The sequence below is a fragment of the Streptomyces sp. NPDC006430 genome, assembly GCF_040612395.1.
Classification (GTDB): Bacteria; Actinomycetota; Actinomycetes; order Streptomycetales; family Streptomycetaceae; genus Streptomyces.
In genome coordinates this window covers 1-56,729 of sequence record NZ_JBEXQA010000015.1, presented here as the reverse complement: position 1 = coordinate 56,729, position 56,729 = coordinate 1, and the positions used below count along the sequence as shown (strand labels likewise).

Here is a 56,729-nt window from a genome sequence, read left to right as displayed (position 1 = left end):
GATCGCCCACGGGACGATCCTGGCCGCCCGCAGGGTCCTCACGGAGCACACCAGGTCGGTGGCGCACGAGCTGACGGCACTGTTCCGGGACGAGGTGTGGGGGCCGTTCACACGGGGCGAGAGCGACCCGGAGCGGGTGGAGTCGATGAAGGCCCTGTCGGCGCACATGCAGCCGATGCTGGTGCAGGCGCTGGTCACGGCCTTCCAGCGGTCCCTGAAGGAGGAGCTACGGGCGGCGTTCGCCCCGGAAGCGCGGTGAACGGCGCCGGCGGCCAGCGGCCCCCAGAAGCCGTGACCGCCGTGACCGCCGCGCCCCGCTCGGCCACGGGGACGCGGACCAGCCGCCCTCCGCGAGGGCGGCCGGTCCGGCGCAGCCGCCCGACTAGTCGGCGTACGTCTCGCCGCGTTCGGCCTTCTCGACCAGCGAGGCGGGCGGGTTGAAGCGCTCGCCGTACTTCTCGGCCAGCTCGCGCGCGCGGGCCACGAAGCCCGGCAGGCCGCCCTCGTAGCCGTTGATGTACTGGATCACGCCACCGGTCCAGGCCGGGAAGCCGATGCCCATGATGGAGCCGATGTTGGCGTCGGCGATCGAGGTCAGCACGCCCTCGTCGAGGCAGCGGACGGTGTCCAGGGCCTCGGAGAAGAGCATCCGCTCCTTCATGTCCTCGAAGGGGACGTCGGCGTCCGGCTTGGTGAAGTGCTCGCGCAGGCCCGGCCAGATGCCGGCGCGCTTACCCGCCTCGTCGTACGCGTAGAAGCCGGCCCCGCCGCTGCGCCCGGGGCGGCCGAACTCGTCCACCATGCGGTCGATGACGGTGTCCGCGGGGTGCGCGGTCCACGTCCGGCCCTCGGCCTCGAAGGCCTTGCGCGTCTCGTTGCGGATCTTGCGCGGGAGGGTCAGGGTGAGCTCGTCCATCAGGGAGAGCACCTTGGCCGGGTAGCCGGCCTGGGCCGCGGCCTGCTCGATCGAGGCGGGCTCGACCCCCTCGCCGACCATCGCCACGCCCTCGTTGATGAACTGGCCGATGACGCGCGAGGTGAAGAAGCCGCGCGAGTCGTTGACCACGATCGGGGTCTTGTTGATCTGCCGTACGAGGTCGAAGGCGCGGGCGATGGCCTCGTCGCCGGTCCGCTCGCCCTTGATGATCTCCACCAGCGGCATCTTGTCGACGGGCGAGAAGAAGTGCAGGCCGATGAAGTCCTGGGGGCGCGACACCCCTTCGGCGAGGCCCGTGATGGGCAGCGTGGAGGTGTTGGAGCAGAGCAGCGCGTCGGGAGCGATGACGTCCTGGACCTCCTGGAACACCTTGTGCTTGAGGGAGGTGTCCTCGAAGACGGCCTCGATGACGGCGTCGCAGCCGGCGAGGTCGGCGGCCTCGGCCGTCGGGGTGATCCGGGCGAGCAGCTCGGCACGCTGGGCCTCGGTCGTACGGCCTCGGGAGAGCGCCTTGTCGAGCAGCTTCTCGGAGTACGCCTTGCCCTTCGCGGCGGCCTCGGGGGTGATGTCCTTGAGGACCACCTCGATGCCCGCGCGGGCGCAGGAGTAGGCGATGCCGGCGCCCATCATGCCGGCGCCGAGGACGGCGACCTTGGTGACCTTGCGCGGCGCGATGCCCTGCGGGCGGCTGCGGCCGGCGTTGACGGCCTGGAGGTCGAAGAAGAACGCCTGGATCATGTTCTTGGCGGTCTGTCCGGTGACGAGCTCGGTGAAGTACCGGGCCTCGATGGTCAGCGCGGTCTCGAAGTCCACCTGGGCGCCTTCGACCGCGCAGGCCAGGATGTTGCGGGGGGCCGGGTACGGGGCCCCGTTCAGCTGCTTCTTGAGGTTGGCGGGGAACGCCGGGAGGTTGGCGGCGAACCGCGGGTTGGACGGCGTGCCGCCGGGGATCTTGTAGCCGGGCACGTCCCACGGCTGCTTCGACTCCGGGTTCGCGTCGATGAAGGCGCGGGCCTTGGCCAGCATCTCCTCGGGGGTGGCGGCCAGTTCGTGGACGAGGCCGTTGTCCAGCGCGCGCTGCGGGTTGTACTGGGTGCCCTGGAGCAGGACCTTGAGCAGCGCGTCGGCGATGCCCATCAGGCGCACGGTACGGGTCACGCCGCCGCCGGCCGGGAGCAGGCCGAGGGTGACCTCGGGCAGCCCGATCTTGGAGCCGGGCGCGTCGAGCGCGATCCGGTGGTGGGAGGCGAGGCAGATCTCGTAACCGCCGCCGAGGGCAGCGCCGTTGATGGCGGCGACGACCGGCTTGCCGAGGGACTCGATCCGGCGCAACGAGCGCTTGATCGCGGTGCCGGTGTCGAAGGCGAGCTGCGCGTGTTCGGGGCGCAGGCCGATCATGTCCTTGAGGTCGCCGCCCGCGAAGAAGGTCTTCTTGGCGGAGGTGTAGATGATGCCGCGGATGGAGTCCTTCTCGGCCTCGGCGCGGTCGGCGATCGCCGCGATGGAGTCCTTGAAGGCCTGGTTCATCGTGTTGGCGGACTGGTCGGGGTCGTCGAGGACCAGGGTGACGACGCCGGTCTCGTCCTGTTCCCAGCGGATCGTGGTGGACTCGCTCATGTTCGCTACTTCCGTGTCAGACGTGTCAGAGGCGGGATCAGGCCCCCGGAGGGTCCGGGGGATCAGGACGATTCAGAGGCGCTCGACGATGGTCGCGACGCCCATGCCGCCGCCGACGCAGAGCGTGACGAGGCCGTAGTGCTTGTCCTGGCGTTCCAGTTCGTCGATGACGGTGCCGAGGATCATCGCGCCGGTGGCGCCGAGCGGGTGGCCGAGCGCGATGGCACCGCCGTTGACGTTGACCTTGTCGAGGGAGACGCCCATGTCCTTGACGAAGCGCAGGACGACGCCGGCGAAGGCCTCGTTGATCTCGATCAGGTCGATGTCGTCGATGGTCAGTCCGGCCTTGGCGAGGGCCTTGCGGGTGGCCGGGGCGGGGCCGGTGAGCATGATGGTGGGCTCGGAGCCGGACACGGCGGCGGAGACGATCCGGGCGCGGGGCGTGAGGCCGCCCCGCTCGCCGGCCTCGCGCGAGCCGATGGCGACGAGCGAGGCGCCGTCGACGATGCCGGAGGAGTTGCCCGCGTGGTGGACGTGGTCGATCTTCTCGACCCAGTGGTACTTCTGCAGCGCGACGGCATCGAAGCCGCCGAGGTCGCCGATGTCCGCGAAGGACGGCTTGAGCTTGGCGAGGGTGTCGGCGGTGGTACCGGGGCGGACGAACTCGTCGTGGTCCAGGACGACCAGGCCGTTGCGGTCGGTGACCGGGACGACGGACCTCGCGAACCGGCCGTCCTTGATGGCCGCGGTGGCCCGCTCCTGGGAGAGGGCGGCGTACTCGTCCACGTCGCGGCGGGAGAAGCCCTCGATGGTGGCGATCAGGTCGGCGCCGATGCCCTGCGGGACGAAGTTGACGTCCCAGTTGGTCATCGGGTCGTTGAACCAGGCGCCGCCGTCGGAGGCCATGGGGACGCGGGACATGGATTCGACGCCACCGGCGAGGACCAGGTCCTCCCAGCCGGAGCGGACCTTGGCCGCGGCCAGGTTGACGGCCTCCAGGCCCGAGGCACAGAAGCGGTTCTCCTGTACGCCGGCGACCGTGTCCGGGAGCCCGGCGGCGATGGCCGCGATCCGGGCGATGTCGGAGCCCTGGTCGCCGACCGGGCCGACGACGCCGAGGACGATGTCGTCGATGGTGGCCGGGTCCAGGCCGGGGTTGCGCTCGCGCAGGGCGTGGATGAGGCCGACGACCAGGTCGATCGGCTTGGTGCCGTGCAGGGCGCCGTTGGCCTTGCCGCGGCCGCGCGGGGTGCGGATCGCGTCGTATACGTAAGCTTCGGTGCTCACTGGTCAAGCCTTTCGAGGGAGGTTAGCCGAGCAGGGAACGCCCGATGATCTCTTTCATGATCTCGGTCGTGCCGCCGTAGATGGTCTGGATGCGGCCGTCGGTGAAGGCCCGTGCGACCCGGTATTCGGTCATGTATCCGTATCCGCCGTGCAGTTGCAGGCAGCGGTCGGCGACCCGCTTCTGGAGCTCGGTCGCCCACCACTTGGCCATCGAGGCGTGGACGTGGTCCAGTTCGCCATTGGAGTGGTCGACGATGCACCGGTCCAGGAAGGTGCGGGTGACGGCGCACTCGGTGGCCATCTCCGCGATCTCGAAGCGGATGTGCTGGAGCTTGGAGAGCGGTCGCCCGAAGGCCTCGCGTTCCTTGACGTACTGGGTGGTGATCTCCAGTAGGTACTCCGCGGCGGTGATACCGGCCATCGCGATGCCCATCCGCTCCTGCGCGAGATTGGTCATCAGGTGGACGAAGGCGCCGTTCGGTTCGCCGAGCAGGTTCTCCTTGGGGACCCGGACGTCGTGGAAGAACAGCTCCGCGGTGTCCTGCGCCTTCTGGCCGATCTTGTCGAGGTTGCGACCGCGCTCGAAGCCCTCGGTGCCTCGCTCGACCACCAGCAGCGACAGGCCGTGCGCGCCGCCCTCGGGAGTGGTCCTGGCGACCACGATCACCAGGTCGGCCAGGATGCCGTTGGAGATGAAGGTCTTGGAGCCGTTGAGCACCCAGTGGTCGCCCCGGTCCTCCGCGGTGGTCCGGATGCCCTGGAGGTCGGAGCCCGCGCCCGGCTCGGTCATCGCGATGGCGGTGATCGTCTCGCCGGAGCAGAAGCCGGGCAACCAGCGCCGCTTCTGCTCGGGGGTGGCCAGCGAGGTCAGGTACGGTCCGATGATGTCGTTGTGCAGGCCGATCGCGAGACCGGCCGCGCCGGCCCGGGTGAACTCCTCGGCGATCACGGCGGCGTAGCGGAAGTCGGTGTTCCCGCCGCCCCCGTACTCTTCCGGGACGGCCAGGCCCAGCAGGCCCTGCCGTCCGGCGGCCCGCCAGACCTCGCGGCTGACGATGCCGTCCTTCTCCCACTGCTCGTAGTGCGGCAGCACCTCCTTGGTGAGGAAGGTGCGGACGGTTTCGCGGAACGCCTCGTGGTCGGCGTCGAAGATGCGGCGTTGCATCGGGGCCCCCTAGAGCCAGCTCTTGACGGTTTCGATCAGTCGGGCCGGCTCGGCGCCGACGGGCTGGACGTTGAGCATGGTGACGCCCGCCTCCCGGAAGGCCTCGACCCGCTCGCGTACGTAACTCGCCGGGCCGCACAACGTCATGAGCTCGCAGAACTCGTCCGGAACGGCAGCCGCCGCGTCGCGCTTGCGGCCGGAGAGGTAGAGCTCCTGGATCGTGCGGGCCTCCTCTTCGTAGCCGTAGGCCACGGCGAGGTCGTTGTAGAAGTTCTTGCCGACCGCGCCCATCCCGCCGACGTACAGCGCGATCTGCGGGCGCGCGAGGTCCCGTACGGCGGCAGCGTCCTCGCCGATCGCGAGCAGCCCGCCCGCTACGGTCTGGAGCGGGCCGAGCTCCGGGGCGCGCCGGGCCGCGCCCTCGTCGAGGGCGCTCCCCCACACGGCGCGGGCCTTCTCCGGGAGGAACAGCGTGGGCAGCCAGCCGTCGGCGATCTCGGCCGTCATCCGTACGTTCGCCGGTCCCAGCGAGGCGATGTAGACGGGGATGGCGTCGCGGACCGGGCGGGTGAGGATCTTCAGCGGCTTGCCGTGCCGGCCGCCCTTCTCCGGCGGCAGCGGCATGTCGGTGATGCCGTGGTGGTCGATCGTCTCGCGCCGCCAGATCCGGCGGCAGAGCTCGACCGTTTCGCGGGTCCGGCCGAGCGGCCTGTCGTACGGCTTCCCGTGCCACCCCTCCACGACCTGCGGCCCGGACGCGCCGAGCCCCAGCAGCGCCCGGCCGCCCGACACGGCGTCGAGACCTGCCGCCGTCTGGGCGATGAGCGCGGGGGTGCGGGAGTAAACGTTGAGAATGGCCGAGCCGATCTTCATCCGCTCGGTGCGGGCCGCCAGATAGCCCATGATCGTCGCCGAGTCGAAGCCCCAGGCCTCGGCGACCCACACGGCGTCGAGGCCGGCCGTCTCCAGGGCCGCCGCCGCATCGGCAGCCCCGCGCGGGTCTGCGGCGTAGTCGAGCATCATGGACAGTTCCATCAGGCGCCCTTCCCCTTCAGGCCCGGCACGTCCCAGTCACGGGCCACGGATTCGGTGTCCGCCCCGGGCAGGGCGGGGCCGCCGGTGACCGCGACCGGGGTGGCCGAGAAGCGGGGGGCGGGTGCGGGCTGGGTGATCCCGCCGAAGTCGGTGAAGGTGGCACGGGCGGCGAGGTGCGGGTGGTGCGGGGCCTCGCGCAGGGACAGCACGGGCGCCACGCAGGCGTCGGTGCCCTCGAAGACCGCCGTCCACTCCTCGCGCGTACGGGACTTGAAGCGGGCGGCGACGGCCTCGCGGAGCTCGCCCCAGCGGGCCAGGTCCTTGCGGGCGGGGGCGCGGTCCTTGATGCCGAGCAGCTCCACGAAGGTGTCGTAGAACTGCTGCTCCAGCGCCCCGACCGCCATGTACCGGCCGTCGGAGGTCTCGTAGGTGCCGTAGAAGGGGCAGCCGCCGTCGAGGAGGTTGGCCCCGCGCCGGTCCTGCCAGCCGCCGGCGGCCATCATTCCGTGGATCATCGCGGTGAGGTGGGCGGTGCCGTCGACGATGGCCGCGTCCACGACCTGGCCGGTACCCGACGGGGTACGGGCGTGCTGGAGGGCCGCGAGGACGCCGATGACGAGGTAGAGCGAGCCGCCCGCGTAGTCCCCGACGAGGTTGGCGGGGACCGCCGGCGGCTCGCCGGGGCTGCCGATCATGCCGAGGGCGCCGGTGACGGCGATGTACGCGATGTCGTGCCCGGCGGTGTGGGCGAGCGGGCCGTCCTGGCCCCAGCCGGTCATCCGGCCGTACACCAGTTTGGGGTTGCGGGCGTGACACGCGGCGGGGCCGACTCCCAGCCGCTCGGCGACCCCGGGGCGGAAGCCCTCGATCAGCACGTCGGCCCGCTCGACCAGCTCCAGCACCCGGGCGGGCCCGTCGGCGGACTTCAGGTCGACCAGTACGGACCGTTTGTTCCGATTGGTGACGTCGTACGCGGGGTTCACCGCGAGCCCGCCACCGCCGGGGCGGTCCACCCGTACGACGTCCGCGCCCAGGTCGGCGAGGAGCATCGCGGCGAACGGGCCGGGGCCGATGCCCGCCAGCTCGACGACGCGCACGCCCGCGAGCGGGCCTTTGCGGGGGCCGTCGCCGGGCGCGTTCCCTGTCACTGCCATCGAGCCCCCAGCATCCTGGTGTGGAGTGTGTGACACAACTGATGTAACACCAGCGATGCTAGGAACGTGTTCCACTCAGCACAAGAGCAAGCGCTTAGCCGTTTTCCGCCGTGGCTCGTTCCGGACTCCGGGCATCGAGCTCCTTGACCTGCCGCTTGGGCGCAACCGTCCGGTAGCTCTCCTCCACCCACTCGCACAGCACCTCGACGGAAGGCGCCCCCTTCTGGCCGAGCGGAACGGTCACCCAACCGGACCGACCCAGGCCGTATCCGGTCGGCGCCGCCCCGGGTGCGGCCATGGCGTGACCGTGCAGCGCCTCGTCCTTGAGCTTCACGGAGAGGCCGGGCGGCCCGGGGCCGTCGGCGTTGCCCAGGAAGACGAAGATCTTCTTGTTGACCTTCACCACGCAGTCCTCAGGCCCCCAGGGGTACTCCTCCCCCGCCTCCGGCAGCCCGCGCGCGAACTCCCGTACGGCCTCCCACTTGCGCACAGCAGCCTTCATCCACGCCTCCACCCAGTACAGATCCACTTGGCCGTACGAACGGTCGACGGCCAGGCCAGGCCCTGCCGTCGACACCGTCGAACAACCGGACTGTGGACCTCCGGAGGGCGTTAAGAGATACCCCGGAATCCGAGTGATCAATCGCCGCTCGGCTATGTACCCTGAGCGGGCTTCGCATCCCGATCAAGGGATCGGCAGACATTTGGGGGGGCTCGGTGTCATACCGACGCATCGCTGCATCCGCCGCCGTACTCGCGGCCGGCATCTCTCTCGTCCCGGGTCTGGCCCACGCGGCCGACCCGTCCACCGGCAAGGCCCACGGGGTGACCACGCCCGGCCTGAGCAAGGCCGCGGCACCGAAGTTCACCGACTTCAACAGCCCGGCCGTCCAGGGCAAGACCGCTGCCCCGCAGGCGCCGTCCACCGGCGCGAACCCCACCCTCGCGGTGGGTCTGCACGCCGTGACCACCAGCGCGCACGGGCTCAAGCTGGACACCGCCATCACGAGCGCGGACGCGCCACTGACGATCAGCATCGCCTGGGGCGACAACACGACGAGCCAGGAACGCGCCGCCGGCACCCAGACCGTGACGACGCCGCACACCTACGCCCACGTCGGCACCTACACGATCAAGGTCACGGTGGTCGACCAGAACACCCAGGCCGTGGTCTCCAACGAGGTCGTGGTCACGACGGAGGGCTCGGACTACACCCCGTACGGCCCGACCCGTCTGCTGGACACCCGCAACGGGACCGGCGCGGCCCAGGCCAAGGTCGCCCCCTACACCGCCACCCACCTCAAGATAGCCGGGAACGGCAACATCCCGGCCGGGGTGACCGCGGTGGCCCTCAACGTCACCGTCACCAACACCGCCAGCGGCGGCCACATCACCGCCTACGCGGGCGGCGGCCAGCGCCCCTCCACGTCGAACGTCAACTTCGTCCCCGGGCAGACCGTGCCCAACCTGACCATCGTGCCGGTCAGCAAGGACGGGTACGTCGACCTGTACAACGGCGGCTGGGAGTCGGTCGACCTGATCGCCGACGTCACCGGCTACTTCACCCAGTCCGCGTCCAGCGGCTACACCCCGCTGAATCCGGCCCGCATCGTCGACACCCGCTCCGGCCTGGGCACCGCCCAGGGCCAGGTCGCCGGGCAGACCTCGTTCGGCGTGCAGATCAGCGGCCAGGGCGGCGTGAACCCGGGCGCCACCGCGGTGGCGCTCAACGTGACCGTCACCAACCCGCGCCAGGACGGCCACCTGACCGTCTACCCGGGCGGCCAGCAGGCCCCGACGGCCTCCAACGTGAACTTCACCGCCGACCAGACCATCGCCAACTCGGTCATCGTCCCCGTCGGCCCCGACGGCAAGATCAACGTCCGCAACGGCGCCTGGGCGGGCATCGACGTCATCGTCGACGTCGTCGGCTACTACAGCCCCTACAGCGCGAGCGCGTACGTGCCGGTCCGACCCACCCGGCTGCTCGACACCCGCGACAGCGCCGACTGGGCCGACGGTCCGCTCGGCGGTCGCGGCTACATCTACATGCCGCTCGCCTCGGGCTACCCGCACACCAAGGGCTTCGTGCTGAACTCCACGGTGACCAACACCCGGGACAGCGGCTTCCTCGCCGTCACCCCGGACCCGTACACCAAGGAGCAGTACGAGAACGGCACGGCGGGCTGGCCCGCCACGCCCACCTCCTCGACCCTCAACTGGACGACGGGCAAGACCGTCCCGAACCTCGTCCAGGCGGGCGTGGGCTACACCGGCATCATCGACTTCTGGAACCAGAGCGACGGCGACATCGACCTCATCGTCGACCTCTTCGGCGTCTACGAGGACAACTGACCTCGGCCCGCCCCGCTGAACGACAGCGCCCCGGAAACGGCTGATCAGGCCGCCTCCGGGGCGCTTTCATTGCCATGAACGTCACAAGGGTGGGGGCGCCTGAGCGGCCGCTTGGACGGTCTGTACTCTGAGCTCGTTTTCCGTCCTTGATCAAGGCTTCAACGAACTTTGGAGTGCCGGTGTCCTACCGCCGACTCGCAGCGTCCGCCGCCGTTTTTGCGGCCGGCATTTCCCTCATACCGGGCATGGCCCATGCGGCCGACACGACTTCCGGTAGTGCCCACGGCGTCACGAAGCCCGACCTCACCGAGGCCGGTGCGTCGAACCTCTCGAAGTTCACCAGCTCCGCCGACCAGTCGGTCCGACTGGCGGCGCCCACCACCACTACCACCACCAAGAGCAAGCTGGCGGCCCCGCAGACCGTTGCCGCCACGGGCGTCGAGGGCAACCCGACCCTCGCGGTGGGCCTGGAAGCCATCTCCGTCACCGCCCACGGATTCGAGCTGGACAGCTCCATCACGAGCGCCACGACCCCGCTCGACATCAGCGTCGCCTGGGGCGACGGGGCCACGACCACCGCCACGGCCGCCGGCACCGAGGTCGTCGTCTCGCAGCACGCCTACGCGGAGCTCGGCCAGTACACGATCAAGGTCACCGTCACGGACAAGACCGCGGGCACCTCGGTCGTCAACCAGGTCGCGGTCACGACGGAGGGTTCGGACTACACCCCGTACGGCCCGACCCGTCTGCTAGACACCCGCAACGGGACCGGCGCACCCAAGGCCAAGGTGGCCCCCTACACCTCGTCCCGGGTGAAGATCGGCGGAAACGGCTCCATCCCGGCGGGCGTCACCGCGGTGGTCCTCAACGTCACCGTCACCAACACCACCAGCGGCGGCCACATCACGGCCTTCGCCGACGGCGACGAGAAGCCGACCACCTCGAACGTGAACTTCGCCCCCGGCCAGACGGTCCCGAACCTGGTCATCGTGCCGGTCGGTGCGAACGGCTACGTGGACCTCTACAACGGCGGCTGGGAGTCGGTCGACCTGATCGCCGACGTCACCGGCTACTTCACCCAGTCCGCGTCCAGCGGCTACACCCCGCTGGCGCCGGAACGTTTCGTCGACACCCGCATCGGTCTCGGCACCGCCCAGGGCCAGGTCGCCGGGCAGACCTCGTTCGGTGTCCAGATCGCCGGCAAGGGCCAGGTACCGGCGTCCGGCGTCACCGCCGTGGCGCTCAACGTGACCGTCACCAACCCGCGCCAGGACGGCCACCTGACCGTCTACCCGGGCGGCCAGCAGGCCCCGACGGCCTCCAACGTGAACTTCACCGCCGGCCAGACCATCGCCAACTCGGTCATCGTCCCCGTCGGCCCCGACGGCAAGATCAACGTCCGCAACGGCGCCTGGGCGGGCATCGACGTCATCGTCGACGTCGTCGGCTACTACAGCCCCAACAGCAAGGCGGCCTACCTGCCGTTCGCGCCGGAGCGGCTGATCGACACCCGCGACCCCGCCTCCCCGGTGGCCGGCGCGCTGCCCGGCCGCGAGTACATCTACCTGCCCATCGCCCCGGGCGAGCCCGGCATCAAGGGCTTCGTACTGAACTCCACGGCGACCAACACCAAGGGCACGGGCTTCCTCGCCGTCGCGCCGGACCCGAACACGATGGACCAGTACGCGTCCGACACCGCGGGCACCCCGGCCCCGCCCACCTCCTCGACCCTGAACTGGACGACGGGCAAGACCGTCCCCAACCTGGTCCAGGCGAGCACCGGCTCCAACGGCATCATCGACTTCTTCAACCAGAGCGACGCCGACATCGACCTGGTCGTGGACGTCTTCGGCGTCTACGAGGACAACTGAGCCACCAGGACGCGCCGCTGAACGGCAGCGCCCCGCGAACGGCCGAACAGGCCGCTCCCGGGGCGCTGCCGCTTGCGTACGCTACGTGCCTACAGCGATCTACGGGCAGGGAGGTGCCGTGATGGACGAACAGACCCGGCGCGAGGGGGAACCCGCACGCGAACGGCCGTACGACGTCGTGCTCTTCGGCGCGACCGGCTTCGTCGGGGCACTGACCGCCGAGTACCTCGCCGCGCACGCCCCGGCCGGCTGCCGCTGGGCCCTCGCCGGCCGCGACCTCGGGAAACTGGAGCGGCTGCGCGAGCGGCTGACCGTGCTCGATCCGGGGTGCGCGGGGCTGCCGCTCCTTCGGGCGGACGCCGGGGACGCGCAGGGGCTGCGGGAACTGGCCGCCTCCACACGGGTCCTGGCCACGACCGTCGGACCGTACGTCCTGTACGGCGCGGAGTTGGTCGCCGCCTGCGCCGAGGCGGGTACGGACTACGTGGACCTCACCGGTGAGCCGGAGTTCGTGGACCGTACGTACGTCGAGCACGACGCGCGGGCCAGGGAGACCGGGGCCCGGCTCGTGCACGCCTGCGGCTTCGACTCGATCCCGGCCGACCTCGGCACGTACTTCACGGTGGGACACCTGCCCGAAGGGGTCCCGCTCAGGGTGGACAGTTTCATGCGGTCCAACGCGCTCTTCTCCGGCGGGACCCTGGCCTCCGCCCTCACCGCGATGGGCCGCGGGCCGCAGACCCTGGCCGCGGCCCGCGAGCGCCGGCTGCACGAGCCCCGGGTGCCCGGGCGTCGCGTGCGGGGGCCCTTGGGGGCACCGCGGTTCAGCCGGGAGACCGGCACCTGGGCGCTGCCCCTGCCGACCCTGGACCCCCGGATCGTGGCCCGGTCGGCGGCGGCACTGGAGCGGTACGGTCCGGACTTCCGCTATCGGCAGTACGCCTCGGTGAAGCACCTCCCGGTCGCCGTCGGCGGCGCGGCGGCGGTGGGCGCGACGGTGGCCCTGGCGCAGCTCCCGGCGGCGCGGCGGTGGCTCATGAACCGCTGGGAGCCGGGTCAGGGTCCGGACGCGGAGCGGCGGGCGCGCAGCTGGTTCAGCGTCCGTTTCGTGGCCGAAGGCGGTGGGCGCCGCGTGTTCACCGAGGTCTCGGGCGGCGACCCGGGCTACGGGGAGACCGCCAAGATGTTGGCGGAATCCGCGTTGTGCCTCGCGTACGACGCCCTTCCGCAGCGTGCGGGTCAGCTCACCACGGCGGTGGCGATGGGCGACGCACTGTTGGACCGGCTCCAGAAGGCCGGCATCCGCTTCCGGGTGGCCGCCGTGCGCTGAGCGGGGCGGCCACCCGCGGGTCAGGACGCTTCGCGCAGGGCCCGCCGGCACAGGGAGTCGGCGTGCCGGGTGGTTTCGGGGATGCGGAAGCGGGGGCTCAACGCGAGGGCATGGGCGCAGGCGTTGTCGAGCGAGACGCGGTGGCCGACGGAGACGTACACCGGCTTGATCCCGTCCTGGGTGCGCAGGGCCCGTCCGACGACGGCGCCATCGGGTGCGAGCAGCGGGGTGGCGTCGCCGCGCCGGGCGCCCGGTTCGTCGTAGGTGAACGTGAACGGGTTCTTCGCGACGCCCATGCTCGGCAGGCCCGTGACCACTCCGAGGTGGCAGGCGAGGCCGAACCCGCGCGGGTGGGCGAGGCCGTAGCCGTCGCAGACGACTAGGTCCGGGGTCGCGGTGAGGGCGTCGAGCGCGGCGAGGACGGTGGGCAGTTCGCGGAAGGCGAGCAGCCCAGGCACGTACGGGAAGCTGACGCGCCCGACGGCGGTCGCCTCCTCGACGACGTCGAGGGTGGCGGCGTCGAGGACGACGGCCGCTGCGGCGACCAGGTCGCGCTCGTCGTCGTAGGCGACGTCCACTCCTGCGACGAGTCCTCGTGCGGGCGGCGGGCCGGGCTCGTCGAGCACGACCTGATGGCGTAGTTCGTCTTGTATCGCCCGGGCCTCGGCCTCGTCGGCGGGGGTCTTTGCGCTCGTCATGATGGTGCGAGAGTAGCCTGACGATCATGTTTGTCATGGAGCTCACCTACACCGCACCCGTCGAGGCCGTCGAGGAAGAGATGGACGCCCACATCGCGTGGTTGGACGGCTACTACGCATCGGGCGTCTTCCTCGCCTCGGGCCGCAAGGTCCCGCGCGACGGGGGCGTCATCCTGGCGCACGGGGTCTCCCGCGCGGAGATCGAGAAGATCGCGACGGAGGACCCGTTCACGGTGGCCGGCGTCTGCACCTACCGCATCACGGAGTTCATCGCCACGAGGACCTCGTCGGACCTGGCGGCGGCACGGGAGAACCCGGTGCTCTGAGCGGATCCGGCCGGGTGGGTCCGGGTGGGTGGGTCCGGGTGGGTCCGGGCGACAGTCATCGGCCCGCGGCGCCGCCCGGGCCCGCCCGGAGCCGCTGAGCCACCGCACCCCACCGACCGCTCCTGGAGGCCCCGTGTCCCCTGCAACTCCCCTCTCCCTCCTGCCCCGTTCGGCCACGTGCGCCGACGTCCCCGAGCTGGTCCGGCTCCGAGCCGTGGCCCTCGCCTCCCTCGGTGTCGATCCCGGGGCCGAGGACGCCGCCTGGCGGGACGTCGCCCGGGGGTGGTTCCTGGAGCGGATCGACGAACGCCCCGACGTGCACTGCCTGGTCGTCGGCGGAGCGCCCGGCGAACCGCTGCTGGCCACCGGGATGGCCTGGATCACGTACCACCTACCCAGCCCCCGGTGGATCGACGGGCGACGCGGCTACCTCGACGGCATCGTCACCGACGGGCCCGCCCGCGGGCGCGGGCACGGCCGGCAGATCGTCGACGGGCTCATCGCCTGGCTGAACGGCAACGGGATCCACTACGTCCAGCTGCACGCCAGCTCCGACGGTGAGCCCGTGTACCGGGCGGCGGGCTTCGTCACCGGCCGCTACCCGGGCATGGACCTGTTCACCACGCCCTCGACCTGATCCACGGTCAGGGCCGCGCCGAACGCTCCAGTCTCCCCACCCGCCCCTTCTCCCCCGCGGCCCAACAGCCCCCGTCCGAGGCGCAGTCGACGGTGTCGAACGAGCCCGTCGCCAGCGCCCGCCAACTGTGGCCGCCGTCCGTCGTGACGTCCGTGCCCGTCGGACCGACTGCGAGCGCCGTGCCGCGCGCGTGCGGGAACCAGGCCGCGCCCGAGCGGTAGGCGGGCGGCGGGGTCGGGGCCGGGCTCCAGGTGCGGCCCGCGTCCGACGACACGGCCGCGGCCTGCGGGGAGGCCTGGCCGGTGCGGTAGTCGCCGCCGACCGCGAGGCCCGTCGTACGGTCGCGGAAGGCCAGGGCGAAGACGCCCTTGGCCGGGTCGCCCGCCGGGATTCCGGATTCGGCGACCCGCCAGGTGCGACCGCGGTCCGCGGAGTGAAGGACCCGGGCGACCGCGCCACCACCCGTGGCCAGCCAGACGTCGCGCGGCCCGGCGCTCACCAGACACTGGCCGCTCGCCGCGAAGCCCGCCTCGCCCGGCAGGGCGGCGGGCATCCCCGTGCCCGGCAGCACCGCCCAGTTCCGTCCGCCGTCGTCCGTCGACAGGATCCGGAACGCACCGTCCACCGGGTCGCTCACGGCCAGCCCGTGCCGGGAATCGAAGAAGGTCAGGCAATCGTAGAAGGCGCGCGGGTCGGGGTTGCGGAAGGTCTCCGTCCATGTGGCGCCGCCGTCCTCGGTGCGCAGCACCCGGGAGGCCGCGCCCTCCCCGATGGAGAGGGCCACCGCACGGCGCCCGTCGAGGGCCTCGATGTCGCGCAGCTCCAGGCCCTCCGCGACGGCGCCCGGCGGCGAGACGTCCCGCCAGGTGCGGCCCCCGTCGACCGTGCGCAGCACCGTGCCCTTGGAGCCGGCCACCCAGGCCGTGGACCGGCTGACCGCCGCCAGCCCTCGGAAGCGGGAGTCCTTGCCGGTCTCCTTCAGGGCCCAATCCGCGCCCCGTACGTCCTGGCCGTCCCGTGCGTCCGACCCGCCCCACGCGTCCCGCATTCCGGTCTCCGCGTGCGCCGGGGCGGCCAACAGCCCCACCGCCAGGACCGCCGCGCACATGCCAACTCCCAGAAGTCTCATGGCGCCGGAAGCTAATGCACCCCGGATTCGGCGTCCAGGGTGCGTCCGCGCCGCCGCGTTCCTAGGCTGAGGCCATGCCCTCCAAGGAACCCAAGTCCTACGGCGGCAAGCGCATCACCGTCACCTACGACGGCGGGCGGTGCCTGCACGCCGCCGCATGCGTGCGCGGCCTGCCCGAGGTGTTCGACTCCGGGCGGCGCCCGTGGGTCCAACCGGACGGCGCCGCCCCGGAACGGGTCGCCGAGGCGATCCGCCGCTGCCCTTCGGGCGCGCTGCAGTACCGGCTCGCCGACGACGGGCCCACCGAGGAGCCGGACCGGCCGACCACGGTCGCACGGTCGCCCGCCGGCCGGCTCGTGATGCGCGGCGAGCTGCACGTGACGACCGCGGACGGGACCGTCCGCAGGGAGACCCGGGCCGTACTTTGCGCCTGTGGAGTGAGCGGGAATCAGCCGTTCTGCGACGACTCCGGAGCGTGCAGCGGCGACTGAGGGCCTTCGCACACACTCCCCACATCGTCACTCTGTGCGATCAAACAGGCGCATTCCAGCCAATCGGTGACACAGCTCACGTCAGTTCGCGTGCACGGATTTGCCGATTCCGGCGTCTATCCGGTTGCCGGGTTCCACCCCACCCCCGGCAGGAGATCCGCCGCAAGGGAGCGAGCCTTGATCACTGTTATCGAGCAGGCCGTGCAGGCACGTCTGGTCGCCACCGCCCCGAAGGTCGAGACCGTGCCCGTCACGCTCTGCTACGACCGGGCGGATCCCTTCGCCGTGCGCATGGCCTTTCCCGCCCCCGCCACCCTGGAGGGCGTCGAGGTCTCGTGGACCTTCGCGCGCGAGCTCCTCGAATCGGGCCTGGACCGCCCGACGGGCTGCGGTGATGTGCGGGTGCGGCCGTACGACACGGATCGGACCACGATCGAGTTCCACGCGTCCGAGGGGGTGGCGATCGTGCTGATGCTGACGGCCGAACTGCACGGGTTCCTGGAACGGGCCGCGGCGATCGTGCCGCCGGGCCTGGAGCACCTGTACCTCGACATGGACCACGACCTGGCCGAGCTGATGCGCGACCCCCGCTGAGCTTTTCGTTTGACCTCGCCGGTCACCCGACCTGCTGGTCTTGGTTCGTTCCGGGGACAGCAGGACGGCCGGCCGTTCTTCACGCTTCAAGGTGCCGAGCAACGTCGCGTGAAGGAACGGCCGTTGGTGAGGAGCCTCGCCCCTGAACAGTCCGTTGATGCCGCGCTGGGTGTCCTGTCCCACTTTCATGTCCAGTTCTACGACTGCCTTTACAGTCGGACGGATGCGCTCTTCGAGCTCACCGACACGGTCCTGTGCGCCGATGGTCCGGTCACCTCATTGGTCGAGCTGACGTTGACGGCTGAGCGCCGGCGTGGGCACGGGGCGATGTACGACGCGGTCGACCACGGCCGGCTGGAGCCGCGCCGCCTACGCAGACTGCTTGCCTCTACGCCCGCTGCCACGGGCCACGCACGGGCGGATCGTGCACGCGGTGGAGGTGAGCGGCGTGGGCTTGACCTCGGGATCGCCGAGTTTGGCGTGCAGGTCCAGGCGGATCCTCTCCAGCTCCAGCGTCGACCATCCTCAGGGGATCAGTCACGGTGACGCGCCCGTGGGGGCCGCGGCGGACGGACGTGGTGCCAGCGCGGGCCGCTGACGGGCAGGGTGTCCGCTTCGGGGCGCGGAACCGGGTACCGCAGCAGCACGCCCAGAGGTCAAAAGACAAGCTGAGGCGGTCCGTCGAAATACGTTTGCGGGCGGCTCGGGCCACCCGTAGTTTCGTCGCTGTCCCCCGGGCCGCCGCCCGCTGGGCCCCACCACCGCCGTCGAAAACGGAGTAGGACATTGCTCGTCTGAGGTTCGAGACACCGACCGGCCGACCCCACGGCACTCACGCCACCGCGTGACCGTCGTGGCCGCCTCGGCCCTCGTGGCCGTGTCCACCGTCGGCTGTCTCCCCGCGTTGCACGCACCACTCACGCAACCTGGAGGCCTCCATGAGTCACCCCCCTGCTTTCATCACCTGCTCCGACCTGTCCTTCGACTGGCCCGACGGAACCCCCGTCTTCGACGGCTTCCAGCTGGCTGTCGGCCCCGGCCGCACCGGCCTGATCGGGCTCAACGGCTGCGGGAAGTCCACCCTCCTGAAGCTGATCTCGGGCGAACTGACCCCGTCCGATGGCCAGTTGTCCGTGGCAGGTACCCTCGGCCACCTTCCGCAGACCGTCACGCTCGACACTGCTCTGCGCGTGGACGAGGCCCTCGGAATCCACACCGCCCGCGCCGCCCTGCACGCCATCGAGGCGGGTGAGGCCACCGAGGCGAACTTCGCAGCGATCGGCGACGACTGGGACGTCGAGGAGCGGGCGCTGGCCACGCTCGACCAACTCGGCCTCGCCCGGATCGGCCTCGACCGCACGGTCGGCGAACTGTCCGGCGGTGAATGCGTGTTGATCCGACTCGCGGCCCTGCTGCTCGCCCGCCCCGACGTCCTGCTGCTGGACGAGCCGACCAACAACCTGGACCTGCGGGCCCGGCGCCGCCTCTACGCGGCGGTCGAGTCCTGGTCCGGGGTGATGCTCCTGGTCAGCCATGACCGGGAGCTGCTGGAGCGGGTCGATCAGATCGCCGATCTGCACGACGGTGAAGTCCGCTGGTACGGAGGGAACTTCACGGCCTACGAGGAGCAGCTCGCGGCCGAGCAGGCGGCGGCCGAGCGGACGGTCCGGGTCGCGGAGGCCGACGTACAGCGGCAGAAGCGGGAACTGGCGGATGCACACGTCAAATTGGCGCGGCGCAAGCGGTACGGCCAGAAGATGTACGAGTCCAAGCGCGAGCCGAAGATCGTCATGGGCGCCCGCAAGCGCGCGGCGCAGGAGTCGGCCGGCAAACACCGCATCATGCACACCGAGAAGCTGGCACAGGCGAAGGAGCGGCTGGACCGGGCGGCGGAGGCGGTCCGGGACGATGCGGAGATCCGGATCGAGCTGCCCGCCACACAGGTGCCGCCGGGGCGCCGGGTGTTGACGCTGAGCGACGTGCACCTGGCGCACGGGGCCGGGGCGGCGGGCGAGTGGGAGGTGCACGGCCCGGAGCGCATCGCCCTGGTCGGTCGCAACGGCTCGGGCAAGACGACCCTGCTGCGGACGATCGCGGGACTGCTGGCACCGGTGTCCGGGGAAGCCGTGGCCCACGTGCCCGCGCGGTTCCTGCCGCAACGGCTGGACGTGCTCGACGAGAGCCGTTCGGTGGTGGAGAACGTGGCGCGGTTCGCACCGCTTGCCTCGAACAACCTGATCCGGGCGCGGCTCGCGCACTTCCTGTTCCGGGGCGCCCGTGCCGACCGGCCGGCCGGCACGCTCTCGGGCGGCGAGCGGTTCCGGGCGGCGCTGGCGGCGCTGCTGCTGGCGGAGCCGGCTCCCCAGCTGTTGATGCTGGACGAACCCACGAACAACCTGGACCTGGCGAGCGTGCGCCAGCTCACGGAGGCGTTGGAGGCCTACGAGGGCGCGCTGCTGGTGGCGAGCCACGACGTGCCGTTCCTGGAGTCGATCGGGATCACCCGGTGGCTGCTGCTCGACGGGGAGCTGCGGTCGACCACGGCCGAGGAGGTCCGGGAGGGGCTGTGGAGCGCGTGAGGGGCGGGGCGCGCCGCCGCCGCACGCCGGCTTCCGCCGTCAAGGCGGAGGCCGGGTACCACCTGCCGGCGTGACTTTCCCTCCGCCACCGCCTTCCCGCGCCCCTTCAAACTGCACAGATAACGGGATGTAACCAGTCATATGAACGCCTGGGGCTTGGCTGGCCCTCACGCTCCGCTTAACCTACGGAGTCGTAGGCTACGGAACCGTAGGTAATTCGCTTTGTCCCCAGGAGTACCCGTGACGATCACCTCTCCCCACCTCGGCAGCTCGGAGGCGTGGACCGACGCCAAGCTGCTGTACGCGCTGGAAGAGGTGGTCGAAAAGGAACTGAACCGCCACCTGAAGGTCACCAAAGACTGGATGCCCCACGAGTACGTCCCGTGGAGCGACGGCCGGAACTTCCCGGGTTTCTTCGAGGACGGCGAGGCCTGGGACCCGAAGCAGTCCAAGGTCACCGAGATCGGCAGGATCGCGCTGGTCGTGAACCTGCTGACCGAGGACAACCTCCCCAGCTACCACCACGAGATCGCCACGCTCTTCGGCCGTGACGGCGCCTGGGGCACCTGGGTGCACCGCTGGACCGCCGAGGAGGGCCGCCACGGCATCGTGATGCGCGACTACCTGTTGGCCTCGCGCGCCGTGGACCCGGACAAGCTGGAAGTCTTCCGGATGCAGCACATGTCGGAGGGCTTCGAGTCCGACAACCGCCACTCGATGCTGCACTCGGTGGCGTACGTGGCCTTCCAGGAGCTGGCGACCCGCATCTCGCACCGCAACACCGGCCACCAGTCCGGTGACCCGGTCTGCGACCGGATGCTGGCCCGCATCGCGCAGGACGAGAACCTGCACATGATCTTCTACCGCAACCTGCTGGGCGCTGCCTTCGAAATCGCCCCGGACCTGACGATGCAGGCCGTACGGGACGTCGTGGTCAACTTCCGCATGCCCGGACACGGCATGCCCGGCTTCGAGCGGATGGCCGCACAGATGGCGATCGGCGGGGTCTACAACCTGCGGATCCACCACGACGACGTGCTGAGCCCGGTGATCCGCTTCCTGAAGATCATGGACATCGACGGCCTCGGCCCGGAGGGCCAGCAGGCGCAGGACGAGCTCGGCATGTTCATGAATGGCCTGGACTCCGAGGCCCGCAAGTTCGACGAGCGGCTGGCCGCCCGCGCGGCCCGCATCGCGGCCCGCAAGGCCTGACCGCTCCGACCGACCACACCACCCGCACGGGCGGGTGAGGCGGATCGCCCTGGCAGAGCTGATGCTCTGCCAGGGCTTCGTGCGTCATGGCCCCGCTCCGGGTCGGCACCGACCGCACCGGGTCACCGACCGGCCGATGCGGCTGACCGCCGTCGGGGCGGTGCGCGAGGGAGCGGGCCCGATCAGCGGCGCGGGCGCAGGGCGAGGCGTTCCGACTCCGAGAGCCCGCCCCAGACGCCGAAGCGCTCGTCATTGGCCAGGGCGTACTCCAGGCACCCCGCACGGCCCTCGCACGCCCCGCACAGCCGCTTCGCGTCCCGCAGCGACGAGCCGGGCTCCGGGAAGAAGAAGCCCGGCCCCGTCTGGGCGCAGAGGGCGAGGTCGTACCAGGCGGTTGCGGTGGCGGTGGTGGTGTTCATCGACATGCCGGAGATCCTCACCGCTGCCGATGGACGTCCGATCAACGCCTGATCAACACCGCCTCACGACCCTGCCGGCGGGGCGCTGGCTATGATCGCGAACCGCGCGCCGTACGGGTCCGCCAGCTTGGCGAAACGGCCGACCCCCTCCATGAAGACCGGGGACAGCCGTACCTTCCCACCCGATTCCTCGGCGGCGGCAGCCGTCAGGTCGCAGTCGACGACCTCGAAATACGGGGCCCAGTAGGGGTGTTCGGCATCTTCCACCGGATCCGTCGCGATCGGGACCAGACCCCCGAACGCCGCCGCGTCCGTCGCGCCGGCCGGCTTGACCATGGTGTACGACCCGCCCTCGAACGGCATTTCGCTGATCTCCCAGCCGAAGACGGAGCGGTAGAAGGCGCCGGCCTGCGGGACGTCGGCCGTGTACAGCTCGGCCCAGCACAGCGTGCCCACCTCGGTCACCGCGTCCAAGCCCTTGTTCCGCTTCGGCTGCCAGGTCGCGAAGGCCACTCCGGCCGGGTCGGTGAAGAGCGCCATCCGGCCGAATTCCTGCACGTCCGTCGGCTCAAGGACCACCGCCCCGCCCTCTTTGAGCACGGTTGCCGCACAGGCGTCCGCGTCGGTGCTCTGGAAGTACACCGTCCAGGTGGACGGCCCCTGCTCGGCCGTGACGGCCATGCCGCCCGCGACCGTCCTACCGTCGAGGCGGAACATTCCGTACCCGCCGACGTCCTCGCCGCCCGGCCGGTAGTCCCAGCCGAACAGCGTGGCGTAGAACCCGGCGGCACCGTCGGTGTCCGGCGTGCCGAGGTCCACCCAGTTCGGGGAGCCTTCCTTGTAGTCCGTCGTGAGCATGGCCCGTACTCCTTCCGTCCTCCTTCGAGCATGGCACCCCCCACTGACAGGGGCTGCTCCACGAGGGGTGGACGACCGTACGTTCGGCCGGCTCAGCCCTCGTCCTTCGCCCGGCTCGGCTGGACGCGCTTCGGCTCGCCCGGCATCTTCGGGTGGTCCGGCGGGTACGGCATGTCACCGAGACCGTGGTCGTGCTCGTGACGTTCGGCCAGCTCCAGCGCCGCGTCCAGGGTGAAGGCGTGGTCGTCCATGTCCGCGTGCACGTCGCCGAGTTCGGCGTACCGCGCGGGCATGGTGGTGATGTCGAAGTCCCGGGGCTCGGCGGAATCGACCTCGTCCCAGCGCAGCGGCGCCGAGACCGGGGCGAGCGGGCGCGGACGCACGGAGTAGGCGGAGGCGATCGTGCGGTCGCGGGCGGTCTGGTTGTAGTCCACGAAGATGCGCTCGCCGCGTTCCTCCTTCCACCACGCCGTGGTCACCTTGCCGGGCATGCGCTGTTCCAGTTCCCGGCCGATCGCGATCGCGCACCGCCGGACCTCGGTGAAGGTCCAGCGCGGCTCGATCGGGACGAAAACGTGCAGACTCCGCCCGCCCGAGGTCTTGGGCCAGCCGCGCAGACCGAGGTCCTCCAGTACGTCGCGCAGCTCGTGGGCGCAGATCACCGCGTGGTGGTAGTCGGTGCCCGGTTGTGGGTCCAGGTCGATGCGCAGTTCGTCGGGCCGGTCGGTGTCCTCGCGGCGCACCGGCCAGGGATGGAAGGTCAGGCAGCCCAGGTTCGCCGCCCACAGCACGGCGGCGGGCTCGGTCGGGCAGATCTCGTCGGCCGTCCGCCCGCTGGGGAATTCGATGTGGGCGGTCGGGATCCAGTCGGGCAGGTTCTTCGGGGCGCGCTTCTGGAAGAAGGACTCGCCCTCCACCCCGTCGGGGTATCGCTCCAGGGTGGTGGGCCGGTTGCGCAGGGCGCGCGTGATCCCGTCGGCCACCGCCAGGTAGTACTGCGCCACGTCCAGCTTCGTCAGACCGCGGGCCGGGAAGTAGACCTTGTCCGGGCTGGACAGCCGCACCGTACGCCCGCCCGCGTCCAGCTCGATGGCATTAGCGGATGCACCCATGTGCGCCACGGTAGGCGGGCCCGGCGCCATGCGCATACCGGGCGATCCGGGAGGTGTCGCAGCAGAATCTCAGACATGGACCTGCCCGTGATGCCGCCCGTGAAGCCGATGCTCGCCAAGTCCGTGGCCAAGATCCCGCCCGGTATGCAGTACGAGGCCAAATGGGACGGGTTCCGGGCCGTCGTGCACCGCGACGGCGACGAGGTGGAGATCGGCAGCCGCACCGGTAAGACCCTGACCCGGTACTTCCCCGAGCTGGTGGCCGCTCTGAAGGACAACCTCCCCGCCCGCTGCGTGGTGGACGGCGAGATCGTCATCGTGCACGGCGGGCGGCTCGACTTCGACCGGCTGACCGAGCGGATCCATCCCGCGCAGTCCCGTGTCGACCTGCTGGCCGAAACGACGCCCGCCAGTTTCATCGCCTTCGATCTGCTGGCACTGGGCGACCAGGCGCTCCTCGACACCCCGCTCACCGACCGCCGCACCGCCCTCGCCGACGCCCTGTCCACCGCTCGGCCCCCCGTTCACCTCGCGCCCGCGACCACCGACCGCGCACTCGCGCAGCAGTGGTTCGAGCAGTTCGAGGGCGCCGGGCTCGACGGGGTGATCGCCAAACCGCTCGATCTCCCCTACCGGCCCGATACCCGTCTCATGTTCAAGATCAAGCACGAGCGTACGGCCGACGCCGTCATCGCCGGTTTCCGTTTCCACAAGAGCGGTCCGATTGTCGGATCGCTACTCCTGGGCCTCTACGACAGCCACGGCGCGCTGCAGCACGTGGGCGTCTGCGCCGCCTTCCCCATGAAGCGCCGCGCCGAGCTGGTGGACGAGCTCGCCCCGCTGCGGATGGCCGACGCCACCGGGCACCCGTGGGCCGCCTGGGCCGAGGTGTCCGCCCACGAGAGCGCCCGGCTGCCCGGCGCGCAGAGCCGCTGGACCGGCAAGAAGGACCTCTCCTGGGTGCCGCTGCGCCCCGAACGCGTCTGCGAGGTGGCGTACGACCACATGGAGGGCGACCGGTTCCGACACACCGCCCAGTTCCGTCGCTGGCGGCCCGACCGGACCCCGGAGAGCTGCACGTACGCCCAGCTGGAAGAGGTCGTCGGCTACGACCTCGCCGAGGTCCTCGGCCGGCCCCGCTGAGCCGCCTCATCCCGCGGTCAACTTCTCCCACTCCCCGCGGTCCGGGCCCACCGCGTTCGGGGTGTAGTCGGGCCGGGCCGCCAACCAGCGCGCCACCCGGGCTCGGATGCCGGGATCCGCGTACGCCCGCCCCGGTGGTTCGGCCAGGTGCCGCACCCGTGCCCGGGCCCGCATCACCTCGGGGTCCTCCAGTGCGCAGTCGAACAGCGCGGCTGCCTCGCGCGCCGTCCCCGTCCGCCCGGCCCGGGTGGCGAAACGCTCGCCGACGGCGGCGTCGGCCACCACCTGGAAATCGAACCAGGGTTTTAGGGTGCGCACGGCCCACGCGTGGTAGTCGGCGGCGAACCGCACCGATCCCGGCTCCCGGTCCGCCGTACGGGCCACCCGGCGCGCGGCCCACAGCGCGAGCGAGGTGCCCTGCCCGAGCGTCGGGTTGGTGTGCGCGATCGCGTCGCCGACGGGCACCAGCCCGGCCACCACCGGCCCCCGTTCGTCGGCCAGCGGACTCCACCGGTTGTCCAGGCTCGCCGTGGCGAGGACGTCGGAGAGCGACTCGGCGCCCAGGTCCAGCCAGGCCGCACCGGGCGGGAACGCCCGGGCGGCGGCCTCGAAGACGCCGGGGTCGCGCAGTGCGGAGCGGGTGTCGTCCCGGGTGTGGACGATCAGGGTGACGGCGAACACGCGGTTGTCGGCCGGAAGGACGGCGCATCCGGCGAAGGCGCCGCCGGTCACCGTCCAGGGCCGGCGCGGGCCCTGCGCCAGCCCCTCGGGGAGCCGGTACCAGCGGCAGAAGTAGGCCAGCCCCGTGCGGTGCCGCTCCACCCGTGCCGGCCGACAGCCGGCCTCTGCCAACCAGCGCTCGGCGCCACCGCGCCGCCCACCCGCGTCCACCACGAGGTCCCCCGCGGAGGAGCCCGAGTGCGTGGTCACTCCCGTCACCCGGAGCGCGTGGGCCCCGCGCTCCGTCGTCAGACCGGTCACGGGCTCGCCGTGGCGCAGCACCACGCCCGGTTCGGCGCGCAGGGCGGTGGTGAACGCGCTCTCCAGCACGATGCGCCGGGCTTGGAGCATGACGAGGTCCTCGTCGCCGGGCCGTTGTGGCGGGCGCACTTCGAACCAGTCCAGCTCGTGCTGCTCCCGGGCGCCGAGCCGGAGCATCTCCGCGTGGACGTCGGGCAGTTCGTCGCGCAGGACGGCGCGGGCCGCACCGAGCACCACGTGCGGCTGGGTCGCCTGCGGGACCGCGGGCCGGCGCCAGCCGAAGAAGTCCCGGTCGAGCGCGGTGCCGGGCACGCGCGGGTCCCGTTCGAACAGCTCTGCGGTGTGTCCGTGGCGCGCCGCGAGCAGCGCGGTCGCCAGCCCCCCGACCCCTCCACCGATGACCAGCACATGTGCCATGGCGTGCCCCCGTGTCCCTCAGCCGACGAACCGTACGAAGATCGGACCGCTGAGAGCCTGCACGAACGAACCGTGGCCGAAACCCGCACACTTGTCCGATACGTTATGCCCCGCCCTGCTCCCGACCGTCACCGCCGGGCCCCCCGCCCGCACGGTGGGCCGCGAGGGCCCGCCGAGTCTCCGCCTCGATCAGGTCCGTGGTGACGGCGATGGCGGCCCGCACCCCCGCCGCCGCCGCGCCCGCCAACTGCTCCATCGGGTTGGTCACGTTCCCCGCCACCCAGACGCCCGGCAGCGCGGTGGCCCCGGTGGCCGGATCCGCCTCCACGCAGGTGCCGATCACCGCTCCGGCCCGTTCCACGGTGACGACGGGAAGCCCCAGGCCGGCCAGTACCCCGGAGCGGGCGGTGAACCGCGGGGCCACCACCAGGGCCGCGCACGTCACGGCCGTGCCGCCGGTCAGGGTCACCCCTGCGAGCCGGTCGCCGGTGACGTCGAGGGCGGTCACCTCGCCCTCCACCACCGCGACGCCCAGGGCGGACAGCAGTTCCCGGTCCTCGTCGGTGAGCTGCCAGGTGTGGGACAGCAGGGTCACGCGGTCGCTCCAGTTACGCCACAGCTGTGCCTGGTGCACGGCGAACGGGCCGGTCGCCAGCACCGCCACGGGCTGGTCCCGGACCTCCCAGCCGTGGCAGTACGGGCAGTGCAGCACCTCCCGCCCCCAGCGCTCGCGGAGCCCCGGCAGGTCCGGCAGCTCGTCCAGCAGGCCGGTGGCGACGAGCAGCCGGCCGGCCCGGACGGTCGAGCCGTCGGCGCACCGGACCACGAAACCCCCGTCGGGCAGCCGGTCCGCGGCGAGGACGGTCCCGGCCGCCCCGGACCGGATCTCGCCCCCGTACCCGGCCACCTCGGCCCGACCCGAGGCCAGCAGCTCCGCCGGGCCCGCCCCGTCCCGTCCGAGGTAGCCGTGCAGGTGGGCGGCCTGGGCGTTGCGGGGGCTGCCGGAGTCGAGCAGCAGCACCGAGCGGCGGGCCCGGGCCAAGGTCAGCGCCCCGGCGAGGCCTGCGCTCCCGCCGCCCACGACCACCACGTCGAAGGGACCCGTCAGTGTCGTGTCCACTGCCTCGTCCCTCATCTCCACGCTCGTACTGCGGCCCGTACCGTCGCTCGCGTCACCGTTCGTCCGGTCGCTCGTATCGTCCATGTCGGTGAGGGTGGGGGTAGACCCGACCGGTTGACAAATGTTCTTGCCGAACCGGCAAATGGAGGCACGGCCGTCTAGGAGCAGTCCCAGCGCCGGGACGGCGAGGAACCCGCCGGGGCGCTCACGGCCGTCGGCCCGCGGCTCGGGACGGGCCGCCGCCGCCCACACCGGACCTGAGGGCGCACGCGGGCTCCGAGCGGCTCCCGGTGCGCGCCAGACCCACCGCCCGACCCGGAAGAAAGTGGAGCACCGTAATGGAACCGACGAGCCGCCCGCAGGAGCAGCCCGAGCCCACGGTCGGCACGCGCCCCGAGCGGGCGTTCCCGCAGCCGAACGCCGTCGTCGGCGTCGGGCTCGTGGTGACCGATGCCGGCGGGCGGGTGCTCCTCGGCCAGGCACACGACGGCCGCTGGGAGCTGCCCGGTGGGAAGGTCGACCCCGGAGAGGACTTCGAGCAGGCCGCGGCCCGGGAACTGGCCGAGGAAACGGATCTGCGGGCGGTTCCCGAGAACATCCGGATCCTCGCCGTCCATCTCTCCGCGGATTCCGGGGTGACCCGCCTGACCGCCGCTGCCGTCGCCACCGCCGCCGAGGGAACTCCCAAGGTCACCGAACCCCACAAGATCGTGCGCTGGCAGTGGTTCGCCCCGTCCGAGATTCCGGACGCCCTCTACGCCCCCTCGACCGTGGTCCTGCGCACCTGGCGCCCCGAGCTCGCTCCGACCCTCCCGCGCGTGCCGTCGTACGACTACCCGACGACGACGGCTCGCGGGGGGCTGTGACTTCTCCCACCCCCTCTTGCCGTGAGAAGGAAGGCATACCTAAGTTCATACGTATGGCCCCACACCACCCCACACCCCCCACACCCCCCACCCGCCCCACCGACCCGGGCGTCCCCGAGCCGGTCGAGTTCACCGTCGACCTCACTGCGCAAGAGGTGCTGCGGCGGGCACACGTCATGGAAGCCCTCGGCCCCGACTGGGACCCGATCGAGGTGCTGCGCGGCGAGGAAGCCGCGTACGACCTGCTGTACTCCGGTCTCGACGAGGAGCAGCAGCGCGTGTACGACGACCTGGTCGCAGCCGGCGTGCTCGCCCCGCGCGGAGACGGCCGTGCTGCCGCTTGACCCGCAGGCGGACATCGGGCGCCGCGCCTGGGTGGCCTGTCCGAGCTGCGAGGACAGCCGCGGGTGTGTCCCGTGCGAGGAGCGGCGCACGTGCTCCGACCACTGGCGCTACCTACTGTCCAACACCGGAAGCCTGCTGCACCTGCAGTGCCCGTCCTGCACGCACGTGTGGGTGCACGAGAGCGGTTTCGGCGCCACCCGGTCCCTGTGGGGCCGCATCACCGGGAGCACCGACGGCCGGGCAGGGCACTGACCCCGGGGTGGACCGGCCGATCGGCGCGCCACGCGCCCGCCGGGCCCCACGATCCTGGCTCCGCGGGCGGTCGCGGTCCTTCTCCGGTTGGTCTCTCCGTGACCGGGGAGGCGGAGCCGGTGCCCGGTCCGTCGAGGCGGGATCAGCGGAGGTGGGCCAGGCCCGGGTGGGCGGCCGCGTAGCCGTCCAGCAGCCGCCTGGCCACGCCGACGGAGTCCACCAGCGGGTGCAGCGCGAAGGCCTTGACCGCGTCCGCCCGGGAGCCGCTCGCGGCGGCGGCCAGGACTTCCCGCTCGACCGCCTTGACCGAGGTCACCAGCCCCACCGCGTGCAGCGGCAAGGGATCGACGGCCACCGGGTGGGCGCCGTTCGCGTCGACCAGGCAGGGCACCTCGATGACCGCCCGGGCGTCGAGCACCGAGAGCGTCGAGCGGTTGCGGACGTTGAGGATCAGGGTGGCCCGCTCGTCCCGGGCGATGGCCCGCATCAGCGCGAGCGCCACCTTCTCGTACCCGCCGGACTCCAGGTCGCTCGCATCGCGCTCGCCGACCTGCGCCGCCTCGCGGTTCTCGGCCATGTACGTGGCCTCCCGCTCGGCCCTGGTCCGGTCCCAGGCGGCCAGCGCCGCCCCGGCCGGCTGCCCCGGGCGTCCCGCCTGCGCGTAGAAGCCGCGCTGCTGGTCGCGCAGGAACGCGCCGCGGGTCTGCTCCGCCTCCGCGTACGCCCGTACGGTGTCACGGTTGAAGTAGTAGTAATGCAGGTACTCGTTCGGGATCGCGCCGAGCGAGCGCAGCCAGTCCGCCCCGAAGAGCCGGCCCTCCTCGAAGGACTCCAGGGCGGCGGTGTCGGCCAGCAGCCGGGGCAGTTCGTCACGACCTGCGATGCGCAGCCCGCGGAGCCAGCCCAGGTGGTTGAGGCCGACGTAGTCGATCCAGGCCTCCTCCGGGCGGGCGCCGAGCAGTCGGGCGACGCGCCGGCCGAGCCCGACCGGGGAGTCACAGATCCCGATCACCCGGTCCCCGAGCTCCTCGGCCATGGCCTCGGTGACCAGGCCGGCCGGGTTGGTGAAGTTGATGACCCAGGCTTCCGGGGCCGTACGGGCGATCCTGCGGGCGAGCTCCCGCGCGACGGGCACGGTCCGCAGGCCGTACGCGATCCCGCCCGCGCCGACCGTCTCCTGGCCCAGCACACCCTCGGCCAGCGCGACCCGTTCGTCCGCGGCGCGTCCGTCGAGGCCGCCGACGCGGATGGCGGAGAAGATGAAATCGGCCCCGCGCAGCGCCTCGTCGAGATCCCGGGTGGCCGTGACGGTCGGGGCGTCCGGCGCCCCGGAGGCGGCTGCCTGGTCGGCCAGTACCCGGACCATGGCGCCGATCCTGGCGGGATCCTCGTCGTACAGCGTCACATGGGACACCCGACCCTCGGCGTGGTCGCCGAGCAGGGCGCCGTAGACGAGCGGCACCCGGAATCCGCCCCCGCCGAGGATGGTCAGCCGCACGCTCCTACCGCCCTTCGCCCGTGCCACGTTCGGTGCCACGATCCGTGGCACCCGATCCGCGACACACGATTGAGGGCTCCAGTGTCCCCTGCTGGGCGGCCGGCTGGGGTCAGTCCTCCAGCGACGGCACGGCGCGCAGCCGGGGCCCCTGCTGGAGCGGGGCGGCGGCGCCGCCCGGGACCGGACCCGTCTGCGCGCCCGGCGGCGCCGAGAGGATCATGGTGATCCGGGTGAGGCCCATCCCGTCGAGCATCCGGCTGGATTCGGCCACCAGCCGGCAGCGTACGAGTCCCCAGCGCGGGTCCCAGTGCCGCACGGTGCGCACGGCCCCGTCGCGCTCGGCGGCGTCGGCCCCGTGGGTGGACAGCCAGTGCGGCACCCCGTAGCGGTAGGCCGCCTCCATGAACGGGTCACGAGCCACCTCCTGGCGGATGCTGCGTAGCCCCTCGTCTTCCGGGGCCGCGGCGAGGGCGTTCGTGAACTGGGCCAACAACGGCACGCACCAGGCCGGTTCGTGGTCCTCCAGCACTGCCGCCGCGTCCGGGTGGAACAGCACGAAGCGCAGGAAGTTGTCGTCCGGCAGGGCGGTCGGGTGCGGGCGCACCGACTGGAAGAGCTTGTCGAAGGCCGAGTTGGTGAGTGCCACGTCCCAGCGGTGGTCCACGAGGAAGCTCGGGTAGGGCACGGACTCCATGAGGGCCGCGTAGTCGCACAGGTAGTCGCGCTGGGCGGGGTCCTCGGGCAGCCGGCTCTCCTCGGCCGCCCGCCAGGTCGGCGGCGGGTCCCGGTCGACCATGACGCGGAAGAGCCAGAAGCACTGGCGTTCGCTCATCTCCAAGGCCTCGGCCAGGGCGAGCAGTTTGCGGTCCGTCCACTCCTTGACCAGGCCGCGTTCCCAGTTCCCGTAGGCGCGGACACTGATGCGGAGCCGGGCGGCGAGGTCTTCCTGGCTCAGGCCCAGTTCTTCGCGGCGCTGGCGCAAAATCTCCTTGCGTCGCTCCGACCGCACTGCGCCGCGTGCGGAGTCCTCGCCCGCCAGGCGCTCCTCACCGGCTCGGGCGAGGCCATCGGACGGGCCCACCGCTGCGAGATGTGGCACCGAGAGCTCCCCCTCTTCACGGTCTGGATCTTCAATTTCCTCTGGCGATCCTGCTACCGACTTCATTCGAGTGTCAACTATCGTGGCAATTCCAGCCTCTTGACAGCTCATTCCCGCCACAGCTGTGGCAAGTTCTGGCCCTGCAGCGACAGAGCGGCTAGATTCCAAAAGCCGACCATGTGCCCGTACCGACCTCGCCGCGATCTAGGAGAACCACTGGTGACAGACGGCTTCCCGGCTCCCGTCGCGGTGGCCAACGCGCCCCTGGCAGCCACCGTCACCCGCGTCGCCGAACTCGCGGGCAAGATGGGCCACGACCTGAACAAGGTCTTCGACCTGCGTCGCCTCTCCGAGGCCTCCGGCGTCCCCGCCGACGTGGTCAAGACGCTGCTCGACGGCCGGCCGGCCGGCGAGCCCTGCCTACAGACCCGCTTCCTCCAGCGCCTCGACCTGCTCCGGCGCACCCGACTGAAACCCAACGGGCGCCGCTACACGCAGCAGGAGATCGCGGACGGCGCCGGCATGTCCCGGCAGCAGGCCGGCGCCCTGATCAACGGCGACCGCCGGCCCACCATGGAGCACTGCGACGCGATCCAGCGCTTCTTCGGCGTCCATGCCGGGTTCCTCACCGCGCACGACGCCGACGCCCTCACCGACGCGCTCCAGCGGACCGAACAACAGCTGCTCCAGGACTATGCGGGCCGCACGCGCGAAACCGTACCCGCCCCGGCCGCTTCGACCGGCGATCCGCTGGCAAGACTCCTGCAGAACCACGGCGTCCGCGGCATCGCCTGGCGCGCCGCCCAACTGCCCAGCGACAAACACCGGGACAAGGTGACGGAATGGCTGGACATGCTTCTCGAAAGCGTAAAACCGAATGAATCCTGACCCAGTCGAAAGTCTGGGTCTGATCCTTGAGTCCTGATCCGGATCCGCGCCGACGGGGAGAACGGTGAGCATAGGCAGAGAGCAGCGCCGGTTGTGCGGCGAACTGGTGGCCGGCCTGCGGCTGACCGCGCCCGTGGAACCCGTGGACCTCTACGCCGCCCTCTGCGAGGGCATGAGCAGACACCGCGGCCGCCGGGTGGACTTCCGGATGGCCTCGTTCCCGCCGGGGACGGCCAGCGGCCTGTGGCTCGACATGGCGGACCGCGATCTGGTGGTCATCGAGGAACGCACCGCACCGGGCCACCAGCTGGTCATCCTGGGCCACGAACTGTGGCACATGAAGGCCGGCCACTGCAGCCACCACGTCGACGGAGCCGCCGTCGCCGCACGGCTGCTGTCCGACGAGGCCGATCTCGGCGAGACGGTCCGGCGGGTCGCCGCGCGCACGCGCGCGGACGTCCAGGAGGAGACGGAAGCGGAGACCTTCGGTTTACTGCTGGGTAGCCGGTGCCGGACCTGGCTCGCCGGGTCCGCCAGCCATCGGGCGCCCGCACAGCGTGACCAATTGGCGGGCCGCATCGAGGCCTCGCTCGGATACCGGGGGCACAGGAACGACCGTTGAACGGCCAGGACTACTACATACCGGCCGCCGCCCTGGCGGTCTCGCTCGCCTTCAAGCTGCCGGCGCTACGGAACAATTGGCGCGACCCGCTGCTCCGATCGGTGTGCGCCCTGCTGATCCTGGCCGGATCGGTGTTCACCTTCGCCGCTCCCCCCACCATCGAGGCGGTCAACCGCTGGACCGGGATCGCCAACATCTCCGCCCCGCTCGTCTACTGCCTGATCACCCTCTTCAGCGCCGCCTGCCTGGTCCTGATCGTGAACTGGCGCGGCGGCCCACCGGACCTGACCCGCCGCATCTCGCGCCGCTGGATCCTGGGCTACGGCGCTGTGGTCGTGGTACTCATCGTGCTCTTCGCCCTGGGCGAGGCCCCGGTCCAGCGGCTGCGCGACTTCGACACCTATTACGCCAACACCCCGTACATCCAGCAGATGATCGCCCTCTACCTCACGGCGCACCTGGTCGCGGCCGTCGTGATGGTGGCCATGTGTTGGCGCTGGTCCCTCCAGGTGCACGGCTGGCTGCGGATCGGCCTGATGATCATCGTCTCGGGCTACGTCTTCAACCTCAGCTACGACGCCACCAAGATCTCCGCGGTCGTCGCCCGCTGGGCGGGCCACGACCTCGACGACCTGAGCACCTACATCGCCCCGCCCCTCGCCTCCGTCGGGGCACTGATCAGCGCGATCGGCTTCGTGCTCCCCCTGCTGTGCCAGCGGTTGTCCGACAACTGGCAGACCTGGACGACGTACCGGCGGCTCGGGGCGCTCTGGCACGAGGTGCAGATCGGCGCCCCCAGCGGCACCCCCTGCGTACAGATGTCCTGGTGGTCCCCGGCCGAGCTCCGGGTGATCCAGCGCGAGTCCGACATCCACGACGGATTCCTGCACCTCGGCCCCTACTTCGACCTGAGCCTGCGCGAGGACGCCCACGCGCGCGCCCTCGCCAGTGGGGCCGAGGATCAGGACGCGCGCGCGGTGGCCGACGCGGCGATGGTCGCGGCGGCCGTCCAGGCCCGCTCGGCGGACCCCGAGGGTGCGGTCATCGGGGCCAGCGAGGAGAGCGTGCTCGACACGCTCGGAGGCCCGCGCGACCTCGTACGGATCTCGCACGCGCTGCGCCATTCGCCGGTGGTCGAGGCCGTACGACGTCAGGTGGCCCTGTCGGGCAGCGGACCGGCCTGAGACCGGTGAACCGAGACCGGTGAACCGAGCCGACCCGCCCGGCCACCAGTCCCTCAAGCCCTCAGTGTCCGGCCGCGAGCGCCACCTTGGGGAACAGGTCCTGGAAGGGGGCCGCGGAATCGATTCCTTCCCGGCCGTAGGGCGCGTCGAAGCTCCACACCATGAACAGCAGGAACACGATCAGCGCACTGAACAGCCCGGCCAACAGCAGCTCCCGGCCGGATCGGCGGATCTGCAGCGTGAAGATCAGCCCGACCGTGACCACCCCGCCGACCAGCAGTCCGAACCACACCACGCCCGGCAGGGTCGACTCGTCGGCCTGCATGCGCGAGTGGCGGGCGTCGTCGGCGGCTGCGATGTGGTCCAGCAGCGGCTGGTAGGCCTGCGCCTGGAGCTCGTTGGCCGGGCTCTGGTGGGTGACGTCGCTGCGCAGCTTGCCGAGCAGCTCGGCGCCCTCGGTCGACGCGCCCTCACCCGAGGTCAGCCGCGGCCAGTCCACGGCGACGGTGTGGGAGACGTACGCGTCCACCTCACCGCGGATCCGGTCGCGGACGGGCCCCGGGTAGACGTCGGCGCGCTGGGTGACCTCGTACAGCGACTGGGCCTCGCGGCGCACGCTGTCCTCGGCGGCGCCGCGCGCCTCCCACACACCTGCGATGGCCAGGCCGAGCACGATCGCGTAGACCACCCCCACCATCATCGTCATGTACTCGATGACGTCGGGGGTCTCGCTGGTGTCCTCGTCCTCGGCGACCCGGCGGTGCCGGAGCGCGGTGAAGGCGAGGACGAGGGCGCAGACGAGTGCCATGGCGACGGCCAGGACCAGCCATTCGGACACGAGGGTTCTCCCGTTGGTGGATCGGTGGACGGATCGGTGGACGGATGCGGGGGGGGTCAGCCGCAGCTCTTGGACCGAGGCCGCAGGGCGGCGGCGGCGAGCACGGCCGGGGTGGTGACGACGACCATGAGCATCACGGTGGACAGGCCGCCCGGGCCGTGCCGCTCCAGGGCCCTTGAGTGGTACGGGCGCACGTGGAAGGCGGTCCCGGGCGCGGCCACGGCTACGGCTCGGGGCGGGGCGGTCGCTTCGGCCGCCACCGGCCCCGATGTCGCTCCGGGACCCGGCGCGGGCGCCACGGGCTCCGGTCCCGCGGCCCTCGCCTTCGGCGTCGGCACCGGCAGGTCGGCGACGGCCCGTGCCGGGCTCCGCCCGGGGTGGTGCACCGTGGGCCGCTGGGCGCCGGGCACGACGGCCCGGACGGAGGGCCGGGACGCGGAGGGGACGGCCGCGGGCGGCCCCGGCCGCCCGGCCGGCACACAGACGTCGACCCGGCCTCCGTGGCCACTGCCGTCGTCCGCGACCGCCACGTGGCCGTGCAGCGGGCACAGCACCGCTGTCAGGCCCGCTCCGGCGAGGTACTGCCAAGCGGTCACCGCGCGTCCTCCCGTTCCGCCGGGGCACCCCCAGCGGTAGCGGGGGGGGTGTGAGGGTTCCAATGGAAGAAACGATCACGACGGCGCTTCGATACGCTGCACGCGCCTCAGGGTCGGCGGAAGTCAACTCGGGGAGAGGGCCGGGCCGGTGGCCACGAACCCCAGCTCATGGCCCGCGGGGGCGAAGAAGAACAGGGCCGCCCCGACCAGGACGACCAGCCAGCCCGCTGGCGAGGCGGGGTGGGGTGGGGTGGGGTGGGGTGGGCGCGGAGGGCGGACCGCGACGCACGACTCGGCCTGTCCGAGGTACGCGTGAGGGGCGCGACCCCTACAGGTCGCGCCCCTCACGGAGTTCGCGGCGGGCCCGGAGTGCGGGCTCCCGGCGTCAGCCCGCCTCGGAACCGCCGAAGCGCTCGCGGTAGGACTCCAGGTCCTCCTCGGTGATCTTCGCGAAGAGCACCGGCGGGACGGTGAAAGGCGTCCCCGCCGCAACCGCGTCCAGCGACCGGGCCTGCTCCGGGGCGACCCACGTCGCCGTGTCGTCGGCGAGCGCGAACGCCGAGCGCATGGCGCGCGCCGAGGCGGGGATGAACGGCTCGGAGACCACCGAGTAGAGGTGGATGAGGTTCATCGCGGTGCGCAGCGTGAGTGCCGCGCCCTCCGGGTCGGTCTTGATTTCGAGCCAGGGGGCCTTCTCCTCGAGGTAGGAGTTGCCGGCCGACCACAGGGCGCGCAGCGCGGCCGCGGCCTTGCGGTACTGGAGCGTCTCCATGTGGCCCTCGTACTCGGCCAGCAGTTCGGCGATCTGCTCGCCGAGCTTGGCCTCGACCTCGCCGGCCGGGTTGCCCGCCGGAACGTCGTCGCCGAACCGCTTGCGCGAGAAGGACAGCACACGGTTGACGAAGTTACCGAGGGTGTCGGCGAGGTCCTTGTTGACCGTGGCGGTGAAGTGCTCCCAGGTGAACGACGAGTCGTCGGACTCGGGGGCGTTCGCGATGAGGAAGTAGCGCCAGTAGTCGGCCGGGAGGATCTCCAGCGCCTGGTCGGTGAAGACGCCGCGCTTCTGCGAGGTGGAGAACTTGCCGCCGTAGTACGTCAGCCAGTTGAAGGCCTTGACGTAGTCGACCTTCTTCCACGGCTCGCGGGTGCCCAGCTCGGTGGCCGGGAACATCACCGTGTGGAAGGGGACGTTGTCCTTGGCCATGAACTGCGTGTAGCGCACGTCCTCGGCCTCGTACCACCAGGACTTGTAGTCGCGGCCGGCCGGGTCCGCGTCCGCCCATTCCTTGGTGGAGGCGATGTACTCGATCGGGGCGTCGAACCAGACGTAGAAGACCTTGCCCTCGGCGGCCAGCTCGGGCCAGGTGTCGGCCGGGACGGGGACGCCCCAGTCGAGGTCGCGGGTGATCGCACGGTCGTGCAGGCCCTCGGTCAGCCACTTGCGGGCGATGGAGGACGCCAGCTGCGGCCACTCCTCCTCGTGGTGCGCGACCCAGCCCTCGACCTCGACCTGGAGCTTGGACTGCAGGAGGAAGAGGTGCTTGGTCTCGCGGACCTCCAGCTCGGTGGAGCCGGAGATCGCCGAGCGGGGCTCGATCAGGTCGGTGGGGTCCAGGACACGGGTGCAGTTCTCGCACTGGTCACCGCGGGCCTTGTCGTAGCCACAGTGGGGGCAGGTGCCCTCGACGTAACGGTCCGGCAGGAAGCGGCCGTCGACCGGCGAGTAGACCTGCCGGATCGCCCGCTCCTCGATGAAGCCGTTCTTCTGGAGCTGACGCGCGAAGTGCTGGGTGATCTCGGCGTTCTGCTGCGAGGAGCTGCGGCCGAAGTAGTCGAAGGACAGCTCGAAGCCGTCGTAGACCGCCTTCTGGGCGTCGTGGGCCTGCGCGCAGAACTCGGAGACCGAAAGGCCGGCCTCCTTGGCGGCGAGCTCGGCGGGAGTGCCGTGCTCGTCGGTGGCGCAGATGTACAGGACGTCGTGGCCGCGCTGGCGGAGGTACCGGGAGTACACATCCGCCGGAAGCATCGACCCGACCATGTTGCCCAGGTGCTTGATCCCGTTGATGTACGGAAGCGCGCTGGTGACCAGGTGTCGAGCCATCCTCGGATGCTCCATTTCATATATGCGGTGACAACGTGACGTGACGGATTGTGATGCGGTTCATCGTATCGAACCGCCGAAAGGCCACGCGCCGCATTTGTCTGGGGTGGACGTAACGCAAAAGCGAGGGAAGTGACCTCTCCGTCACGGCCCTCGCAGTGGGCCCATGCTACAGCGGGAGCGGATCACCCCGGACCGCCGTCCGGGGTTCGGCCGGTCGGCCCCTCCGGCAGCGACGCCGGACGGGTCCGGGAGGGACGCCTGACCGTCGGCGGAAGCCCACGGGCGGGCGGGGGCGGGCGGCCGGTCGGGCAGGGTCGGGCGGGTGAACGCTCCCCGAACAACCGTTGGACCGAGTGGCGGGCCGGCCTGCGGGGCTGCGATCCTGGCTGGTCGTACCGCGTCCGCCGGTGCACAGCGGCCCCGCATGGCGCCGGCATATGCGTACGCACCCACTGGGCCCGTACGCGGTCGAAGTCTGTCACGTGCCGATCATCACCGAACGTAATCTTTCGACGTCTCTCTTCCCTGTTCCCCGAGTGCGCCGGCACTGCCAGGCTGTGCGCGCACAGGGACGAGGTGAGGTGGAGCGGTGAGCGATGGCGGACCAGAGGAGTCCGGCGGGGCCGTGGGACTGCCCAGCCGACGGCGGCAGCCGACGCCCATGAGTCAGTGGACCCCGACCGCACGCCTGTCGTACTGGGCCTTCCACGCCAACCGGCGGCCCTCCTACATGCGCTTCGCCTATCTGCAGCTGGGCTCCGACGCGGCTGCCGAGGACGCGGTCGACGCCACCTTCGACTCGATCATGAACGAGTGGTTACGCATGCTCCACATGGACCGGCTCGACGCCTACGCGTGGACCATCCTCAAGCAGCGGCTGGTCGACCGGGCCCATCGGCGCTGCACCTGGCCCCGACCGATGGACATCAGCGCGTTCGAAGCCGCCCTCAAGGAAGCCCACGCCGACCGGTACGCCGTGCTGACCGACACCATCCGCTTCTATTCCGCCGTCTCCCGGCTCGCCGAGCGCCAGCGCGACGCCGTGCTCCTGCGCTACGGACTCCAGTGCACCCCCGGTGAGGCGGCCTCGGTCATGGGCGTGGACGAGGCCACCGTCCGCTCGCAGCTCGGCCAAGCCCACCGGCGCCTCGCCCGCCTGCTCGAAACCTCCGCCGAATCATGAGGCCGCGTGACGGCAAGGAGGAGCACGGCGACGACGCCACCCGCCGCTCCCTTGCCGAGTTCCTCGCCCGGGCTGGCGTCCGCGACCGGTACCCGCACTACGACCTGGGCGCTGCCGAGGCCCGGCTCGTACGCGCCTCCCGCCTCCAGGCCCTCCCGGCGCCCCCCCGACGCCGGGCCCACGCCTGGAGCGACCCCGCACGGGACTGCCCGCTCGACTCCGAACGGGCCCGCCACGACCTCAAAGCCGTCTGCCTGGCCGTCGTGTCCGCCCCGGCGGCCCAGCCGCAGCTCACGGCCTTCATCGAGAGCGGGCACACCGACCTGGCCGGGTCCGTCGTCTTCGGCTGCCTGCTGCACGTGGCCGGACTGCGCGACGGTGCCCGCTTCTGGTGGCAGTTCGCCGCCGGCTCCGGGCGGACGCGGACCGCGCCCGCCGCGTACTGCCTCTTCCTCGACCACTCCCGTCGGGGGGAGCACCACGACGCCCGGGTCTGGGCGCGCGAACTGGGCCGGCGCGGCTACCGCCCGAGCGGCCACCGGGACCTCCGCGAGGTGCGGCTGTGCACACAGGCAGCCGTCCTGCGCTACGTCGACCAGCCCGACGACCCCGATCTGGGCCCGGTGCCGCTGCCGAGGCCGGGGCTGCCCGCGGTACTGGCCGAGTTCCGACCACCGCCCCCGGTACCGGCCGAGCCCGTGCAGCGGGCCGCCGGCCCGGTCCCGGTGCCGCGCCCGACGTCGCACGCGGCAGCGCGCCCAGGCACCGTCCGCTCCGGCACGGGCGAGGCCCTGGCGCAGGCGCGGCGCGCGTTGGCCGTCGTACGGATCCTCGAAAGGCATCCGCTGGGCGTGCGGGCCTGCCAGCTCCGGAGGGAAGCCGACCTGGCCGAAACGGAACTGCGACCGCTGCTGGCGATGCTCTGCGAGGAGGAGTACGCCTACCGGCCCGGCACGGGCGTGTACGCGCGCGGGCCCGCCCTCGACAGGCTCGGCTCCCCCGGCGGCGGCCTGGCCACCCAGCTCCAGAGCGCCCTCGCCCTGGCCCGGGACAGCGCGGGCGCCGGCGGCGCGGTGTACCTGAGCGGGTACGCCGACGGCCCCGGGACACCGCCGGTGCAGGAGTGGGTGGACTTCAAGGCCACCGCGCACGCCAGCGCCGTCGGCACATGCCTGCTGACCCGGCTCGATCCCGACCGCCGACGCGATCACGTCGCCTCCCACCGGCCGGCGCGGCTCACCCCGCGGACGATCACCGACAGCCAGGTCCTGTTCACCACCCTCGACGCGCTGGCTCCGGGCGCACCAGTCTTCGACCTGCGGGAATACTCCCCCGGCGTCGTGTGCTCGGCGGTCCCGATCACCACCGGGGACGCCGCCGGAAGCCTCGCACTGTCCCTGCCCGCACCCCATGCCCACCGGCTGCCCGAAGCCATGGAGGCGCTGCGCCGCAAGGCCGTCCCGGTGCTCCTCGCCCTGCTCCTGTCGGGCGTGATCCCGCCGGACGCACCGGATGCCACGCAGAGCCGGGATGCCCCGGTGGTCACCCATGCGCCGCGGCGGTCCCACGTCACCCCGGAGACCCTGCGCCACTTCCGCAGGCTCTTCCGCACCCCGCTGACCCGCTCCACGGCCTCCACGGCCTCTCCGGCCGGCCCCCACCTGGTCAGCGACACCACCACGGAGGCCGCCTACTTCTTCGACCCCCTCCCGGAAACCGGCCCGCCCCGCCTCGCCCTCCCCCTCACCTTCGGCCCCCTCACCCCTGGCAGCCTCCCCACGGGCGAAGGCCTGGTGATCCTGAGCACCTGACCCACCCCGAAGGGGTCGCGTGATCGGCGCGCGTCAGCCGGCGTCGCGCACGGAACGCAGGGACGTCGTCAGCGCCGTGCCATGTACAGGTCGAGGGCTCTGTGCAGCAGTTTGTTGAGCGGGAAGTCCCACTCGCCGACGTACTCGACTGCCTGTCCGCCGGTGCCGACCTTGAAGCGGAGGAGGCCGAGCAGGTGGTTGCTCTCGTTCAAGGTGTCGGTGGTACCGCGGAAGTCGTAGACACTCGCACCGAGGGTGTGGGCGTCGCGGATCATCTGCCACTGGATGGCGTTGTTGGGTTGGACCTCGCGCTTGCGACTGGTGGAGGCTCCGTAGGAATACCAGACGTGTTGGCCGACGGTGAGCATGGTGGCGGCGGCCAGCACGTCCCCTTCGTGTTCGGCGAGGTAGAGGCGCATGCGGTCGGGGTGCTCTGCGGTCAGTGCCTTCCACATGCGCTGGAAGTACTCCAGCGGGCGGGCGATGAACTGATCGCGGACAGCGGTCTCGGCGTAGAGCTCGTAGAAGCTGGCCAGGTCGTCGTATCCGCCCCGCAGGACTTTGACACCCGCCTTCTCGGCCTTCCTGACGTTGCGGCGCCACAGCTGGTTGAGGCCGCTCTGGATCTCCTCCAGTGAGCGGTCTGCGAGGGAGAGCTGGAAGACGTAGCGCGGCTGACCGGCAGCGAATCCCTCCTCGCTGCTGCCACCGGACTGCTGCCAGCCCATGCCCCTCAGTCGTTCCATGAGCTCGAAGGCCCTGGGGTCCTGGGTGGTGGCCTCAACCTCGCCGAGTCGGTGGGCCTGCGGATCGGCGATCGCGGCCTTGACCGTGGGCGCGTCCCAGCGGCGTGCGATGACGGGCGGTCCCATCTTCACCGTGAACGCGCCCTGCGCCTTGAGGTGGGCGAGCAGTGGCCGCAACCACCGGCCGAGGTCGGTGTCGTACCAGTCGATGACCGGGCCTTCGGGCAGGTAGGCGAGGTAGCGCTTGAGCTTCGGCAGCGGCCGGTAGAGGACGAGGGCCACCCCGACGATCTGGTCCGCCTCGTCGATCCATCCGAGGCTCTCCGCGCGCCAGTCCGGTTTCACCGCACCCCAAGACGGAACCTGCATGTGACTCACCGAAGGCAGGCCTTCGACGAACGCCAAGTGTTCGTCGCGGCCGATCGTCCTCAGTCGGTAGGTCATGCAGATGCTCCTCGGCCATGGGCGGGTGGTCCGGTCGCAGCCTACTGGCGCGCTTCCGGCCTTCAGTGGTGGCCACGCGCCTCATCGTGGGCGTGGGCGACGGACGAGCGCGCTCGCCGGACGGGGGCACGCTCCCCGGAGCTGGGCCAACGGTGCACAACGCCCGCGCGGGTGGCGGGGAGTCAGCCCGCGCGGGTGAGTCGGTCCGCGCCCGAGAGGATCGCTGCGGCCAATGCCTCCGCCGCCGCCGGCACCCGTTCCCCCCGCAGCAACGCGAACTCCACCGACCCCAAGTCCGGGAGGCCCGCCACCCGTACCAGCCCCGGCGGGATCAGCCCTCGCGTGTGGGCCATCACGCCCAGCCCTGCCCGCGCCGCCGCGATCAGGCCGCTCAGGCTTCCGCTCGTGCACGCGATCCGCCACTCCCGCCCGTCCCGCTCCAGCACCTCCAACGCCCGGGCCCGGGTGATCCCCGGCGGCGGAAAGACGATGAGCGGCACCGGCCGGTCCGGGTCCACCCGCAGCCCCTCCGCCCCGATCCACACCATCCTGTCCCGCCACACCAGCCGGCCCCGCTCGTCCCCCGGGCCGCGGCGCTTGGCCAGTACGAGATCGAGCCGTCCCGCGTCCAGCCGTTCGTGCAGGGTCCCGGACAGCTCGACCGACAGCTCCAACTCCACCTCTGGATGCTCGTGCCGGAAGTCTTCGAGGATCTCCGGCAGCCGGGTCAGCACGAAGTCCTCCGACGCCCCGAACCGCAGCCGCCCGCGCAGCCGCGTCCCGGCGAAGTGGGCCGCCGCCCGCTCGTGCGCCTCCAGGATCGTCCGGGCGAAGCCCAGCAGTGCCTCGCCGTCCTCCGTCAGCTCCACGCTGTGCGTGTCCCGGAGGAAGAGCGACCGGCCCGTCACCTGCTCCAGGCGTCGCACGTGCTGGCTGACCGTGGACTGCCGTACGCCGAGCCTGCCCGCGGCCTGGGTGAAGCTGAGCGTCTGCGCCACCGTGAGGAACGTACGCAACTGGGCGGGGTCGTACATGGCTCCCGTGACTCCCGTGACCTCCGTGACCTCCGTGACTCTCATGGCTCCCATCGTGGCACGGTTATCGAGATATGCGATGGCAGTAAGTCCGGTATACGGCTTTCCCGATCACCGGCGGGACCCCGACGATGAGAACAGCACCGGCGCACCGGAGAGCCCTTGCACCCGTGCACCCATCCACCCATCCACCCGAGCAGCAAGTGAGCCCCCGCGCATGCGTCGCCCGTACCTCCCCGCCCGGCTGCCCCTGGACCCGTACGTCCTGGCCCTCCTCGGCACCGTCGGTCTGGCTGCCCTGCTGCCCGCGCGCGGCCCGGCCGCCTCTGTCGCCGAGGGCGTCACCACCGCGGCCGTGGCCCTGCTCTTCTTCCTCTACGGCGCCCGGCTCTCCACCCGACAGGCCGTGGACGGCCTGCGCCACTGGCGGCTCCACCTCACCGTGCTGGTCTGCACCTTCGTCCTCTTTCCGCTGCTCGGGCTGGCCGCCGGGGGTCTGGTGCCCTGGTTCCTCACGCCCCCGCTCTACAGCGGGCTGCTCTTCCTGTGCCTGGTCCCCTCGACCGTCCAGTCCTCCATCGCCTTCACCTCGATCGCCCGCGGGAACGTCCCCGCGGCGATCTGTGCCGGTTCCTTCTCCAGCCTGGCCAGCACCGTCCTCACCCCGCTCCTCGCCGCCGGCCTGCTCGGCAACCGTGCGGGCGGCTTCTCCCCCGACTCCCTCCTCAAGATCGCCCTCCAGCTTCTGCTGCCCTTCCTGCTGGGGCAGGCACTGCGCCCCCGGGTCCGCGGATTCCTGGTCCGCAGGAAGAGGGTCCTGGGTCACGTCGATCGCGGCTCGATCCTGCTCGTCGTCTACTGCGCCTTCAGCGCGGGCACGGCCGCCGGGATCTGGCACCAGGTCAGCGCCCCGCGCCTGGGCGCCCTGATGGTGGTGGAAGCCGTCCTTCTCACCGTCATGCTCCTGGTCAGCTGGTACGGGGCCCGGCGGCTCGGGTTCGGTCGTGCGGACCGGATCGCCATCCAGTTCGCCGGGTCGAAGAAGAGCCTCGCGGCCGGACTCCCCATGGCCAGCGTGCTGTTCGGGGCCCAGGCGGGTCTGGCGGTGCTGCCGCTGATGCTGTTCCACCAGATGCAACTGATGGTGTGCGCGGTGCTGGCGCGCCGTCGTGCGCGGGACGCCGGGCCGGGAGCGGGCGACGAACTCTGCACCGGACGTGTGGTGGAGGTCTCGCCCGGGGCCCAACACCCCGCCCCGCAGGCCCGGTAACGTGCGGCGGTGACCTGGATACGCCCGCTCGCCGCCCACGCCGAACGCCCCTGCACCCTCGTGGTCTGCCGCGGTTGCTGTTGCGGGGACCCCCGCAAGAACCCCGGCTCCGACCACGCCGGTCAGCTGGCTCGGCTGCGCGAGGCCGCCGCCGCCTCGGCAGGCCGGCTGGCCGTCCGTACGAGCGACTGCCTCGGCCCGTGCGCGCAGGCCAACGTCATCGTGGTGCAGCCCACCAGCGAGGCGCGCCGCCGAGGTGCCCGCGCGGCCTGGTTCGGCTGGGCCCTGGACGACACCGCGACGGACGAGGTCATCGCCTGGGCGGAGTCCGGCGGACCGGGCGTCACCCCGGTCCCGGCCACCTTGGACCTGCACCGCATCGATCCGCCGGAACCGGAACCGAAGCCGAAGTCCAAGGCCACCGCAGGACGCCGAAACCGCCGGAGCCGTTAGGCCCCGCCGTCACAGTGGAGCCGGGCGAGGCTTTGACGACCGGGCCCGGCTAGAAGACGATGCGGTCCTCGCCGGCGTAGACGTTCATGTTCGGCCCGCGCAGGAAGCCGATGAGGGTCAGGCCCGACTCCAGTGCCAGGTCCACCGCCAGTGAGGACGGGGCCGAGACGGCGGCCAGGATCGGAATGCCGGCCATCACGGCCTTCTGCGCGAGCTCGAAGGAGGCCCGGCCCGACACCAGCAGGACGGCGTCGTTCAGCGGGAGGCGGCCGGCCTGCAGCGCCCGACCGACGATCTTGTCCACGGCGTTGTGCCGACCGACGTCCTCGCGCAGGTCCAGCAGCTCGCCCTGGAGCGAGAACAGTCCTGCGGCGTGCAGGGCGCCGGTACGGTCGAAGACCTTCTGCGCCGCGCGGAGACGGTCCGGCAGTTCCCCGAGGAGCCCCACGGGGATGCGGAGGGCACCGGTGTCGGCCTCACCCCCGGCACCGGCCCCGGCTGTGGTCCGTGGGAGCGGGAATCGGGTCGCCGTGCGCACCGCCTCCAGGCTGGCCTTCCCGCACAGGCCGCACGAGGAGGTGGTGTAGACGTTCCGTTCGAGCGTGATGTCAGGCAGCGGAACCCCCGGAGCCAACTGGACGTTCACGACGTTGTAGGTGTTCGAGCCGTCCTGCGTCGCACCCTCGCAGTAGGTCACGGCCTGCACGTCGGAGGCGGAGCCGAGCACACCCTCGCTCACCAGGAAGCCCACGGCCAGCGCGAAGTCGTCACCGGGGGTGCGCATCGTGATGGCGAGGGGCTTGCCGCCCAGACGTATCTCCAGCGGCTCCTCCGTGACGAGGGTGTCGGGGCGGACTCCGGTCACCCCGTTGCGCACCCGGATGACACGACGGCGCTCGGTGACCCGTCCCATGCTGATCAGCCCGCCCGTTCCGTTCTCGTCGCGCACTCCGTCGTGCAGCTCACGGGCCCATTCTCGCGGATTGCCGCTCCGTGACGCTCCCGGCAGCAGGATCCTCCGGAATCTCCAAATTCATGGCAGGTAATCCTGTTGGGTTACGTGCACCTGTACCCACCGGTAGCCGGTCAGGCTGGGTAATCCTGACTGTCGTACGAGGGGGGACCCCGCCCATGACCGGTTCACGAGTGGTGGCGCTAGGGCACTACCAGCCCGCGAAAGTGCTCACCAACGAGGACCTCGCGGCCATGGTCGACACCAACGACGCATGGATCCGCTCCCGGGTCGGCATCAAGACCCGGCACGTGGCGGGTCCCGACGAACCGGTGGACGAGCTCGCCTACCACGCCGCCGGCAAGGCCCTGGCGAGTGCCGGCCTGACCCCCGACGACATCGACCTCGTCCTGGTGGCCACCTCGACCGCGATCGACCGTTCGCCCAACATGGCCGCCCGAGTCGCGGCCAGGTTGGGCATGGGCGCCGGCCCCGCCGTCATGGACCTCAACGTCGTCTGCTCGGGCTTCACCCACGCCCTGGCCACCGCCGACCACGCGATCCGGGCCGGCTCCGCCACCCGCGCCCTGGTCATCGGCGCCGACAAGATGACCGAGATCACCGACTGGACCGACCGCACCACCTGCGTGCTGACCGGCGACGGTGCGGGCGCGGCCGTGGTCGAGGCCTGCCAGGAGCCGGGCATCGGCCCGGTCCTGTGGGGTTCGGTCCCCGAGATGGGCCACGCTGTCCGGATCGAGGGCTCCCCGCCGGTCTTCGCCCAGGAGGGCCAGTCCGTCTACCGCTGGACCACCAGCCAGCTTCCGCCGCTCGCCCGCAAGGTGTGCGAGAAGGCCGGTGTCACCCCCGAGGAGCTGGCCGCCGTCGTCCTGCACCAGGCGAACCTGCGGATCATCGAGCCGCTCGCCGCCAAGATCGGCGCGGTCAACGCGGTCGTGGCGCGCGATGTCGTCGACTCCGGGAACACCTCCGCCGCCAGCATCCCGCTGGCCCTCTCGAAGCTGGTCGAGCGCGGCGAGATCCCTTCCGGCGCCCCGGTCCTCCTCTTCGGGTTCGGCGGCAACCTCTCCTACGCCGGCCAGGTCATCCGCTGCCCGTAGTCGCCGTGCAGCCCGGGCTGCGACGGCCCTCGGCTGCCAGCGCGCGCAGCCGGCCGACGACCAGCACCAGCACCAGCCGGAGTTACGACCGCTGGCCGTATCGGCCCGGCCGGCGCCCGGGTGGGGAAGCCACCGCGCGCTGCGGGCCGTACTACACCCGTACGCATGTCAGCGCGACGGCGACCGGCTCAACGGCGAGCGCGTCGCAACGCGCCGCCGAGCTACGAGACGCCGGGTCTCGCCCGACCATCGGGGACATGCCCGCAGGTCAGCGAGCGGCCCGGGCCGAATACCTGGTCGGAAGCACGCCGATCCTTTGCTATTGTTGTCCTTGTCGCCGCGGGAGACCGGGGCCGATCACCTAGTCCGGGTGGCGGAATGGCAGACGCGCTAGCTTGAGGTGCTAGTGCCCTTTATCGGGCGTGGGGGTTCAAGTCCCCCCTCGGACACCAGCAGGAACCCCAGTTCATCTGGGGTTTTTTGCGTTTCTGGGCAGCGGCGTGACCAATGGTGACAGTTCCCAAAGCACGGAGTCAGCACCGGCGAAGCGGACCGCAAGGGAAAGCAGCGCACCTCAGGTCATCGCGATGGACACCTACCGCCCGGCGCCGGTGCAGCGCCCGGTCCCTGGGCAACCCCCGCCGAAGGCAACCCGTTCCGCTCGCCCGCCATGGACAAGCAGGGTGCCGGTCCACCAACAGTGGTCCGAACCATTTCGATGGGGGTTCTTTCGCGTTTCCGGGGCGTGATGGGCCGGTCGTGGGGCCGTCGTGGCGTCGGAGGGGCAACCACGGCGCCGGGGACGGGTGCGTTTGTGCGGCATCATGGCCTCCACGGTTCGGAGGGGAAGCAACGTGTCGCACGACGAGCTGCGCAACAGCACCGTGATCGCCGGGCGTTACCGCCTGGAAAAGCGGTTGGGCAGAGGGGGCATGGGCACCGTCTGGCGGGCCACCGACGAACTGCTGGGGCGTGCCGTCGCCGTCAAGGAACTCCACGTCGACGACGGGTCGAACACCACGGCCGCCCTGCGGGAGGCCCGGACCGTCGCGCAGGTCAAGCATCCGCACGTCGTCGTGGTCCATGACGTCGTGGAGCACGACGGGCGCCCGCACATCGTGATGGAACTCGTGGACGGCTGCTCGCTCGCCGACCGGCTCGCCTCCGAAGGACCGCTGGGGCCCGCCGAGACAGCCCGGATGGGGCTCGCGCTGCTCGGTGCGCTGACCGCGGCCCACGCCCGCGGAGTCCTCCACCGCGACGTCAAGCCGGCCAACGTCCTCCTGGAGGCGGCGACCGGCCGGGCGGTGCTCACCGACTTCGGCATCGCCCGCCTCGCCGGGGCCACCACCATCAGCGAGACGGGCGCTTTCGTTGGCTCGCCGGAGTACACCTCGCCCGAGCGCATGCAGGGAGCCGTCGCGGGGCCCGCATCGGACCTGTGGTCGCTCGGAACGCTGCTGTGCGCGGCGCTCACCGGCACGTCGCCCTTCCACCGCGATTCACTCGGTGGAGTCCTGCACGCCGTGGTGTACGACGAGATCCGGCCGCCGGCGCAGGCAGGGCCGCTGGTCCCGGTCATCCGCGGGCTGTTGGAACGCGACCCCGCACGGCGGATGGGGGCCGCAGAGGCCGAACGACTGCTCTCGGCGTACATGGCCACCGGGAGGGTCCCCCTCACCGACCGGATTCCCGGTCCGACCGGTCCGACCGCGCCGACCGCGCCGGCTCCGCCACCCCTGGCGCCCCGGACCGCGTCCGGCGCCGCCACCGGAGCCGGCGCGGTCCCGCCCGGCTACGCGCCGACCGAACACGTCACCCAGCCGGCCGGCACTCCTGGGGTGGGGGCCGAGCAGCTCCGGCCGGCCGTACGCGCGGCGCTGATCGTCGCGCTCGTCGTCGTCGCGGTGGCCGGCGCCGTGACCGTCACCCTGCGATTCGGTGAGCGGACGGCGGACCGGGCCGGGGGGACGACGTCCGGCGGGCCCGCCGCCTCGGACTCGGCGGGTACGGGCGTTCCGGCCGCCCGGGCCGCCAATCCCTCGGGTAAGCCCACCCCCGCCGCACCGGCGCCTTCGCCGCCGAGGTCCGCGCCCGAGCCCGCGCCCGCGCCGGCCGGGTACCGACTTGCGTCCGACCCGCAGGGCTTCCGGCTCGCCGTGCCCAACGGTTTCCAGCGCACCACGGACGACGAGCGGGTCTTCTACGTGTCGCCGGACGGGGCCTTCCGCATCGGCATCAAGGTGCAGCCGAAGGTGTCTGGCGGGCCGGTAGGCGTCATGCAGCTCTCCGACGCGAACGGCCCGGCGACCAACCCCGGCTACCGCGACGGCACGGTGGTCGCGACCACCCACAACGGACTGCCGGCCGCGCTCTGGGAGTTCACCTGGGACGGTTTCACCCGTTCCGAGGGCGCCCGGCACACCTTCGACGTCTGCTGGGACGAGGAGGGGCGCATGTACGACGTGTGGGTGTCCGCGCCCGTCGGCCGGCTCGCCGAGGCCAGGAGCCACTTCGACGCGGCTCTGGATTCCTTCGTTCCGGGCGGGTAGGCCGTCGCGGGCCCCGTCCCGCCGGGGGCCGGCGCGTTTGAGGCGCCCGGCGTCGCGGGCAGAGCCCCGGGGGGGGCCCCGCCCGTCCTCGGCTCCGCCGGGAGGCCTGGGGAGGTCTTGTGGAGGTCTTCTCGTGGTGATCGGCCGCGGGAAGGCGTGGGGGTAGCGTCGCCGCGCTGCGCGGAGAGGAGCGGGGCTTGCGCGAGATCACCGTCCCACCCGTCGTCACGGCGGCACCTGTCGGCGGACTCGCCGACGCCGTCTTCCGGCACGCTCAGGAGGACCCCGGCCGGATCGTGCTCGGGCGCAAGGAGGGCGGGGTCTGGCGGGACGTGAGCTCCGGGGAGTTCGCCGCCGAGGTGCTCGCGCTCGCCCGGGGGCTGCTGGCGCAGGGGGTGCGGTTCGGGGAGCGGGTCGCCGTGATGTCCCGTACCCGGTACGAGTGGACCCTGTTCGACTTCGCCCTGTGGGCGATCGGTGCGGAGCCCGTCCCCGTCTACCCGACGTCCTCCACCGAGCAGGTGCAGTGGATCCTCCAGGACTCCGAGTGCGCGGCCTGTGTCGTCGAGAACGAGGACCAGGCCATGACCGTCGGGTCGGCCATCGAGCAGCTTCCGCACCTGCGGCGGCTGTGGCAGCTCGATGCCGGGGCCGTCGATGCGCTGGTCGCGGACGGCCGCGGGGTGTCCGAGGACCTGGTGCACCGGCACCGCCGGGCGGTCACCCCCGATGCCACGGCCACCGTCATCTACACCTCGGGGACCACCGGACGTCCCAAGGGCTGTGTGCTCACCCACGGCAACTTCATGTACGAGGCCGACACGATGGTGGCCCGCTGGGAGTCGGTCTTCCAGGCCGGGCCGGAGGAACGGCCGTCCACCCTGCTGTTCCTGCCGCTCGCCCACGTCTTCGGGCGGATGGTGGAGGTGGCGGCGGTCCGGGCGCGGGTCAAGCTCGGGCACCAGCCGGTGCTGGCGGCGGCCGAGTTGCTGCCGGACCTCGCCGCGTTCCGGCCGACCTTCGTGCTGGGGGTCCCGTACGTGTTCGAGAAGGTGTTCGCGGCGGCCCGCCGCAAGGCGGAGGCCGAGGGGCGTACGGGCCCCTTCGAGCGGGCGGTCGAGACGGCCGTACGGTACGCGCAGGCGCGGGAGGAGAAGGCGTTCGGTGTCGGGCCCGGCCCCTCGGCCGCGCTGCGCATGGAGCACCAGCTCTTCGAGAAGCTGGTGTACGGGAAGGTCCGCGAGGCGATGGGCGGCCGGGTGCGGCACGCCATGTCGGGCGGGTCCGCGATGTCGCGCTGGCTCGGGCTGTTCTTCGATGGGGCCGGGATCACCATCTTCGAGGGATACGGCCTGACCGAGTCCTGCGCGGCGGCCACCGCCAACCCGCCGGGCGCGACGAAGTACGGCACGGTGGGCCGGCCGATCCCGGGCACTGCGGTGTACGTCGCCGACGACGGGGAGGTCTGGCTGAGCGGCGGCCACGTCTTCGCCGGGTACTTGAACGACCCCCGCGCCACGGAGGAGGTCTTGCGCGGCGGTTGGCTGGCGACCGGGGACCTGGGGCGACTGGACGAGGACGGCTATCTCACCATCACGGGGCGCAAGAAGGAGATCCTGGTGACCTCCAACGGCAAGAGCGTCTCGCCGACCGCCCTTGAGGAACGGGTCCGTTCGCACCCGCTGGTCGCGCAGTGCGTGCTGGTGGGCAACGACCGGCCGTACGTGGCGGCCCTGCTCACGCTGGACCCGGAGGGCATCGCGCACTGGCTGTCGATGCGCGGACGCCCGCAGCTACCGGCGGCGCAGCTGATCCACGACCCGGACCTGACCGCCGAGGTCCGACGGGCGGTGGTCGCCGCGAACACCCTCGTCTCACAGGCCGAGGGGATTCGCACCTTCCGGGTGCTGCCGGAACAGTTCACGGAGGAACGGGGCCTGCTGACACCCTCGTTGAAGCTGAAGCGACGGGCGATCGAGAAGGCGTACGCGAACGAGGTGGCGGCCCTCTACCAGCCCTGACGCCCCCCACACAGAGAACTGACACTCCGTCAACCAACCTCTGTCAGCAATATTGACGATGCGTCAGGTCGCACACAGAATGCGGGGATTCCGACCGGAGGGGATCCCACACATGTTGCGATCGACCCGCGCCCTGGCCACCGTGGCGGCGGCACTCGCGCTCGTCTCCGCCTGCAACTCCGCCTCCCGCTCCTCCGTCGGGGGCGGTTCCGGGGCCACTGGGAACTCCCGCGGCGTGACCGTCGACTCGATCAAGGTCGGCGGCATCGTCTCCATGACCTCGGCCAGCGGGTACAGCAAGAAGGACACCGATCTCGGCGCCAGGGCCCGGTACATGCGGGCCAACGCCGAGGGCGGGATCAACGGCCGCAGGATCGACTACCTGGGCGCGGAGGACGACGGGCAGGACCCCGCCAAGAACATGGCCGCCGCCCGCAAGCTCGTCCAACAGGACAAGGTCTTCGCGGTCTCCCCCATGAGCTCGGTCACCTTCTCCGGCGCCGACTTCCTGGAGCAGGAGAAGGTCCCCACCTTCGGCTGGGGCACCCTGCCGTCCTTCTGCGGCCCCAAATACATCTACGGTTTCAACGGCTGCCTGGTCCCCTCCCCGGGGGGCACCCTCAACCAGACCTGGCCCGAGGGCATCGGCCGGCTCCTCGGCGGCGCGCGGGGCAAGTCGGTCGCGATCATCGCCAACGACAGCGACGCCGGGAAGTTCGGTATCCGCACCTTCCAACAGGGCTTCGCCGGAGCTGGGTTCGACGTCGCCTACGCCAAGGCCTCCGTACCCGCAACGGCCGTGCCCAGCGACTGGTCCGCGTACGTGAAGGAAATCCTGGAGAGCAACGACGGCAAGGCCCCCGACGCCGTCGTCTCGGTCATGCAGACCCCGAACAACATCGGCCTGTTCACCGCGCTCAAGCGCAGCGGCTACCGGGGGCTCCTCACCGATCCGACCGACTACGACCCCGGACTGCTCGCCAAGGACGCCACCAGGCAGGCCCTCGACGGGGTGCACGTCCTGCTGCAGTTCCAGCCCTTCGAGTCGACGGACCCGCAGATGGCCCGCTTCAAGGCCGACGTCAAGGCGGCGGCCGGTGGAAAGGACGTACCGCTCAGCATGCACACGCTCACCGGATACATGTCGGCCGACCTGTTCGTCTCGATCGCGCAGAAGGCGGGCAAGGAACTGACCGTCGAGTCCTTCCAGGCCGCCGCCCAGACCTACTCCGACTCCGGCACCCTCGTCGGCGACCGGGCGGAGCCCAAGGGCCAGAAGGACAGCTTCGGCTGCGGGGCGCTCGTCCAGCTGAGGAACGGGGCGTACGAGGTCTCCGTCCCCTTCGCGTGCCGCCAGCCGATCCCCTTCGCCTAAGGCCAGCGCCATGGGGGATCTGCTCGTCTTCGTCCTGAGCGGCCTGGTCTCCGGCGCCCTGTACGCACTGCTCGCCACCGGGCTGGTGCTCTCGTACTCGGCGTCCGGGCTGTTCAACTTCGCGCACGGGGCCACCGCCTACCTGGGTGCGCTGACCTTCTACGAGGTCCACTCCGGGCTGGGGTGGCCGGCGCTCTGGGCGGCCCTGTTGGTGGTGTGCGTACTGGCACCCGGGCTCGGCTGGGGACTGGACCGGCTGATGTTCCGGCGGCTCGCACGCGTCGGCGAGACGGCGCAGATCGTGGCCACCATCGGACTGTTGGTGGCCCTGCCGGCGGCCGGACTGTGGGCCGTGGAACTGCTGGGGGACGCGGGCGTGCCCGTTAAGCCCGCGGAGAACCAGTTCGGGCTGCCGGGCGTGGGGCCGAGCCCCGCACGGTCCTGGCAGCTCGCGGAGGGCGTCGGCATCGACTCCGACCAGCTGATCACCTGGCTGGTCACCGCGCTGGTGGCGGTGGCCCTGTGGGTACTGATGCGGCACACGCGGCTGGGGCTGCACCTGCGGGCGGCCGTCGACAACCGAACCCTCACCGAGCTGCGCGGGATCAGCGCCGACCGGCTGTCATCGGTGGCCTGGGTGATCGCGTCCGCGTTGGCGGGCCTGGCGGGGGTCCTGGCAACGCCGCTGCTGGGGCTGTCGGCGCACGACTTCACCCTGTTCCTGTTCGTTTCGGCGACGGCCGCGGTGATCGGGCGCTTCGCGTCCGTGCCGCTCGCGTTCGCGGGCGGACTGGGACTGGGCGTGCTGCAGAACCTGGTGGCCGGGTACGCGTCGTTCGCCGAACGGATCACGGGGTTCCGGACGGCGGTGCCGTTCCTGATCCTTTTCGGCGGACTGCTGGTACTGACCCGGCGGGCGCGGACGGCGGGAACCGCAGCCGCGGACGACGCACCCGCCGATCCCCTGGCCGGTGCCTCGTGGGCGCGGCGGTGGGGAGCGTGGGCAGCGGCGGCGGGTTTGCTGTGCGTCGCCTTCTACACCGTGACCACGCCCTTCTGGAGCGGGCTGCTCGCGCAGGCAATGGCCGTCGCCCTGGTGTTCATGTCCTTCACGGTCGTCACCGGGCTCGGGGCGATGGTGTCACTGGCGCAGGGCACCTTCGTGACGGGGGCCGCACTGGTGGCCGGACTGCTGATGAGCCACGGCTGGCCGTTCGTGGCCGCGCTGGCGGTGGGGACGTGCGGAGCGGCGCTGCTCGGGGCGCTGGTCGCCCTGCCGGCGCTGCGACTGGGGGGAAGGTCGCTGGCGCTGGCGACGCTGGCCCTGGCCTTCCTGGCGGACCAGGTCCTCTTCCAGTTGCGGTGGCTGCGGAACGGGGACTCGGGGTGGTCGATCCCCCGGCCCGTGGTCGGACCGGTGGACCTGGGCGACGACCGGGCGCTGGGGGTGGCTCTGGTCGTGCTCGTCGCCGCCGTGGCCGCGGGACTGAGCGCCCTGCGGAACTCGCCGTCGGGGCGGGCGATGCTGGCCGTACGGTCGGCGCCGGCGGCTGCGATGGCCTCGGGCGTGTCCGTACTGCGCACGAAACTGATGTTGTTCACGTTGTCGGCGGGGCTGGCGGGGTTCGGGGGCGTGCTGCTCGCCTCGTACAACACCCGGATCACGGCGACGGACTTCACGGCGATGACGGGATTGGTGTGGCTGGCCGTCGTGGTGGCCGCGGGGGTGCGCAGGCCGCAGTACGCGGTGGTAGCGGGGGTGGTGTACGCGGTGGCTCCGCGGCTGCTGGCCGACTGGGTGACGGGGTCGGCGTACCTGCCGGTGATCCTTTTCGGATGGGCGGGCTTGGCATTGGCCAACGATCCGGACGGATACTGCGCCGCCGTTCCTGCGCGGATCACCGGGCGGCGGGCCACGGCCACGGGCCCAGCGCGGCCCGTTCCCGTCCCCGCCCCCGCCCCTACCGGAGGCGGGGCCCGGCACCGGACCCCGGCCACGACGGCCGACGCCCGGACCCGCGCGCTCCGAACGCCGCACGGGACGGACGTCGCCCTCGCGTTGAAGGGGGTACGGGCCGGGTACGGCGGGGGAACGGTGCTGCACGGAGTGGACCTCGTCGTACGCAAGGGGGAGCTGCTCGCGGTGCTCGGGCCCAACGGGGCCGGGAAGAGCACCGCTTGTCGAGTGGCCGCCGGGCTGCTGCCCGTCGAGGGCGGACGGATCTGCGTGGGCGGGCGGGACGTGACGGGGGACGGGCCCGTACGGCGGGCGCGGGACGGGGTGTTGCTCGCTCCCGAGGGGCGGGGGATCTTCCCCTCGCTCAGCATCGAGGAGAACCTGGCGCTGTACCTGAGGGACGCCGACGAACGGGACGCCGTGTACGCGCGGTTCCCGCGGCTGCGGGAGCGGCGCGGGGTGGCCGCCGGGGCCCTGTCCGGTGGGGAGCAGCAGCTGCTGGCGCTCGCCCCGCTGCTGCAACGGCCGCCCGGGGTGCTGATCGCCGACGAACCCTCGCTCGGTCTCGCGCCCCGCATCGCCGACGAGGTGTACGGGCTGCTCGGCGAGCTCCGGGACGCCGGGACCGCGCTGCTGCTGGTGGAGGAGAAGGCCGCGGGGATCCTCGGCATCGCCGACACCGTCGCCTACCTCTCCCGGGGCCGGGTGTCCTGGTGCGGTCCGCGCTCCGAGGTGGACGTCGACCGGCTCACCGAGACCTACCTGGGGACGGCGGGGTGAGCGGCGGGGTGAGCAGCGACGTGAGCGGCTACGTGCTGGAGGCCTGCGGGATCAGTGTCCGGTTCGGCGGGGTCAGGGCCCTGACCGGGGTGGACCTCGGGGTCCGGGCCGGCGAGGTGTGCGGGCTGATCGGGCCGAACGGGGCGGGGAAGACCACGCTGTTCGACGTGCTGTCCGGCATCCGGCGGCCCGACCGGGGGCGGATGCTGCTGGACGGCTCGGACATCACCCGCCGCTCACCCGTCTGGCGGGCCCGGCACGGGATGCGCCGGACCTTCCAACGGCAGCAGCTGTTCGGGCAGCTCAGCGTGGCCGACAACGTGCTCGTCGCGCAGGAGTGGCGCGGGGGTGGGGGTGGCCTCGCCGCCGACCTCATCGGGTTCCCGGCCCGCCGCCGGCGGGAGCGGGAGCGCCGGGAGCGGGGCGCGCGGGTGCTCGCGTCCTGCGGGATCGGCGCACTGGGGACTGCGTACGCCGGCAGACTGCCGGTCGGTCAGGCCCGGATGGTGGAACTGGCCCGGGCCGTGGCCGATCCGCCGCGGGTCCTGCTGCTGGACGAGCCCGCGTCCGGGCTGGCGGCCCCCGAGCGCGAACAGCTCGCCGCGGTCGTCCGGCGGCTCGCCGTAGAGGAGGGGTGCGGAGTGCTGCTGGTGGAGCACGACGTGGCCTTCGTGATGGACCTCTGCGCGCGGGTGGTCGTACTGGACCTCGGAACGGTCCTCGCCGAGGGCACGCCCGCCGAGGTCCGGGCCGATCCGCTCGTGCGGCAGGCCTATCTGGGTACGTCGTGACGGCTGGCCGCGAGCCGTCCCCGGTTGGCGGGAATACGTCGGCCGACGGGCCGGTTGTGGCACCCCGTACTCCATACCCCGTACTTCCGTAGGCGCTCCGACCACCATCCGAGGAACGGCACGACGTGAACCAGGTCCCCGCCATCAAGCTCAACAACGGCACGCTCATGCCCCAGCTCGGGTTCGGAGTCTGGCAGGTACCGGACGACGAGGCGGAACGGGCCGTCGGGACCGCGCTGGAGGCGGGCTACCGGAGCATCGACACGGCGGCCATCTACCGCAACGAGCGGGGCACCGGCAAGGCCATCGCGGCGGCCGGGGTGCCGCGCGAGGAGCTGTTCGTCACCACCAAGCTGTGGAACGGGCCGTCCCGCACCTGGCGCCGGGACGACGTGCTGCGCGCCTTCGACGACTCCCTCGCCAAGCTGGGCCTCACGCACATCGACCTGTACCTGATCCACTGGCCGCGCCCGATGCGCGAGGACTTCCTCACCATCTGGAAGACCTTCGAGGAGATCGCGGCGAGCGGACGGGCCCGCGCCGTCGGCGTGTCCAACTTCCGCCCGGCCGACCTGGAGCGGCTCGGTGCCGTGAGCCCGCTCGTCCCGGCCGTGAACCAGATCGAACTGCACCCCCTCTTCCCGCAGGAGGAGTTGCGCGCCCTGCACGCCCGGCTCGGCATCACGACCGAAGCGTGGTCGCCGCTCGGCCAGGGCAAGGAGCTGCTGACGCTTCCGGCGGTCACCGAGGTCGCCGCCAAGCACGGGCGGTCCGCGGCCCAGGTGGTGCTGCGCTGGCACCTTCAGCTCGGGAACGTCGTGATCCCGAAGTCCGTGACGCCGTCGCGCATCCGGGAGAACATGGACGTCTTCGGCTTCGAGCTGGTCGCCGCCGACATGGCCGCGCTCAACGCCCTGGGCCGCGGCCCCTCGGCCCGTCGGATCGGGCCGGACCCGGCCGTCTTCGACGTCTGAGCCGCGGATGAGCGTCCCCGACGGGATCTACCGGATCCGCAACGTAGCCAGTGGTCTGCTGCTCCGGCTGGAGGGCAGCACCCGGGTGGGCGTGGGCGCCGACGCCCCGCCCGCGCCCCCGGCCGCCCGGCAGTGGCGGGTCTCCCCCGTCCACAGCGGGGGCGGGATCGTCCACATCGTCAGCGTCCACAACGACAAGCGGCTGGACGTCGCGAACGCATCGACGCAGAGCGGTACCCGCGTCCAGGTGTGGCGGCCGAACGCCTTCGGCGCGCAGGAGTGGATCGTCGAGGAGCACCTCGACGATCCCGGTGTGGTCTCCCTGATCGCCTGTATCAGCGGTCTACCGCTGGAGGCGGACCAGGAGGGCCTGGCCCGCCAGTGCGAGGACACGGACTCACCGGCACAGTGGTGGCGGTTGGAGCCGGTCTAGTGCTGTGACCTCAAAGGTTCACCGGCCCGCGGCGCCCGGCACGACCCCGGCGGATGCGGGCCCCCGTACGGGG

The 56,729-nt window shown here is 71.8% G+C and carries 50 protein-coding genes, 1 tRNA gene and 1 pseudogene (1 of these 52 running past the window's edge); 31 read left to right on the top strand and 21 right to left on the bottom strand.

Annotated elements, in window-relative coordinates:
- Positions 1–259 carry the 3' portion of a MerR family transcriptional regulator gene (locus ABZZ20_RS21885; RefSeq protein ID WP_356871969.1) on the top strand. The gene continues 470 nt to the left of window position 1, outside the view, so the window shows 259 of its 729 coding nt (coding positions 471–729); its start codon lies off the left edge, out of view; its stop codon occupies positions 257–259.
- 123 nt (positions 260–382) lie between these two features.
- Here the strand turns inward: ABZZ20_RS21885 and ABZZ20_RS21880 are convergent, their stop codons facing one another.
- From ABZZ20_RS21880 to ABZZ20_RS21855, 6 genes are all read right to left on the bottom strand, one after another.
- Positions 383–2,554 carry a 3-hydroxyacyl-CoA dehydrogenase NAD-binding domain-containing protein gene (locus tag ABZZ20_RS21880; protein WP_356871967.1) on the bottom strand — a complete coding sequence of 724 codons (2,172 nt, stop codon included), beginning with the start codon at positions 2,552–2,554 and terminating at the stop codon, positions 383–385.
- 72 nt (positions 2,555–2,626) lie between these two features.
- Entirely contained in the window at positions 2,627–3,841 is a 1,215-nt protein-coding gene (locus ABZZ20_RS21875; protein ID WP_356871965.1) for an acetyl-CoA C-acetyltransferase, read from the bottom strand.
- Between the two features lie 22 nt (positions 3,842–3,863).
- The gene (locus ABZZ20_RS21870; RefSeq protein WP_356871963.1) at positions 3,864–5,006 is read right to left on the bottom strand and encodes an acyl-CoA dehydrogenase family protein; all 1,143 of its coding nucleotides are present in this window, start codon (positions 5,004–5,006) and stop codon (positions 3,864–3,866) included.
- A gap of 9 nt (positions 5,007–5,015) precedes the next feature.
- Positions 5,016–6,041, bottom strand: a complete 1,026-nt coding sequence (locus tag ABZZ20_RS21865; protein WP_356871961.1) for an LLM class F420-dependent oxidoreductase — start codon at positions 6,039–6,041, stop codon at positions 5,016–5,018.
- On the bottom strand, positions 6,041–7,195 hold the full coding sequence (locus ABZZ20_RS21860; protein WP_356871959.1) for a CaiB/BaiF CoA-transferase family protein: 1,155 nt from the start codon (positions 7,193–7,195) through the stop codon (positions 6,041–6,043). Before ABZZ20_RS21860 ends, ABZZ20_RS21865 begins: the two co-directional genes overlap by 1 nt.
- 94 nt (positions 7,196–7,289) lie before the next feature.
- Positions 7,290–7,697, bottom strand: coding sequence for an MmcQ/YjbR family DNA-binding protein (locus tag ABZZ20_RS21855; RefSeq protein ID WP_356871958.1), 408 nt, complete (start codon positions 7,695–7,697; stop codon positions 7,290–7,292).
- 215 nt (positions 7,698–7,912) lie between these two features.
- On the opposite strand from ABZZ20_RS21855, the gene ABZZ20_RS21850 reads away from it, so the two are divergent.
- The 3 genes from ABZZ20_RS21850 to ABZZ20_RS21840 all read left to right on the top strand — a co-directional run bounded on the left by ABZZ20_RS21850 (position 7,913) and on the right by ABZZ20_RS21840 (position 12,751).
- Positions 7,913–9,550, top strand: a complete 1,638-nt coding sequence (locus ABZZ20_RS21850) for a hypothetical protein (protein WP_356871956.1) — start codon at positions 7,913–7,915, stop codon at positions 9,548–9,550.
- A 245-nt stretch (positions 9,551–9,795) separates the two neighbouring features.
- Positions 9,796–11,421 (top strand): hypothetical protein, encoded by a 1,626-nt coding sequence (locus tag ABZZ20_RS21845; RefSeq protein ID WP_356871954.1) that lies wholly within the window; start codon positions 9,796–9,798, stop codon positions 11,419–11,421.
- 121 nt (positions 11,422–11,542) lie between these two features.
- Positions 11,543–12,751: a saccharopine dehydrogenase NADP-binding domain-containing protein gene (locus ABZZ20_RS21840; protein WP_356871953.1), complete on the top strand. Its 1,209-nt coding sequence runs from the start codon at positions 11,543–11,545 to the stop codon at positions 12,749–12,751.
- 20 nt (positions 12,752–12,771) lie between these two features.
- Here ABZZ20_RS21840 and ABZZ20_RS21835 read toward each other — a convergent pair whose 3' ends face one another.
- A complete protein-coding gene (locus ABZZ20_RS21835; protein ID WP_356871951.1) occupies positions 12,772–13,449 on the bottom strand; it encodes an endonuclease V in 678 nt (225 codons plus the stop codon).
- 26 nt (positions 13,450–13,475) lie between these two features.
- Here ABZZ20_RS21835 and ABZZ20_RS21830 point away from each other — a divergent pair, with 26 nt between their 5' ends.
- Positions 13,476–13,775, top strand: a complete 300-nt coding sequence (locus ABZZ20_RS21830) for a YciI family protein (protein WP_356871949.1) — start codon at positions 13,476–13,478, stop codon at positions 13,773–13,775.
- Positions 13,776–13,908: 133 nt separating this feature from the next.
- Positions 13,909–14,412, top strand: a complete 504-nt coding sequence (locus tag ABZZ20_RS21825; protein WP_356871947.1) for a GNAT family N-acetyltransferase — start codon at positions 13,909–13,911, stop codon at positions 14,410–14,412.
- A 7-nt stretch (positions 14,413–14,419) separates the two neighbouring features.
- Here the strand turns inward: ABZZ20_RS21825 and ABZZ20_RS21820 are convergent, their stop codons facing one another.
- Positions 14,420–15,541: an oxidoreductase gene (locus tag ABZZ20_RS21820; RefSeq protein WP_356871946.1), complete on the bottom strand. Its 1,122-nt coding sequence runs from the start codon at positions 15,539–15,541 to the stop codon at positions 14,420–14,422.
- Between the two features lie 74 nt (positions 15,542–15,615).
- Between ABZZ20_RS21820 and ABZZ20_RS21815 the strand changes: the two genes are divergently transcribed.
- From ABZZ20_RS21815 to ABZZ20_RS21795, 5 genes and pseudogenes are all read left to right on the top strand, one after another.
- Positions 15,616–16,032 carry a (4Fe-4S)-binding protein gene (locus ABZZ20_RS21815; protein WP_356871944.1) on the top strand — a complete coding sequence of 139 codons (417 nt, stop codon included), beginning with the start codon at positions 15,616–15,618 and terminating at the stop codon, positions 16,030–16,032.
- Positions 16,033–16,209: 177 nt separating this feature from the next.
- Positions 16,210–16,626, top strand: coding sequence for an SsgA family sporulation/cell division regulator (locus tag ABZZ20_RS21810; protein ID WP_356871942.1), 417 nt, complete (start codon positions 16,210–16,212; stop codon positions 16,624–16,626).
- Between the two features lie 165 nt (positions 16,627–16,791).
- Positions 16,792–17,071 (top strand): annotated as a pseudogene (locus ABZZ20_RS21805) (transposase); the annotation flags it as partial.
- Positions 17,072–17,564: 493 nt separating this feature from the next.
- The gene (locus ABZZ20_RS21800) at positions 17,565–19,205 is read left to right on the top strand and encodes an ABC-F family ATP-binding cassette domain-containing protein (RefSeq protein WP_356871940.1); all 1,641 of its coding nucleotides are present in this window, start codon (positions 17,565–17,567) and stop codon (positions 19,203–19,205) included.
- A gap of 240 nt (positions 19,206–19,445) precedes the next feature.
- Positions 19,446–20,417 (top strand): acyl-ACP desaturase, encoded by a 972-nt coding sequence (locus ABZZ20_RS21795; protein WP_356871938.1) that lies wholly within the window; start codon positions 19,446–19,448, stop codon positions 20,415–20,417.
- Positions 20,418–20,599: 182 nt separating this feature from the next.
- Here the strand turns inward: ABZZ20_RS21795 and ABZZ20_RS21790 are convergent, their stop codons facing one another.
- The 3 genes from ABZZ20_RS21790 to ligD form a co-directional block, all read right to left on the bottom strand.
- Positions 20,600–20,842 (bottom strand): WhiB family transcriptional regulator, encoded by a 243-nt coding sequence (locus tag ABZZ20_RS21790; RefSeq protein WP_356871936.1) that lies wholly within the window; start codon positions 20,840–20,842, stop codon positions 20,600–20,602.
- A gap of 57 nt (positions 20,843–20,899) precedes the next feature.
- Positions 20,900–21,694, bottom strand: a complete 795-nt coding sequence (locus ABZZ20_RS21785; RefSeq protein WP_356871934.1) for a VOC family protein — start codon at positions 21,692–21,694, stop codon at positions 20,900–20,902.
- Between the two features lie 92 nt (positions 21,695–21,786).
- Positions 21,787–22,806 carry a non-homologous end-joining DNA ligase gene (ligD, locus tag ABZZ20_RS21780; protein WP_356871932.1) on the bottom strand — a complete coding sequence of 340 codons (1,020 nt, stop codon included), beginning with the start codon at positions 22,804–22,806 and terminating at the stop codon, positions 21,787–21,789.
- 75 nt (positions 22,807–22,881) lie between these two features.
- Here ligD and ABZZ20_RS21775 point away from each other — a divergent pair, with 75 nt between their 5' ends.
- Positions 22,882–23,949: an ATP-dependent DNA ligase gene (locus ABZZ20_RS21775; RefSeq protein WP_356871930.1), complete on the top strand. Its 1,068-nt coding sequence runs from the start codon at positions 22,882–22,884 to the stop codon at positions 23,947–23,949.
- A gap of 6 nt (positions 23,950–23,955) precedes the next feature.
- Here the strand turns inward: ABZZ20_RS21775 and ABZZ20_RS21770 are convergent, their stop codons facing one another.
- Both ABZZ20_RS21770 and ABZZ20_RS21765 read right to left on the bottom strand, forming a co-directional pair.
- Positions 23,956–25,347 (bottom strand): NAD(P)-binding protein, encoded by a 1,392-nt coding sequence (locus ABZZ20_RS21770; RefSeq protein WP_356871928.1) that lies wholly within the window; start codon positions 25,345–25,347, stop codon positions 23,956–23,958.
- 103 nt (positions 25,348–25,450) lie between these two features.
- On the bottom strand, positions 25,451–26,482 hold the full coding sequence (locus ABZZ20_RS21765; RefSeq protein WP_356872133.1) for an NAD(P)/FAD-dependent oxidoreductase: 1,032 nt from the start codon (positions 26,480–26,482) through the stop codon (positions 25,451–25,453).
- Between the two features lie 323 nt (positions 26,483–26,805).
- Between ABZZ20_RS21765 and ABZZ20_RS21760 the strand changes: the two genes are divergently transcribed.
- Genes ABZZ20_RS21760 through ABZZ20_RS21750 form a run of 3 tightly spaced genes read left to right on the top strand, consistent with a single transcriptional unit; the run spans position 26,806 to position 27,930 of the window.
- The gene (locus tag ABZZ20_RS21760; RefSeq protein WP_356871926.1) at positions 26,806–27,333 is read left to right on the top strand and encodes an NUDIX domain-containing protein; all 528 of its coding nucleotides are present in this window, start codon (positions 26,806–26,808) and stop codon (positions 27,331–27,333) included.
- Between the two features lie 53 nt (positions 27,334–27,386).
- Entirely contained in the window at positions 27,387–27,677 is a 291-nt protein-coding gene (locus tag ABZZ20_RS21755) for a DUF6400 family protein (protein ID WP_356871924.1), read from the top strand.
- On the top strand, positions 27,664–27,930 hold the full coding sequence (locus ABZZ20_RS21750; RefSeq protein ID WP_356871922.1) for a hypothetical protein: 267 nt from the start codon (positions 27,664–27,666) through the stop codon (positions 27,928–27,930). Before ABZZ20_RS21755 ends, ABZZ20_RS21750 begins: the two co-directional genes overlap by 14 nt.
- A gap of 142 nt (positions 27,931–28,072) precedes the next feature.
- On the opposite strand, the gene ABZZ20_RS21745 is transcribed toward ABZZ20_RS21750, so the two are convergent.
- Positions 28,073–29,428, bottom strand: coding sequence for a 6-phospho-beta-glucosidase (locus ABZZ20_RS21745; RefSeq protein ID WP_356871920.1), 1,356 nt, complete (start codon positions 29,426–29,428; stop codon positions 28,073–28,075).
- Between the two features lie 109 nt (positions 29,429–29,537).
- Complete coding sequence (locus tag ABZZ20_RS21740) at positions 29,538–30,527, bottom strand: helix-turn-helix domain-containing protein (protein ID WP_356871918.1); 990 nt, start codon at positions 30,525–30,527, stop codon at positions 29,538–29,540.
- Between the two features lie 219 nt (positions 30,528–30,746).
- On the opposite strand from ABZZ20_RS21740, the gene ABZZ20_RS21735 reads away from it, so the two are divergent.
- The 3 genes from ABZZ20_RS21735 (at position 30,747) to ABZZ20_RS21725 (ending at position 33,221) form a co-directional block, all read left to right on the top strand.
- Positions 30,747–31,415 carry a helix-turn-helix transcriptional regulator gene (locus tag ABZZ20_RS21735; RefSeq protein WP_356871916.1) on the top strand — a complete coding sequence of 223 codons (669 nt, stop codon included), beginning with the start codon at positions 30,747–30,749 and terminating at the stop codon, positions 31,413–31,415.
- Between the two features lie 64 nt (positions 31,416–31,479).
- Positions 31,480–32,037: a toxin-antitoxin system, toxin component gene (locus ABZZ20_RS21730; protein WP_356871914.1), complete on the top strand. Its 558-nt coding sequence runs from the start codon at positions 31,480–31,482 to the stop codon at positions 32,035–32,037.
- Positions 32,034–33,221 (top strand): MAB_1171c family putative transporter, encoded by a 1,188-nt coding sequence (locus ABZZ20_RS21725; protein ID WP_356871912.1) that lies wholly within the window; start codon positions 32,034–32,036, stop codon positions 33,219–33,221. The genes ABZZ20_RS21730 and ABZZ20_RS21725 overlap by 4 nt, the downstream gene beginning before the upstream one ends.
- A gap of 61 nt (positions 33,222–33,282) precedes the next feature.
- On the opposite strand, the gene ABZZ20_RS21720 is transcribed toward ABZZ20_RS21725, so the two are convergent.
- The 3 genes from ABZZ20_RS21720 to metG all read right to left on the bottom strand — a co-directional run bounded on the left by ABZZ20_RS21720 (position 33,283) and on the right by metG (position 36,756).
- A complete protein-coding gene (locus ABZZ20_RS21720) occupies positions 33,283–34,059 on the bottom strand; it encodes a hypothetical protein (RefSeq protein ID WP_356871910.1) in 777 nt (258 codons plus the stop codon).
- Positions 34,060–34,115: 56 nt separating this feature from the next.
- Positions 34,116–34,655, bottom strand: coding sequence for a hypothetical protein (locus ABZZ20_RS21715; RefSeq protein ID WP_356871908.1), 540 nt, complete (start codon positions 34,653–34,655; stop codon positions 34,116–34,118).
- 385 nt (positions 34,656–35,040) lie between these two features.
- The gene (gene metG / locus ABZZ20_RS21710) at positions 35,041–36,756 is read right to left on the bottom strand and encodes a methionine--tRNA ligase (protein ID WP_356871906.1); all 1,716 of its coding nucleotides are present in this window, start codon (positions 36,754–36,756) and stop codon (positions 35,041–35,043) included.
- A gap of 664 nt (positions 36,757–37,420) precedes the next feature.
- Here metG and ABZZ20_RS21705 point away from each other — a divergent pair.
- Positions 37,421–37,942, top strand: coding sequence for a sigma factor-like helix-turn-helix DNA-binding protein (locus ABZZ20_RS21705; RefSeq protein WP_356871904.1), 522 nt, complete (start codon positions 37,421–37,423; stop codon positions 37,940–37,942).
- Positions 37,939–39,753, top strand: coding sequence for an IclR family transcriptional regulator C-terminal domain-containing protein (locus ABZZ20_RS21700; RefSeq protein ID WP_356871902.1), 1,815 nt, complete (start codon positions 37,939–37,941; stop codon positions 39,751–39,753). The genes ABZZ20_RS21705 and ABZZ20_RS21700 overlap by 4 nt, the downstream gene beginning before the upstream one ends.
- Before the next feature lie 68 nt (positions 39,754–39,821).
- Here ABZZ20_RS21700 and ABZZ20_RS21695 read toward each other — a convergent pair whose 3' ends face one another.
- On the bottom strand, positions 39,822–40,943 hold the full coding sequence (locus ABZZ20_RS21695) for a peptidoglycan bridge formation glycyltransferase FemA/FemB family protein (protein ID WP_356871900.1): 1,122 nt from the start codon (positions 40,941–40,943) through the stop codon (positions 39,822–39,824).
- A 182-nt stretch (positions 40,944–41,125) separates the two neighbouring features.
- Positions 41,126–41,977: a LysR substrate-binding domain-containing protein gene (locus ABZZ20_RS21690; RefSeq protein ID WP_356872131.1), complete on the bottom strand. Its 852-nt coding sequence runs from the start codon at positions 41,975–41,977 to the stop codon at positions 41,126–41,128.
- A 217-nt stretch (positions 41,978–42,194) separates the two neighbouring features.
- Here ABZZ20_RS21690 and ABZZ20_RS21685 point away from each other — a divergent pair, with 217 nt between their 5' ends.
- Complete coding sequence (locus ABZZ20_RS21685) at positions 42,195–43,247, top strand: bile acid:sodium symporter family protein (protein WP_356871898.1); 1,053 nt, start codon at positions 42,195–42,197, stop codon at positions 43,245–43,247.
- 9 nt (positions 43,248–43,256) lie between these two features.
- Positions 43,257–43,700 (top strand): (2Fe-2S) ferredoxin domain-containing protein, encoded by a 444-nt coding sequence (locus tag ABZZ20_RS21680; RefSeq protein WP_356871896.1) that lies wholly within the window; start codon positions 43,257–43,259, stop codon positions 43,698–43,700.
- A gap of 49 nt (positions 43,701–43,749) precedes the next feature.
- Here the strand turns inward: ABZZ20_RS21680 and fdhD are convergent, their stop codons facing one another.
- Positions 43,750–44,613, bottom strand: coding sequence for a formate dehydrogenase accessory sulfurtransferase FdhD (gene fdhD / locus ABZZ20_RS21675; RefSeq protein WP_356872129.1), 864 nt, complete (start codon positions 44,611–44,613; stop codon positions 43,750–43,752).
- Between the two features lie 218 nt (positions 44,614–44,831).
- Between fdhD and ABZZ20_RS21670 the strand changes: the two genes are divergently transcribed.
- The 9 genes from ABZZ20_RS21670 to ABZZ20_RS21630 all read left to right on the top strand — a co-directional run bounded on the left by ABZZ20_RS21670 (position 44,832) and on the right by ABZZ20_RS21630 (position 56,656).
- Positions 44,832–45,773, top strand: coding sequence for a beta-ketoacyl-ACP synthase III (locus ABZZ20_RS21670; protein WP_356871894.1), 942 nt, complete (start codon positions 44,832–44,834; stop codon positions 45,771–45,773).
- A gap of 364 nt (positions 45,774–46,137) precedes the next feature.
- Positions 46,138–46,225, top strand: a tRNA-Leu gene (locus tag ABZZ20_RS21665).
- 480 nt (positions 46,226–46,705) lie between these two features.
- Positions 46,706–48,325 carry a serine/threonine-protein kinase gene (locus ABZZ20_RS21660; RefSeq protein WP_356872127.1) on the top strand — a complete coding sequence of 540 codons (1,620 nt, stop codon included), beginning with the start codon at positions 46,706–46,708 and terminating at the stop codon, positions 48,323–48,325.
- 197 nt (positions 48,326–48,522) lie between these two features.
- Entirely contained in the window at positions 48,523–50,346 is a 1,824-nt protein-coding gene (locus ABZZ20_RS21655; protein ID WP_356871892.1) for a long-chain fatty acid--CoA ligase, read from the top strand.
- A gap of 112 nt (positions 50,347–50,458) precedes the next feature.
- Positions 50,459–51,721, top strand: a complete 1,263-nt coding sequence (locus ABZZ20_RS21650) for an ABC transporter substrate-binding protein (RefSeq protein WP_356871890.1) — start codon at positions 50,459–50,461, stop codon at positions 51,719–51,721.
- A 10-nt stretch (positions 51,722–51,731) separates the two neighbouring features.
- Positions 51,732–54,458 (top strand): ATP-binding cassette domain-containing protein, encoded by a 2,727-nt coding sequence (locus tag ABZZ20_RS21645; protein ID WP_356871888.1) that lies wholly within the window; start codon positions 51,732–51,734, stop codon positions 54,456–54,458.
- A gap of 8 nt (positions 54,459–54,466) precedes the next feature.
- Entirely contained in the window at positions 54,467–55,249 is a 783-nt protein-coding gene (locus ABZZ20_RS21640) for an ABC transporter ATP-binding protein (RefSeq protein WP_356871886.1), read from the top strand.
- 125 nt (positions 55,250–55,374) lie between these two features.
- On the top strand, positions 55,375–56,223 hold the full coding sequence (locus tag ABZZ20_RS21635) for an aldo/keto reductase (RefSeq protein ID WP_356871884.1): 849 nt from the start codon (positions 55,375–55,377) through the stop codon (positions 56,221–56,223).
- A gap of 7 nt (positions 56,224–56,230) precedes the next feature.
- Positions 56,231–56,656: an RICIN domain-containing protein gene (locus tag ABZZ20_RS21630; protein ID WP_356871882.1), complete on the top strand. Its 426-nt coding sequence runs from the start codon at positions 56,231–56,233 to the stop codon at positions 56,654–56,656.
- Positions 56,657–56,729: the final 73 nt, after the last annotated feature.

Coding starts and splice junctions, on each gene's coding strand:
- ABZZ20_RS21880 (WP_356871967.1), bottom strand. CDS start 2,554: ATGAGCGAGTCCACCACGATCCGCTGGGAACAGGACGAGACCGGCGTC.
- ABZZ20_RS21870 (WP_356871963.1), bottom strand. CDS start 5,006: ATGCAACGCCGCATCTTCGACGCCGACCACGAGGCGTTCCGCGAAACC.
- ABZZ20_RS21865 (WP_356871961.1), bottom strand. CDS start 6,041: ATGGAACTGTCCATGATGCTCGACTACGCCGCAGACCCGCGCGGGGCT.
- ABZZ20_RS21860 (WP_356871959.1), bottom strand. CDS start 7,195: ATGGCAGTGACAGGGAACGCGCCCGGCGACGGCCCCCGCAAAGGCCCG.
- ABZZ20_RS21855 (WP_356871958.1), bottom strand. CDS start 7,697: ATGAAGGCTGCTGTGCGCAAGTGGGAGGCCGTACGGGAGTTCGCGCGC.
- ABZZ20_RS21845 (WP_356871954.1), top strand. CDS start 9,796: ATGGCCCATGCGGCCGACACGACTTCCGGTAGTGCCCACGGCGTCACG.
- ABZZ20_RS21840 (WP_356871953.1), top strand. CDS start 11,543: ATGGACGAACAGACCCGGCGCGAGGGGGAACCCGCACGCGAACGGCCG.
- ABZZ20_RS21835 (WP_356871951.1), bottom strand. CDS start 13,449: ATGACGAGCGCAAAGACCCCCGCCGACGAGGCCGAGGCCCGGGCGATA.
- ABZZ20_RS21830 (WP_356871949.1), top strand. CDS start 13,476: ATGTTTGTCATGGAGCTCACCTACACCGCACCCGTCGAGGCCGTCGAG.
- ABZZ20_RS21820 (WP_356871946.1), bottom strand. CDS start 15,541: ATGAGACTTCTGGGAGTTGGCATGTGCGCGGCGGTCCTGGCGGTGGGG.
- ABZZ20_RS21815 (WP_356871944.1), top strand. CDS start 15,616: ATGCCCTCCAAGGAACCCAAGTCCTACGGCGGCAAGCGCATCACCGTC.
- ABZZ20_RS21800 (WP_356871940.1), top strand. CDS start 17,565: ATGAGTCACCCCCCTGCTTTCATCACCTGCTCCGACCTGTCCTTCGAC.
- ABZZ20_RS21790 (WP_356871936.1), bottom strand. CDS start 20,842: ATGTCGATGAACACCACCACCGCCACCGCAACCGCCTGGTACGACCTC.
- ABZZ20_RS21785 (WP_356871934.1), bottom strand. CDS start 21,694: ATGCTCACGACGGACTACAAGGAAGGCTCCCCGAACTGGGTGGACCTC.
- ligD (WP_356871932.1), bottom strand. CDS start 22,806: ATGGGTGCATCCGCTAATGCCATCGAGCTGGACGCGGGCGGGCGTACG.
- ABZZ20_RS21775 (WP_356871930.1), top strand. CDS start 22,882: ATGGACCTGCCCGTGATGCCGCCCGTGAAGCCGATGCTCGCCAAGTCC.
- ABZZ20_RS21770 (WP_356871928.1), bottom strand. CDS start 25,347: ATGGCACATGTGCTGGTCATCGGTGGAGGGGTCGGGGGGCTGGCGACC.
- ABZZ20_RS21765 (WP_356872133.1), bottom strand. CDS start 26,482: ATGAGGGACGAGGCAGTGGACACGACACTGACGGGTCCCTTCGACGTG.
- ABZZ20_RS21760 (WP_356871926.1), top strand. CDS start 26,806: ATGGAACCGACGAGCCGCCCGCAGGAGCAGCCCGAGCCCACGGTCGGC.
- ABZZ20_RS21755 (WP_356871924.1), top strand. CDS start 27,387: ATGGCCCCACACCACCCCACACCCCCCACACCCCCCACCCGCCCCACC.
- metG (WP_356871906.1), bottom strand. CDS start 36,756: ATGGCTCGACACCTGGTCACCAGCGCGCTTCCGTACATCAACGGGATC.
- ABZZ20_RS21705 (WP_356871904.1), top strand. CDS start 37,421: ATGAGTCAGTGGACCCCGACCGCACGCCTGTCGTACTGGGCCTTCCAC.
- ABZZ20_RS21700 (WP_356871902.1), top strand. CDS start 37,939: ATGAGGCCGCGTGACGGCAAGGAGGAGCACGGCGACGACGCCACCCGC.
- ABZZ20_RS21695 (WP_356871900.1), bottom strand. CDS start 40,943: ATGACCTACCGACTGAGGACGATCGGCCGCGACGAACACTTGGCGTTC.
- ABZZ20_RS21690 (WP_356872131.1), bottom strand. CDS start 41,977: ATGTACGACCCCGCCCAGTTGCGTACGTTCCTCACGGTGGCGCAGACG.
- ABZZ20_RS21685 (WP_356871898.1), top strand. CDS start 42,195: ATGCGTCGCCCGTACCTCCCCGCCCGGCTGCCCCTGGACCCGTACGTC.
- fdhD (WP_356872129.1), bottom strand. CDS start 44,613: ATGGGACGGGTCACCGAGCGCCGTCGTGTCATCCGGGTGCGCAACGGG.
- ABZZ20_RS21670 (WP_356871894.1), top strand. CDS start 44,832: ATGACCGGTTCACGAGTGGTGGCGCTAGGGCACTACCAGCCCGCGAAA.
- ABZZ20_RS21660 (WP_356872127.1), top strand. CDS start 46,706: ATGGGCACCGTCTGGCGGGCCACCGACGAACTGCTGGGGCGTGCCGTC.
- ABZZ20_RS21650 (WP_356871890.1), top strand. CDS start 50,459: ATGTTGCGATCGACCCGCGCCCTGGCCACCGTGGCGGCGGCACTCGCG.
- ABZZ20_RS21645 (WP_356871888.1), top strand. CDS start 51,732: ATGGGGGATCTGCTCGTCTTCGTCCTGAGCGGCCTGGTCTCCGGCGCC.
- ABZZ20_RS21630 (WP_356871882.1), top strand. CDS start 56,231: ATGAGCGTCCCCGACGGGATCTACCGGATCCGCAACGTAGCCAGTGGT.